Origin of the sequence: Tateyamaria sp., from assembly GCF_039940735.1 — a bacterium.
In the GTDB taxonomy this organism is placed as follows: Bacteria; Pseudomonadota; Alphaproteobacteria; order Rhodobacterales; family Rhodobacteraceae; genus Tateyamaria.
The window spans coordinates 1-57,671 of record NZ_JBDVGB010000052.1; the positions used below are offsets into that span (position 1 = coordinate 1).

54 protein-coding genes, 2 tRNA genes, 1 other RNA gene and 2 pseudogenes (1 of these 59 running past the window's edge) are annotated in these 57,671 nt (G+C 54.2%); 18 read left to right on the top strand and 41 right to left on the bottom strand.

Annotated features, from left to right (window positions below):
- Nucleotides 1–69: 69 nt before the first annotated feature.
- Nucleotides 70–1,136: pseudogene (locus tag ABJF76_RS10800) on the top strand (IS30 family transposase).
- Between the two features lie 50 nt (nt 1,137–1,186).
- Here the strand turns inward: ABJF76_RS10800 and ABJF76_RS10805 are convergent.
- Complete coding sequence (locus ABJF76_RS10805) at nt 1,187–2,506, bottom strand: ATP-binding protein (RefSeq protein ID WP_413819270.1); 1,320 nt, start codon at nt 2,504–2,506, stop codon at nt 1,187–1,189.
- Nucleotides 2,507–2,554: 48 nt separating this feature from the next.
- Here ABJF76_RS10805 and ABJF76_RS10810 point away from each other — a divergent pair, with 48 nt between their 5' ends.
- The 3 genes from ABJF76_RS10810 to ABJF76_RS10820 all read left to right on the top strand — a co-directional run bounded on the left by ABJF76_RS10810 (nt 2,555) and on the right by ABJF76_RS10820 (nt 4,860).
- Nucleotides 2,555–3,463: an MBL fold metallo-hydrolase gene (locus ABJF76_RS10810; RefSeq protein WP_413819271.1), complete on the top strand. Its 909-nt coding sequence runs from the start codon at nt 2,555–2,557 to the stop codon at nt 3,461–3,463.
- A gap of 78 nt (nt 3,464–3,541) precedes the next feature.
- Nucleotides 3,542–3,616, top strand: a tRNA-Asn gene (locus tag ABJF76_RS10815).
- 620 nt (nt 3,617–4,236) lie between these two features.
- Nucleotides 4,237–4,860, top strand: a complete 624-nt coding sequence (locus ABJF76_RS10820) for a trimeric intracellular cation channel family protein (protein WP_413819272.1) — start codon at nt 4,237–4,239, stop codon at nt 4,858–4,860.
- Nucleotides 4,861–4,952: 92 nt separating this feature from the next.
- On the opposite strand, the gene ABJF76_RS10825 is transcribed toward ABJF76_RS10820, so the two are convergent.
- The 14 genes from ABJF76_RS10825 to ABJF76_RS10890 form a co-directional block, all read right to left on the bottom strand.
- A complete protein-coding gene (locus ABJF76_RS10825; protein WP_413819273.1) occupies nt 4,953–6,509 on the bottom strand; it encodes an alanine/glycine:cation symporter family protein in 1,557 nt (518 codons plus the stop codon).
- An 11-nt stretch (nt 6,510–6,520) separates the two neighbouring features.
- A complete protein-coding gene (locus ABJF76_RS10830) occupies nt 6,521–6,952 on the bottom strand; it encodes a universal stress protein (RefSeq protein WP_413819372.1) in 432 nt (143 codons plus the stop codon).
- 616 nt (nt 6,953–7,568) lie between these two features.
- Nucleotides 7,569–7,769, bottom strand: a complete 201-nt coding sequence (locus ABJF76_RS10835; protein ID WP_413822567.1) for a hypothetical protein — start codon at nt 7,767–7,769, stop codon at nt 7,569–7,571.
- A 520-nt stretch (nt 7,770–8,289) separates the two neighbouring features.
- Nucleotides 8,290–9,144, bottom strand: a complete 855-nt coding sequence (locus ABJF76_RS10840) for an ABC transporter permease (RefSeq protein WP_413819275.1) — start codon at nt 9,142–9,144, stop codon at nt 8,290–8,292.
- Between the two features lies 1 nt (nt 9,145).
- Nucleotides 9,146–10,009, bottom strand: a complete 864-nt coding sequence (locus tag ABJF76_RS10845) for an ABC transporter permease (protein WP_413819276.1) — start codon at nt 10,007–10,009, stop codon at nt 9,146–9,148.
- The gene (locus ABJF76_RS10850; protein ID WP_413819277.1) at nt 10,010–11,116 is read right to left on the bottom strand and encodes an ABC transporter ATP-binding protein; all 1,107 of its coding nucleotides are present in this window, start codon (nt 11,114–11,116) and stop codon (nt 10,010–10,012) included.
- A gap of 68 nt (nt 11,117–11,184) precedes the next feature.
- The gene (locus ABJF76_RS10855; protein WP_413819278.1) at nt 11,185–12,246 is read right to left on the bottom strand and encodes an extracellular solute-binding protein; all 1,062 of its coding nucleotides are present in this window, start codon (nt 12,244–12,246) and stop codon (nt 11,185–11,187) included.
- Nucleotides 12,247–12,358: 112 nt separating this feature from the next.
- Entirely contained in the window at nt 12,359–13,510 is a 1,152-nt protein-coding gene (locus tag ABJF76_RS10860; RefSeq protein ID WP_413819279.1) for an iron-containing alcohol dehydrogenase, read from the bottom strand.
- A gap of 5 nt (nt 13,511–13,515) precedes the next feature.
- Entirely contained in the window at nt 13,516–14,886 is a 1,371-nt protein-coding gene (locus ABJF76_RS10865) for an aldehyde dehydrogenase family protein (protein WP_413819280.1), read from the bottom strand.
- 1 nt (nt 14,887) lies between these two features.
- Nucleotides 14,888–16,252: a glutamine synthetase family protein gene (locus ABJF76_RS10870; RefSeq protein WP_413819281.1), complete on the bottom strand. Its 1,365-nt coding sequence runs from the start codon at nt 16,250–16,252 to the stop codon at nt 14,888–14,890.
- 59 nt (nt 16,253–16,311) lie between these two features.
- The gene (locus tag ABJF76_RS10875) at nt 16,312–17,343 is read right to left on the bottom strand and encodes a TRAP transporter substrate-binding protein (protein ID WP_413819282.1); all 1,032 of its coding nucleotides are present in this window, start codon (nt 17,341–17,343) and stop codon (nt 16,312–16,314) included.
- A 52-nt stretch (nt 17,344–17,395) separates the two neighbouring features.
- Nucleotides 17,396–18,718: a TRAP transporter large permease gene (locus ABJF76_RS10880; protein WP_413819283.1), complete on the bottom strand. Its 1,323-nt coding sequence runs from the start codon at nt 18,716–18,718 to the stop codon at nt 17,396–17,398.
- The gene (locus ABJF76_RS10885; protein WP_413819284.1) at nt 18,718–19,287 is read right to left on the bottom strand and encodes a TRAP transporter small permease subunit; all 570 of its coding nucleotides are present in this window, start codon (nt 19,285–19,287) and stop codon (nt 18,718–18,720) included. Before ABJF76_RS10885 ends, ABJF76_RS10880 begins: the two co-directional genes overlap by 1 nt.
- Entirely contained in the window at nt 19,275–20,054 is a 780-nt protein-coding gene (locus ABJF76_RS10890; protein ID WP_413819285.1) for an N-formylglutamate amidohydrolase, read from the bottom strand. The genes ABJF76_RS10885 and ABJF76_RS10890 overlap by 13 nt, the downstream gene beginning before the upstream one ends.
- Before the next feature lie 110 nt (nt 20,055–20,164).
- Between ABJF76_RS10890 and ABJF76_RS10895 the strand changes: the two genes are divergently transcribed.
- The gene (locus ABJF76_RS10895; protein ID WP_413819286.1) at nt 20,165–21,037 is read left to right on the top strand and encodes a MurR/RpiR family transcriptional regulator; all 873 of its coding nucleotides are present in this window, start codon (nt 20,165–20,167) and stop codon (nt 21,035–21,037) included.
- 952 nt (nt 21,038–21,989) lie between these two features.
- Here the strand turns inward: ABJF76_RS10895 and ABJF76_RS10900 are convergent.
- The 17 genes and pseudogenes from ABJF76_RS10900 to ABJF76_RS10980 form a co-directional block, all read right to left on the bottom strand.
- Complete coding sequence (locus tag ABJF76_RS10900; RefSeq protein ID WP_413819287.1) at nt 21,990–22,469, bottom strand: hypothetical protein; 480 nt, start codon at nt 22,467–22,469, stop codon at nt 21,990–21,992.
- 1,656 nt (nt 22,470–24,125) lie between these two features.
- The gene (locus ABJF76_RS10905; RefSeq protein WP_413819288.1) at nt 24,126–25,481 is read right to left on the bottom strand and encodes an MATE family efflux transporter; all 1,356 of its coding nucleotides are present in this window, start codon (nt 25,479–25,481) and stop codon (nt 24,126–24,128) included.
- Nucleotides 25,482–25,841: 360 nt separating this feature from the next.
- A pseudogene (locus ABJF76_RS10910) lies at nt 25,842–26,225 on the bottom strand (OB-fold nucleic acid binding domain-containing protein); the annotation flags it as partial.
- A 597-nt stretch (nt 26,226–26,822) separates the two neighbouring features.
- On the bottom strand, nt 26,823–27,197 hold the full coding sequence (locus tag ABJF76_RS10915) for a PAAR domain-containing protein (protein WP_413819289.1): 375 nt from the start codon (nt 27,195–27,197) through the stop codon (nt 26,823–26,825).
- A 44-nt stretch (nt 27,198–27,241) separates the two neighbouring features.
- The gene (locus ABJF76_RS10920) at nt 27,242–28,114 is read right to left on the bottom strand and encodes a hypothetical protein (protein ID WP_413819290.1); all 873 of its coding nucleotides are present in this window, start codon (nt 28,112–28,114) and stop codon (nt 27,242–27,244) included.
- A gap of 12 nt (nt 28,115–28,126) precedes the next feature.
- A complete protein-coding gene (locus ABJF76_RS10925) occupies nt 28,127–28,852 on the bottom strand; it encodes a hypothetical protein (protein ID WP_413819291.1) in 726 nt (241 codons plus the stop codon).
- On the bottom strand, nt 28,849–30,147 hold the full coding sequence (locus tag ABJF76_RS10930; protein ID WP_413819292.1) for a hypothetical protein: 1,299 nt from the start codon (nt 30,145–30,147) through the stop codon (nt 28,849–28,851). Before ABJF76_RS10930 ends, ABJF76_RS10925 begins: the two co-directional genes overlap by 4 nt.
- 528 nt (nt 30,148–30,675) lie before the next feature.
- Complete coding sequence (locus tag ABJF76_RS10935; protein WP_413819293.1) at nt 30,676–30,954, bottom strand: Arm DNA-binding domain-containing protein; 279 nt, start codon at nt 30,952–30,954, stop codon at nt 30,676–30,678.
- Nucleotides 30,955–31,103: 149 nt separating this feature from the next.
- Nucleotides 31,104–31,193 (bottom strand) — tRNA-Ser (locus ABJF76_RS10940).
- Between the two features lie 72 nt (nt 31,194–31,265).
- Nucleotides 31,266–31,985, bottom strand: a complete 720-nt coding sequence (locus ABJF76_RS10945; RefSeq protein ID WP_413819294.1) for an alanyl-tRNA editing protein — start codon at nt 31,983–31,985, stop codon at nt 31,266–31,268.
- A complete protein-coding gene (locus ABJF76_RS10950; protein ID WP_413819295.1) occupies nt 31,982–34,387 on the bottom strand; it encodes a DUF3772 domain-containing protein in 2,406 nt (801 codons plus the stop codon). The genes ABJF76_RS10945 and ABJF76_RS10950 overlap by 4 nt, the downstream gene beginning before the upstream one ends.
- Nucleotides 34,387–35,421 (bottom strand): cysteine synthase A, encoded by a 1,035-nt coding sequence (locus ABJF76_RS10955; protein WP_413819296.1) that lies wholly within the window; start codon nt 35,419–35,421, stop codon nt 34,387–34,389. Before ABJF76_RS10955 ends, ABJF76_RS10950 begins: the two co-directional genes overlap by 1 nt.
- A gap of 266 nt (nt 35,422–35,687) precedes the next feature.
- Entirely contained in the window at nt 35,688–36,794 is a 1,107-nt protein-coding gene (locus tag ABJF76_RS10960; protein WP_413819297.1) for an NUDIX domain-containing protein, read from the bottom strand.
- Between the two features lie 4 nt (nt 36,795–36,798).
- Nucleotides 36,799–37,239 carry a TrgA family protein gene (locus tag ABJF76_RS10965; RefSeq protein WP_413819298.1) on the bottom strand — a complete coding sequence of 147 codons (441 nt, stop codon included), beginning with the start codon at nt 37,237–37,239 and terminating at the stop codon, nt 36,799–36,801.
- A 20-nt stretch (nt 37,240–37,259) separates the two neighbouring features.
- Entirely contained in the window at nt 37,260–38,468 is a 1,209-nt protein-coding gene (locus ABJF76_RS10970) for a class I SAM-dependent methyltransferase (protein ID WP_413819299.1), read from the bottom strand.
- A gap of 177 nt (nt 38,469–38,645) precedes the next feature.
- Nucleotides 38,646–40,040, bottom strand: coding sequence for a cryptochrome/photolyase family protein (locus ABJF76_RS10975; RefSeq protein WP_413819373.1), 1,395 nt, complete (start codon nt 40,038–40,040; stop codon nt 38,646–38,648).
- 84 nt (nt 40,041–40,124) lie between these two features.
- Nucleotides 40,125–41,351, bottom strand: coding sequence for an aminotransferase class V-fold PLP-dependent enzyme (locus ABJF76_RS10980; protein WP_413819300.1), 1,227 nt, complete (start codon nt 41,349–41,351; stop codon nt 40,125–40,127).
- Between the two features lie 193 nt (nt 41,352–41,544).
- Between ABJF76_RS10980 and ABJF76_RS10985 the strand changes: the two genes are divergently transcribed.
- On the top strand, nt 41,545–41,733 hold the full coding sequence (locus tag ABJF76_RS10985) for a hypothetical protein (protein ID WP_413819301.1): 189 nt from the start codon (nt 41,545–41,547) through the stop codon (nt 41,731–41,733).
- 342 nt (nt 41,734–42,075) lie between these two features.
- Nucleotides 42,076–42,255 (top strand): hypothetical protein, encoded by a 180-nt coding sequence (locus ABJF76_RS10990; protein ID WP_413819302.1) that lies wholly within the window; start codon nt 42,076–42,078, stop codon nt 42,253–42,255.
- A 124-nt stretch (nt 42,256–42,379) separates the two neighbouring features.
- Here the strand turns inward: ABJF76_RS10990 and ABJF76_RS10995 are convergent, their stop codons facing one another.
- The 7 genes from ABJF76_RS10995 to ABJF76_RS11025 all read right to left on the bottom strand — a co-directional run bounded on the left by ABJF76_RS10995 (nt 42,380) and on the right by ABJF76_RS11025 (nt 48,897).
- Nucleotides 42,380–44,074 (bottom strand): BCCT family transporter, encoded by a 1,695-nt coding sequence (locus ABJF76_RS10995; RefSeq protein WP_413819303.1) that lies wholly within the window; start codon nt 44,072–44,074, stop codon nt 42,380–42,382.
- 116 nt (nt 44,075–44,190) lie between these two features.
- On the bottom strand, nt 44,191–44,607 hold the full coding sequence (locus ABJF76_RS11000; protein ID WP_413819304.1) for an HIT family protein: 417 nt from the start codon (nt 44,605–44,607) through the stop codon (nt 44,191–44,193).
- Between the two features lie 109 nt (nt 44,608–44,716).
- Nucleotides 44,717–45,703 (bottom strand): acryloyl-CoA reductase, encoded by a 987-nt coding sequence (gene acuI, locus ABJF76_RS11005; RefSeq protein WP_413819305.1) that lies wholly within the window; start codon nt 45,701–45,703, stop codon nt 44,717–44,719.
- 90 nt (nt 45,704–45,793) lie between these two features.
- On the bottom strand, nt 45,794–46,897 hold the full coding sequence (locus ABJF76_RS11010; protein ID WP_413819306.1) for a dimethylsulfoniopropionate demethylase: 1,104 nt from the start codon (nt 46,895–46,897) through the stop codon (nt 45,794–45,796).
- The gene (locus ABJF76_RS11015) at nt 46,897–47,403 is read right to left on the bottom strand and encodes a DinB family protein (RefSeq protein WP_413819307.1); all 507 of its coding nucleotides are present in this window, start codon (nt 47,401–47,403) and stop codon (nt 46,897–46,899) included. The genes ABJF76_RS11010 and ABJF76_RS11015 overlap by 1 nt, the downstream gene beginning before the upstream one ends.
- Entirely contained in the window at nt 47,400–48,107 is a 708-nt protein-coding gene (locus ABJF76_RS11020) for a DUF1326 domain-containing protein (RefSeq protein ID WP_413819308.1), read from the bottom strand. Before ABJF76_RS11020 ends, ABJF76_RS11015 begins: the two co-directional genes overlap by 4 nt.
- A gap of 1 nt (nt 48,108) precedes the next feature.
- A complete protein-coding gene (locus ABJF76_RS11025; protein WP_413819309.1) occupies nt 48,109–48,897 on the bottom strand; it encodes a DUF2182 domain-containing protein in 789 nt (262 codons plus the stop codon).
- Nucleotides 48,898–48,966: 69 nt separating this feature from the next.
- Here ABJF76_RS11025 and ABJF76_RS11030 point away from each other — a divergent pair, with 69 nt between their 5' ends.
- From ABJF76_RS11030 to ABJF76_RS11060, 7 genes are all read left to right on the top strand, one after another.
- Entirely contained in the window at nt 48,967–49,710 is a 744-nt protein-coding gene (locus ABJF76_RS11030) for a FadR/GntR family transcriptional regulator (protein ID WP_413819310.1), read from the top strand.
- Between the two features lie 45 nt (nt 49,711–49,755).
- Complete coding sequence (locus ABJF76_RS11035; protein ID WP_413819311.1) at nt 49,756–50,106, top strand: DUF4345 family protein; 351 nt, start codon at nt 49,756–49,758, stop codon at nt 50,104–50,106.
- 87 nt (nt 50,107–50,193) lie between these two features.
- Nucleotides 50,194–50,544, top strand: a transfer-messenger RNA (tmRNA) gene (gene ssrA / locus ABJF76_RS11040).
- A 78-nt stretch (nt 50,545–50,622) separates the two neighbouring features.
- Nucleotides 50,623–51,051: a nuclear transport factor 2 family protein gene (locus ABJF76_RS11045; protein WP_413819312.1), complete on the top strand. Its 429-nt coding sequence runs from the start codon at nt 50,623–50,625 to the stop codon at nt 51,049–51,051.
- 222 nt (nt 51,052–51,273) lie between these two features.
- Entirely contained in the window at nt 51,274–52,089 is an 816-nt protein-coding gene (locus tag ABJF76_RS11050) for a chromate resistance protein ChrB domain-containing protein (protein ID WP_413819313.1), read from the top strand.
- Nucleotides 52,086–53,336, top strand: coding sequence for a chromate efflux transporter (gene chrA, locus ABJF76_RS11055; protein WP_413819314.1), 1,251 nt, complete (start codon nt 52,086–52,088; stop codon nt 53,334–53,336). Before ABJF76_RS11050 ends, chrA begins: the two co-directional genes overlap by 4 nt.
- Nucleotides 53,337–53,416: 80 nt before the next feature.
- Nucleotides 53,417–53,926 carry an SspB family protein gene (locus ABJF76_RS11060; protein WP_413819315.1) on the top strand — a complete coding sequence of 170 codons (510 nt, stop codon included), beginning with the start codon at nt 53,417–53,419 and terminating at the stop codon, nt 53,924–53,926.
- Nucleotides 53,927–53,952: 26 nt separating this feature from the next.
- On the opposite strand, the gene ABJF76_RS11065 is transcribed toward ABJF76_RS11060, so the two are convergent.
- Nucleotides 53,953–54,522, bottom strand: coding sequence for a hypothetical protein (locus ABJF76_RS11065; protein WP_413819316.1), 570 nt, complete (start codon nt 54,520–54,522; stop codon nt 53,953–53,955).
- A gap of 172 nt (nt 54,523–54,694) precedes the next feature.
- Between ABJF76_RS11065 and fumC the strand changes: the two genes are divergently transcribed.
- The 4 genes from fumC (at nt 54,695) to ABJF76_RS11085 (ending at nt 56,913) form a co-directional block, all read left to right on the top strand.
- Nucleotides 54,695–56,086, top strand: a complete 1,392-nt coding sequence (gene fumC / locus ABJF76_RS11070; protein WP_413819317.1) for a class II fumarate hydratase — start codon at nt 54,695–54,697, stop codon at nt 56,084–56,086.
- Nucleotides 56,083–56,301 carry a DUF4169 family protein gene (locus ABJF76_RS11075; protein WP_413819318.1) on the top strand — a complete coding sequence of 73 codons (219 nt, stop codon included), beginning with the start codon at nt 56,083–56,085 and terminating at the stop codon, nt 56,299–56,301. Before fumC ends, ABJF76_RS11075 begins: the two co-directional genes overlap by 4 nt.
- A gap of 130 nt (nt 56,302–56,431) precedes the next feature.
- Nucleotides 56,432–56,650: a ribbon-helix-helix domain-containing protein gene (locus ABJF76_RS11080; RefSeq protein WP_413819319.1), complete on the top strand. Its 219-nt coding sequence runs from the start codon at nt 56,432–56,434 to the stop codon at nt 56,648–56,650.
- A gap of 23 nt (nt 56,651–56,673) precedes the next feature.
- Nucleotides 56,674–56,913, top strand: a complete 240-nt coding sequence (locus tag ABJF76_RS11085; RefSeq protein WP_413819320.1) for an N-(5'-phosphoribosyl)anthranilate isomerase — start codon at nt 56,674–56,676, stop codon at nt 56,911–56,913.
- Nucleotides 56,914–57,013: 100 nt separating this feature from the next.
- On the opposite strand, the gene ABJF76_RS11090 is transcribed toward ABJF76_RS11085, so the two are convergent.
- Nucleotides 57,014–57,671: the 3' portion of a cytochrome c biogenesis CcdA family protein gene (locus tag ABJF76_RS11090; RefSeq protein ID WP_413819321.1), read on the bottom strand. Its footprint extends 95 nt past the window's final position; only the last 658 of its 753 coding nucleotides appear in the window; its start codon lies off the right edge, out of view; the stop codon is at nt 57,014–57,016.

Below are 57,671 nucleotides of genomic sequence, written 5' to 3' on the forward strand. Positions count from 1 at the left end.
CGGCGGGCGCTACCTTGAAGTGCGACTCCTATTAGAAACCAATGGGTTATCTAATGAGGAGAACGTGCCATGGGAGCCGTTTATAAGCAACTGAGTATCACAGAGCGACGCAGAATAGAACGCTGGAGACATGCAAAGGTCCCTGTCGATGAGATGGCGCGGGTCCTGAGGCGGTGTCGTTCGACCATTTTCCGTGAGCTGAAGCGCAATCATTTCAGCGATGAGAGCATGCCAAAACACGACGGTTACTATGGTGCCGCCGCCCAGCTGATGACGGCGGATCGGCGCGCGCGGGATCGCAAACTGATCAAATATCCCGAGCTGTGCAAACGTGTGATCGAGAGGATCAAAGACGGATGGACGCCGGAGCAGATCGGCAACCGGATGATCCATGAACGTGCAAAACTACGTGTCTGTCAGGAGACAATTTATCGCTACATTTATTCCAAAGACGGCATGCGCGATGATCTGTGGTGGTACTTGCCGACGCACCGCGTCGCCCGTCGTCCACGGCGGACCAGAAAACGCCGAGAACCCAAATTCCACCGCGACGTCAGCATCCTGTTCCGCCCGGATGATGTGGCGCACCGTCGCCAGTTTGGGCACTGGGAGGGTGATTTGATGTTGTTCAAACAGAAGCTTGGGCAGTCAAACGTGACCTCGCTCGTTGAACGCGTCAGCAGGTTCACAGTGATCCTCAAAAGCTCGACCAAGCGCACGAAACCTGTGATGGGTAAGATCATTAAAACAATCAAAGACCTGCCCCACCAAGCCCGCCGCTCAATCACGTTCGATCGTGGCTCAGAGTTCATGAACTGGCCGCACCTTCAGGCTGAAATCGGCACTCAAACTTGGTTCTGCGACCCCTCTTCACCCCTTTCGGGACATCGCTACGCGATACCCTGTCGGGCAGTGCGTGGCAAAAGGGAACGGTTGAAAACACCAATCGATGGGCCAGACGCTGGCTCCCGCGCAAGCGGGACATCCGCTCGATGACGGATCAAGACATGAAGCAGATCTGCGACCGCCTCAACAACACACCGAGGAAATGCTTGGGATGGAAGACACCAGCCGAGGTCTTCCGCGAAAAGATGCTGGAGGAGATGGACAGCAGCCCCTACCCTCTGAAGCAATAGGAGTCGCGGTTCAGGTATCGCTCACAAAAGAGCGTGGCCTTCACGTGCGGTCAGCGTGCGATAACAATGTCAGCTCGCAAGCCACCTAACGTGTCGCTTTGCCCAAGGCGCAGCACGCCACCATGAGCCCGCGCGATGTCCGTTGCGATGGCAAGGCCCAAGCCGACGCCGGACCCTTTGTTCTGATTGCGCGACCGATCCAACCGAGTAAATGGCCGCCGCGCCTCTGCGTGACGGTCTGATGGAATGCCCGGACCTTCGTCTTCAATGCGAAATCGCAAGGACTTATCACTTAGCCGCACGGACACTTCGGCGCGCGTGCCGTATCGGACGGCATTGCCGATGAGATTGTCCAAAGCGCGGCGCATAGCAGCTGCTCTGAGGGTCACGGTGCCTTCGCCCTCAGCCACAACCAATGTCACAGGCTGCCCGCCGCGCTGTGCGTCCGTCACGATCTCTTGGACGAAAGCGATGGGATCTATAACCGAGGGTTCGCCTTCGGCCTCGCCTTTCGCGAAACTTAGAAAGGCATCGATCATTCCCTGCATGTCATCCACGTCACGTTCTAACGGAATGCGGTCTTCGTCCTCAATCATCGACAGCGCCAGACGCATCCGCGTCAGTGGCGTGCGCAGATCGTGACTGACGCCTGACAACATCAACGTACGGGTTTCGATCTGCCGTTCGATCCGGTTGCGCATGTCAACAAAAGCAGTGCCGGCCGCGCGCACTTCGGTTGCGCCACTTGGGCTGTAGGCAATGGTGTTGCCGCGCCCAAAGGCCTCTGCTGCGTTTGCAAGGCGTTTGATCGGACGCAATTGGTTGCGCATGTAAATAATGGCGATGATCGTGGTCAGAACGCTGAAAAAGACCATATTTACCAGCAGTTGATGCGGAGCAGCCGCAGACACGCGCCGACGGTCAAAGATGATCTCAACCGGCCCTAGATGCGTGGTGACGATCAAACGCACCATGCGTCGTGCCAGCAAATCGACAACGGCCACCCGTGCGACTTGTTCGTGCATGGACGAAATCACAATGCTGCCGGAAAAATCATACCACAGCCGACGATCCAGTTCGTCTATCGCAGCCTTGGGCGCCGGTTTGATCGATATGTTGAGCGGTCCAGCGATGTCTGCCGTCAGATCCGCGATGTCGGCTATCGTTTGGGCCTGATCGACCCGCAACAACACCAAGTGCACTTCTCGCGCCGTTGTTGTGGTCATCTGGCGTGTGACATCCTCAAAATGGTCCTGTACAAAAACCACAGATACCACCAGCTGCACCACAACCACCGGCAGCAGCAGAATCAGCGCCGCACGGGCATAGATGCCTCGGGGCATATAGTTTTTGAGCCATTGGAACGACATGGCCAAACCCTAACGCGCGCATTGCAAGACCGAAAGGCCAAGACTGTCATGCAGACGGACGATTTCAATCCTGTCATCGGCGTAGCCGAACCGCTTGCGTCTGATCTTGTGCGGATTGTCGCGCCCAACCCCTCCCCTATGACGTTTCGCGGCACCAATACATATGTGTTGGGACGCACCAATCTGGCGGTGATCGATCCCGGTCCTAACAGCTCAACGCATCTGGATGCGATCCTATCCGCAGTGCGCCACAATCAACGCATCACCCATATCTTTGTGACGCACAGCCATCTTGATCATTCCCCCCTCGCCCGCCCATTGGCGCAAGCCACACAAGCGCCCGTGCTTGCTTTTGGCCCTTCACACGCGGGACGCAGCGCTGCCATGGACACGTTGGCCCAATCTGGCCTGACGGGTGGCGGCGAAGGAATCGACCACGATTTTCAACCGGATGTGCTTTTGCAGGACGGTCAGTTCATCCGTGATACAGACTGGAAGATCACCGCGCATTGGACGCCTGGACATCTCAGCAATCACATGTGTTTTGCCACCGAAACCGCCCTATTTTGCGGAGACCACGTCATGGGTTGGGCCAGCTCGCTTGTTTCGCCGCCGGATGGCGATCTTGGAGCCTTTATGAATTCTTGCGCCCGGCTGCGCGCCCTGCCCGAGCGTCCGTACTGTCCCGGACACGGCGCACCGATCCAAGCCCCTTATGCCCGCCTCGATTGGCTGATGGCTCACCGACGCACGCGCGAAGCGACGCTTGTGGATGCTCTTTCTGACGCGGGCCAAACCCTGTCTGCCTTAACGCGCATTGTCTACCACGACATCGATCCTGCCATGTTGCCGGCGGCCGAACGCAACCTTCTGGCGCACTTGATTGACCTGCACGCACGCGGCCTTGTGCGCGCCGATCCCACCCTCGGACAACACGCCCGTTTTTCGCAAAACTAACCTTTTGATTTTTTTGCTCCGTTTGAGCGAAAACCCTCTGGACGCCCGAAATCGCCCTTGCTATACGGCGCAGACCGTTCCGGCGTAGCTCAGCGGTAGAGCAGTTGACTGTTAATCAATTTGTCGTAGGTTCGATCCCTACCGCCGGAGCCAATTTACCAATATCGTCAGAGACTTGCTGAGCGTTGGCCGCTCTCCCCATGATGGCGTTTTATCTACGGAAGCAGCGCGCAGCACATTGAACGCCGTCGTTTCCGGGTCACATGCTGGCCCTTCTTCATTTCATGACGCTCAACTCATTTCATTCCTGCAGCGACGGGCGGAAACTGGACGTTCGCTACGTCCGCAATGTAAATTTCGCAACTTGAAGAAAGTGGACACTCAGGATTGCGATCCAACTTTTTCAATGTGCAAACGCCGCAAAAGTTGGCAAGAAACCGATTGTGTTGAAAAACTCAGTTTTTGGGGTGTGATCGATGAAATTTATCGCGATACAGAGCGACCCGCTCTCTGCGCCTCACGGGCAATCTCACCTGACTCTGTGAGAACTTGGCATTTTGCCGAAAAATTACGGCATCTGAATTTCGGAGTTTTTTGACAAAATCAGCCCTCTTTTCAGAGGTCTGCGTTGCAGACAATATTAGGTCAGAAGAAAGCAGATAAATCGCCCAACATTCTCTGCCCAAAAGGAGCTATCGTTGCGCTTCACGAAGTCTGCATTGTGATGCTTTACCGCCGTCGTTAGAAGCGATGAAACTGACTGGATCGCGCGTATGCCCCTTTTTACACTCCTGGATTATTCGTCGGTGTTGGTCTTTGGACTTACTGGTGCATTGGTGGCCAGCCGTGCACAGCTTGATATTGTAGGCTTTTTCTTTTTTGCCTGCTTTACAGCAGTGGGTGGTGGCACAGTGCGTGACGTGTTGCTGGACCGCAATCCCGTGTTTTGGATTGAAGACCCATCTTACCTCGCGCTCGCGTGTGGCGCCGCATTTTTGGTCTTCTTTTCGGCGCATATGTTTGAAAGCCGATACAAATTATTGCTTTGGCTTGATGCCTTTGCACTTGCGATCGCAGTCGCGGCAGGTTCGGGGGTGGCTCAAGCACTGGATCAATCCGCACCGATTGTTCTAGTGATGGGTATTATCACAGGCAGCATGGGCGGACTTTTGCGCGATGTCATTTCAAACGAGGTGCCCTTGGTTCTCAAGCAAGGTGAACTTTATGTAACTTGTGCATTGGCAGGATCAGCAGCAACGGTAGCTATGAGTTATTTGGGCTTTTCGCCGAGTCTGATGGCCTTGGCTTGTGCGGTCGTTACGTTCACGCTGCGTGCGGGTTCCATTGCTATGGGATGGCGCCTGCCGATCTATAAGTCACGCCCCCCAAAACCATAGGGGATTTGCGTTGGTCAAAATTTAGAGGGTAGCTGCACACGTGCAAAAGGCCGCCCCGCGAGGGCGGCCTTTCAATCGTTACGTCGTCGTTTTTAGTGTTTGAACTTCTTGATCTCACCCGCTTTGAGGCGGTTGCTGTAAGACTCCAGCTCTACACGCACGACCTTCATCAGGAAATACAGGCAGAAGATGTTCACAACAGCCATCGCAAAGATCGCAGCATCTGAGAAATCGATGACTGGGCCAAGGCTCGCCGCAGCACCGATAACGATGAAGATACAGAAGATGACCTTAAACACGAGTTCTGTCGTTTTGCCTTCGCCAAACAGGTAGGTCCACGCTTTCAGGCCGTAGTAGGACCATGAAATCATCGTGGAGAACGCAAACAGGATTACAGCAATTGCCAAAACGAATGGGAACCAGCTGATAGCTGAACCAAAGGCCGCGGCTGTTAGTGCCACGCCTGTGTTGCCATCGACAGTCGCGATTGCGCTGCCTGCTTCGTTCATCACGTAGTTGCCCGTGTCCGCATCGATGATCAACTGCTGCGAAATCACGATGACCAAAGCGGTCATAGTACAGATCACAACTGTATCGATCAGTGGCTCAAGCAAGGACACGAAACCCTCAGTGATCGGTTCTTTGGTTTTCACCGCAGAGTGTGCAATCGCCGCAGAGCCAACACCAGCTTCGTTCGAGAACGCCGCACGTTTGAAGCCTTGGATCAATGCGCCAACCACACCGCCAGCAATGCCAAGGCTAGAGAAGGCACCAGCGAAGATTTGGCCAAACGCCCAACCGATCATGTCAAAGTTCACAATCAGCACGATTAGGGCCGCACCAACATACATGATGCCCATGAATGGAACGATTTTCTCAGTCACTTTCGCGATGGATTTAACACCACCAACGATCACTGCGAATACAACTGCTGCGAAAAGAAAGCCTGTGATGTAACCAGGATAATCGCCTGTGATTCCTGTGATCGCTGCGTGTGCTTGATTGGCTTGGAACATGTTACCGCCGCCAAAGGCACCAAGGATACAGAATACTGAGAACAACACGGCCAAGATTTTGCCACCCGGAAGCCCCAGCTCATCGAAGCCTTTTGAGATGTAATACATCGGGCCACCTGAAACGGTGCCATCAGGGTATTCGTTGCGGTACTTCACACCCAATGTACATTCAGTGAATTTTGATGCCATGCCTAAAAGACCCGCAAGGATCATCCAAAACGTGGCACCTGGGCCACCGATACCAACGGCAACAGCAACACCCGCGATGTTACCGAGACCAACAGTGCCCGAAAGCGCCGTAGCAAGTGCCTGAAAATGGCTGACTTCTCCGGCATCATTCGGATCGGAATAGTCGCCTTTGACCAATCCGATAGCGTGACCAAAGAAACGAAATTGAACAGCTGCGAAATAGATGGTGAACACGGATGCACCGATAACCAGCCACATTACGATCCAAGGGAAGTTTGTACCTGGGATGGACATAAAGATGAAGTTCACGAACCAACCGGTTGCAGCAGAGAACCCTGCATTCACGCGATCGTCCAACGTCAGTGCGGCGTCTTGTGCAGACGCTGGGACTGCGACAGCAAGGAACGCGGCCACAGTAAGGAAAAGTCGATAAAACGTTTTCATAATGTTAATCCTTATGAGACGACAGTAACAGGAACACGCGCGTTCATCACGAGGTTCGCTGTTGAACTGCCAAAGATGCGTGTCGAAAAGCCGCCAGCGCTCGATCGTGCAACGATGATCTGGCTTGCACCTTCCTTATGGGCGATGTTGTCGATCGTATCAGCGACATCCCCGTGGTGAACAATGGCACTTGCCTTGAGGCCGGCATCTGTCAACGTCGCAACCGCAGGGTTCAGTACCCGCTCCATCGCAATTGAAATTTCTTCCTCGCGCCTTTTATGACGCTGTGCATTTTCTTCCGCTGTTTGGAAAGAAAACGGCGACCATTCAATCACGTACACGACGATCAATTCGCAACTTTCCATGCTTGAGGCCATTTTCTTTGCAAACTCAAGGGCTTTTTCCCCCGAGCTTTGTCCATCAAGTCCGATTACTAATTTCATGGATTTGTCCCTATTTAGTGGTTTCTTATTAGGCAATTTACGCAAGGCCGATTAACACTACAATCAATCCGAGCTGATCGATCAACGCTAGGTAGTATTGGTGCATGGGTCCATACCTAAATTTCGCAAAGATGATAGGATGATCCGCATTCCTCAAGTTTAAGAAGTTGACCTTGCGTGTATCACGTTCGAGGTCAGCTAAGTCCGCAAAGAAATCATCAACCAACCTATTGCCTTCGTAGCCGCGGCGAATGACTGCTAAGCGGGTTGAAGATGCAGCATGGCAACCACTCGCTGGACGGCCGCTTTGGGCCGGAAACAACCACGGCCGGAAATTTACCCTTTTCACCCTCTTTATGCGGTTTTAAGCACGACGAGTTGTAGAGAAATTCCCGGTGTTTTCCGTGGTCGTTCGTCCTTTCTAGGTGACAAATGTGTACCGATCTTGCGCGTTTTTTAGCATTTTGGCGACGTGCTCAGGTTCGGAGTTTACGGAGTGGGTCAGCTTTGTCGCGACTTGCCCGAAAAAGTCTGGCAGAGCCTCGAAATTTCTCCCTTCAAGTGCTGCCAATGTCACCGAAGTGCCCCGGATGTTCTTGATCAGGGTCGCTATATGTTACTCACGTATGACAGATTTTACGCCAGTCGGGTCCTCGCCTTCGCGCATCTCGGATAGGTCCGAGACGATTTCAGCGACCGCCACCTCCCAAAGCGGGTGATTGGGCCAGCGCGCACGGTTTCGATCATAGGTATTTGGTACCGTGTAGCGGATGACGTCGCCAGTTTGGGCGCACAGGTCCCCGAAACGAGCGAACATGTCCGCCCATGTCCGGATGTTCCACGTGTCTTTCAGCAGGTCTTTGCCCGCTCGAAACTCCACCCGCCAGATTTTCTGGCTGGGGTCGACAGGGGACAGATCAGGTTGGCCAATTGCCGCGCGGGTCTTGTTCCAGATCGCCCATTAATGCGCTTTTTGCTTTTGGATGTATGCGGGTGTTTTGGCCATGTTGGTGGTGTCCATGTTTGAGGTGACGACAGACATAGAAAGGGCGCGAAGTCGCGAGACCTCGCGCCCGTTTGAAAGCCTTTCGGCCCCAAAATCCTCTAAGGTGCTGCTAGGCCCTTTGAGGCAAAACTGGTGGGTTAGATGGTTTGGCTGGTGTTGCTGACCGTGCGGTCTCCAAAGTTTTCGTATCGGCGTCGATCCTGTGGTCCGTGAATTTCTGAGGTATTTACTTCTTCGGCACCAAGTTGCTTGGTTTTCCCGATGTCGATCTGTCGCTGTCTTTGCTTGTCTAGGACCGGCAGGCAAATTGATTTTGAACCTGCCTACCCAATTATTCTTTGGATCTGTTGAACACCAATGACAACAAACCAAGCCCCGCAGACACAAAGATAAGCAAAAGCGATACTGCATTCAAAACCGGTGTAGAGCCCTGTTTCAGCTTGTCAAACATCGTGATCGTTAGGGGGGAATCGGACCCGACAAGCATTAAGGTGGTGTTGAAGTTCTCAAAGCTCATCAATACGGCAACGACGGCTGCGCCCCCGATTGCGGGTCGCAAAAATGGCAGCGTAATCTGGCGAATGGCCCCCAATCGGGTCGCGCCAAGGTTAAGCGCTGCTTCCTCTAAGCTTTGGTCGAATTTCTGCAATCGTGCCGAAATGACCAGCGTTGCGAATGTCGTGATAAACGAAAACTGCCCCAGGATCACAAGGATCAGGCCGGGTCGTAACCCGTCGAACCATAGGTCTGTCGCGTCCTCCAGTGAATTTGCAACCGAGCTTGCGAAAACCAGAATAGAAATACCAAGGATGACGCCCGGAATAATCAGCGGCAACAGCATCAAAATATAAAGAAACCCTTTGCCACGGAAATCATGCCGCACAAACAAGAAGGCATTACAGGTGCCGACAACGACTGCCAGGCCGGAAACCCACATCGCCACAAATGCGGACGTGCCAATGGCCCGCAAGATCGAACGTTCGTGAAAGACCCCAATGAACGGTGCTTCGGTGCCAAAGAACCACGCCATGGTGAAGCCCTCCCACGGTAAGGATGGGAAGACGCTGTCGTTAAAGGCAAAGACGCAAACGACGCTGATAGGCAGTGCCAGATAGATAAAAAACAACGTCACATAGGCGCGATACGTCCATTTCAGAGGTTTGGATTGCGGGACGGTGGTGATCATATTAGCGCCCCATCGTATTGGACAGTGACTGGCGTGACAGTTTCAGCCCGACAAAAACAATTGTCGACGACAATGCCAACAACAAGAACCCGAATGCAGAGCCAAGTTCCCAATTAAATCGTGTGATGAATTGTGTATAGATCAGGCCTGTAAACCAAAGGCTGTCTTTGCCACCAAGCAGGATCGGCGTCAGGTAGTTACCCAAACTCAGCATGAACACCACGATGCAGCCAGACACGATCCCAGGCATGGCGTGGGGGATCACGATTTCACGCATGATCGAATAACCGGACCCGCCAAGGTCGTATCCTGCCTCGATCAGGCTGTCATCAAGGCTGTCCAGCGTTGTGACGAGTGGCACAATCATGAACAGGATCGACGTGTACACAAGGCCCACCATAATGGCGGCGTCATTATATAAAAATTCGACAGGACCATCTATCACGCCGGTGTATTGCAGGAAATTGGACAGCACACCGGTTTCACGAAGCAAGATCATCCAACCGAAAGTCCGGACCAATTCGGACACCCAGAACGGGATCAAGCACATCAGGAACAGGGTTGTTTTCGTGCGGCCGCGGGTGATTTTGGCGATGTAGTAAGCGATCGGAAACCCAAGGATTAACGTCAATGCAGTCGTTGCGATGGACATGAACGCCGTGCGGGCAAATGTCCGCCAATAAAGCGGTTCGTTAAAGAACACCGCATAGTTTCCAAAGCCGGTTTCATATTCCCGCACGCCGACCTTTTCGCTAACGGAGACAAGGAACAACCCGATATGGGGCAGGATTATCAACATCACCAGCCATAACAAAAGCGGGGCTAACAGTAGGTAAAAACCCAGCTTGGATTTATCCGTTCCCATCTATTGGCCCTCTGACGCAAAACAACGCGCTTGTGTCGAACCCCAACTGGCATGGATCGTATCCCCCTTGCCAAGGCCCAAAAAGTCTCCGGTTTGTGGCAGAGTTACTTGGATGGTTTCTCCGGTGTTTGCATCCCGTAGAATGACCATGCTGTTTGCGCCGTTGAACAACACAGACTCCACCAGCCGTTCGCTTGTGTTTGTTTGATCAGTCCCCTGCAGTGGTGACTTGGACAGCTCAATCGCTTCGGGGCGCACAAAGATCTGCGCGGATTGTCCGATGGCAGGCTTGGTCGATGTGGTTTGCCCATGCAGCGTTGAGCCACCAGCCGTCTGGATCGACACGATGTCGCCGTTGACCGCGGTCACTTTCCCATCAAACTTGTTCGCATCGCCAACAAATCCTGCGACAAAGGCATTTTCAGGTTCGTAATACAGATCCTTTGCCGTGCCGATCTGGTCAAACCGCCCTTTGTTCATGACCGCGATGTTGTCACTCATGACTAAGGCTTCGGATTGGTCGTGGGTAATGTAAACAAAGGTCGTGTTGAATTCCGCTTGTAGGGATTTCAATTCAATTTTCATATGCTCGCGCAACTTCAGGTCAAGCGCGCCGAGCGGTTCGTCCAACAAAAGCACGTCGGGTTCCAGCACCATGCACCGCGCAATCGCGACACGTTGCTTTTGGCCGCCCGAAAGCTGGTCAACCTGACGGTCTTCGATTCCGGGCAAGCCGACGCGTTCAAGAACCCGCCCTACCCGCTTTTTAATCTCCGACGAAGACACGCCGCGCTGACGCAGGCCAAATCCGATATTTTTGCCGATGCTCATCATCGGGAACAGGGCGAGGTGTTGGAACACCATCGACACAGGCCGCTTGTTCGGCCCTACCCCGATCATCGAATTACCTTTGATCAGCAAGTCGCCACTGGTTGGAAACTGAAACCCTGCGATCATCCGCAGCAGTGTTGTCTTTCCACAACCTGATGGGCCAAGGATGGAAAAGAATGACCCTTGCGGCACGTCGAAACTGACATGATCCACAGCACGGAAGTCTTTGAAATCCTTCGTGAGGTCTTTGCATACGAGATCGGCAGGTTGCGCCATAGTGTTTTGTCTTTCGAATTTAAAAAGAAGGGCGCGAGATACGCCCTTCTCGTGATCAAGATGAGCGCTCAGTTGGCCGCTTTAATGCGGTCCAGCGTTGCGCCTTCCAGTGCTTCAAGACCTGCTGGCACCGGTGGATACCACTTGATGTTGTCGACTGCGGACTGATCATAGCTTGCTTGATAGCGGTCTTTCAGATCGGCGTTGACGCCTTCTGATCCGTCAACAGCGGCGGTGAAGTTGCCTGCCGAATTGGTGACCATCGCAGCAATGTCAGGGCGCATTACGAAGTTGATCCAATCATAAGCTGCATCATCAGCACGACCACGGGATGGCAGAACAAAGGTATCGATCCAGCCCAACGCACCTGACGTTGGCGCGACAAACGTGATGTCTGCATTGTCCGCGTTCAATTGCCAGCCGCCTGTATCCCAAGCCATAGCCGCAGTAACTTCGCCAGAGCGCAGAAGGTTCTTAATTTCATCCCCGCCGGACCAGTATGTTTTAACGTTTGGTTTGCATTCGATCAGGGTTTTTTCGACCTGATCCAGAATGCCCTGATAGGCCTCTACATCGCCGTACGCAGCAAACGGGTCGAGCCCCATTGAGTACGCAAATCCGATCAAAGTTGGGCGGGCCGTGCGATAGGAGATGTTTCCTGCAACCGATGCGTCACATAGGTCGAGGTAGTCGGTAACCTGACCGGCTTCGGCTCGGTTCACGATCAACCCGCTGGTACCCCAGACGTGTGGCAAACCGTAGACGTCGCCATCAAATGTGGTGTTTTCTGCTGTCGCGTCCAGCATTGACGGGATGAACTGTGCCGCTTCCACGCGGGACATGTCGATCGGCTTATAGATGCCGAATTCTTCCTGTGCACTGGTGATGCGGTCTTGGCTTGGTTGGGCAAGATCAAAACCACCACCATTTGTGGCACGCAATTTGGCAATCATTTCTTCGTTGTTAGATGTCGTGACTTCGACGGTATGGCCTGTTTCGGCCTCAAACACTTCGATCACATCTTCCGGCGCATAGCCGCCCCATGTCAGTAGGCGCAACGTTTCAGCAGAAACTGATGTTGCAGCCAGAACTGCGACAAGTGCGGTGGTGGAAATCAATCCGAATTTCATAGTAATACTCCCATTTTTTAAGTTGATGCTGCCCTTACGGGCAACGATTTGTGGTCAGTCGATAGTCATTGTTTGTGTACCTTTTGCACACGCGCAAATTCGTAAAATTTGGTCATCCTTGGATGACATTCATCAGCAATTCGGTTGTGTTTTCTTTGGTCATTTCAACCGGATTACCACCCGTACTGGGGTCGATCAGCGCTCCGTCTACGATGTGTTCAACGTCGGGGTTTTCAATGCCAAGTCCTGCGAGGTTCTTAGGTACCCCCATCGACGCATTCAGTTCGTCAACATATCCGCAGAAACCATCATAACCGCCTGAAATACCTAGGTAGTTCGCGGCGTCGCCCATCAAACCCGTGATCGCGGACTTATTGAACTTTAGCACAGCGGGCATACAAACGGCATTCGTCGTGCCGTGATGCGTATGATAAATCGCACCGATCGGGTGGGACAACGCGTGGATCGCCCCAAGCCCCTTTTGAAACGCGGTTGCCCCCATGATCGCCGCAGACATCATATGCGCACGCGCTTCGATATCTGTTCCGTCGGCATATGCACGCGGCAGGAATTCCTTGACCAGACGCATTCCCTCAAGGGCCATTCCTTGGCTCATTGGGTGGTAGTGGGGTGAACAAAATGCCTCAACACAATGGGCGAACGCATCCAGGCCAGTCCCTGCCGTGATGAAATTCGGCATGCCGACTGTCAGTTCAGGGTCACAAATCACCACCGACGGCAGGAATTTGGGGTGAAAGATGATCTTCTTTTGCTGGGTTTCAGAATTGCTAATGACCGATGCACGGCCAACTTCGGACCCTGTTCCAGCTGTCGTTGGCACGGCGACAATCGGCGCGATTGCTTCGCTGTCAGCGCGGGTCCACCAGTCGCCAATGTCTTCAAAATCCCAAAGCGGGCGTGTCTGCCCTGCCATGAACGCCACCAGCTTCCCAAGATCGAGGCCAGAGCCGCCACCAAAGGCCACAACCCCGTCATGGCCCCCGTTACGGTAGGCCTTTACACCTGCTGCTGCGTTCTTTTCGTTGGGGTTCGGATCGACGTCGCTGAACATTGCACTCCCAAGGCCCGCGGCCTCAAGCAGGTCGAGCGTTTTCGTCGTTATGTCCATGCTCGCAAGTCCACGATCCGTGATCAACAGCGGCTTCTTGATCCCCGCGACGGCGCAGGCATCCGCAATTTCAGAAATCCGGCCAGCGCCGAAACGGATAGATGTCGGATAAGACCAGTTTGCAGTAATCGTCATATCGTTCAGGCCTTCTTCAGGTGGTAGGATTTTGGGCGCGTCAAATTGTGGTAGCCGATGATAGACAAGCCACCTCCGCGTCCTGTGTTTTTGCAACCTGTCCAACATAATGCGGGGTCAAGGTAGTCGGCACGGTTCATGAACACAGTGCCGGTTTCGATCTGGTCCGCGATAGTTTCAGCGCGAACGGTGTCTTCCGTCCACAACGATGCGGTCAGTCCAAAGTCGCTGTCATTCATCAAACGGATCGCTTCTTCGTCGTCTTTGACGGACATAATTCCGACCACGGGGCCAAAGCTTTCGTCGCGCATGACGCGCATGTTGTGGGTGACGTTTGTCAGAATTTGCGGCGTGAGGTAGGCCCCGCCGTCATCTTGCGCAAAGGTTGCTATATGCGCGGTCGCGCCATCTGCCACGGCTTCTGCAATCTGCGCACGGACTTCGTTGGCGAAACGCACGTGCGCCATCGGTCCAAGAGTGGTTTCGTGATCTAGCGGATTGCCTAATGTGTAGCCATTCACGACCTTGACTGCCTTTTCGACAAACGCGTCAAAAAGAGATTCAGCAACGTATATGCGTTCGATCCCGCAGCAGCACTGACCGGCGTTGAACATCGCCCCATCAATGAGGGTATCCACTGCCGCATCAAGATCGGCATCTTCCATCACATAGCCGGGGTCTTTGCCGCCAAGCTCAAGCCCGACACCGGTGAACGTGCCAGCCGCCGCACGTTCCATCGCCTGCCCGCCGCCAACGGACCCTGTGAAATTCACAAAGCCAAAGGCGCGGTCGGCGATCAGATCGGACGTCGTCTGGTGATCCAGGAATATATTCTGAAAGACGTCTTTTGGGATGCCTGCGGAATGGAAAGCAGCCGCCATACGTTCTCCGACAAGCGGCGTTTGGGACGCATGTTTCAACATCACCGCATTGCCTGCAATCAACGCGGGCGCGACGGTGTTGATCGCTGTCATATAGGGGTAATTCCACGGAGCAACGACAAGAACAACGCCATGCGGCACACGTTTGATCACGCGGCGAAACGCGTCGCTGTCTTCAATCTCGATATCAGCCAGCGCGTCTTGGGCGATGCTGGCCATATAGGTTGCGCGTTCGTTAAACCCACCAAATTCGCCACCGTAGCGCACGGGGCGGCCCATTTGGTGGGCGATTTCGGGCACAATATCGTCGTTCATTGCACCTACGGCGGCAACGCCCGCCTGAACCAATTCGATACGTTCGGCCAGCGAACGCGCGGCCCAATCCGATTGCGCCGTTTTGGCGCGTGCAACAGCCGCGTCCGCGTCGGAGCGGCTCAGTGTTTCACGGGTCGCGTAGACGGACCCGTCAATGGGGGAGACACAGGTTATGGTCATATTATGCTCTTTCAAAGCCGCGTGCGATTTCCCAATCGGTCACGGCGCGGTCAAATTCTTCTTGTTCCCATTCGGCGGCGCGGGTGTAGTGATCCACCACGTCGTCGCCCATGACTTCGCGCAAGAACTGCGAATTGCGCAGGGTTTCCGTTGCAGCGCGCAGTGTCTGCGGAATGTCTGCCGCTTTGGCGTCCTCATAGACATCGCCCGTCGTGGCTGGGGACAGGTCCAACTGATCCTCAATGCCCTTAATCCCGGCCGCGATCATCACAGCCTGCGCAAGGTACGGATTGAGGTCGGAGCCACCGATGCGACATTCCACGCGCACGCCCTTCGTCCCTTCCCCGCACAAACGGAAGCCCGCCGTACGGTTATCAACGGACCAGACTGTTTTGGTGGGGGCGAACGTGCCCTTGGCGAACCGTTTGTAGCTGTTCACATATGGCGCAAGGAAATAGGTGTAATCGGGCGCGTATTTGATCAATCCAGCCATGTAATGCGACATCAGTTCGGATTTACCGTGCTTTGCGTCGCCGTCAAAAAACGCCGCCTCCCCGTCTTTCCAAAGGGATTGATGCACATGGCTTGACGATCCTACGCGGTCCTTGTGCCACTTGGGAAGGAAGGTCGCGGCATGGCCGTTTTGCCATGCGATTTCTTTGATCGCGTGCTTTGCAATTGAATGATAGTCGGCGCAATTAAGCGCGGGCGAATAGCGGATGTTGAGTTCTTCCTGTCCGGACTCCGCCTCACCTTTAGAGTTCTCAATCGGCAACCCTGCCGCATACAAATGATTGCGGATCGGGCGCATTACGCCCTCTTCTTTTGTAGTCTGGAAAATGTGGTAGTCTTCGTTGTAACCGCTGATCGGCTCCAGATCGCGGAAGCCTGATTTGCGGATGTCAGCAAGGCTTTTCTCAAACAGGAAAAATTCCAGTTCAGTCGCCATCTTCGCTTCATAGCCCATTACCTCAAGCCGCTTGATCTGCTTTTTCAGGATTGCGCGGGGCGAATGTGGGACTGCCTCGTGGGTGTGGTGATCCAGAACATCGCACAACACCAACGCTGTCCCTTCCAGCCAAGGCACAAGGCGAATTGTGCTCAGGTCCGGTGCCATGACGTAGTCGCCATACCCGCTTTGCCAACTGGTGGACGCGTATCCATCGGGCGTTGCCATTTCGAGGTCTGTGGCCAGCAGGTAATTGCAACAATGGGTTTCCTTGAACGACGTTTCCACAAAGTTCACGGCATGGAAACGCTTGCCCATTAGGCGTCCCTGCATATCCACGAAACACACCAGAACAGTGTCAATCGCCCCGTCCGAAACGCGTGATTTCAGGTCTTCAAATGAAAGAGTGCCGGGCATGTTGTGTCCACCTATTGCGAGGGTGCGGGGGCCGCACAAAGCAGCCCCCACGTTATGATTTAGCCGTAACGATAGGGCCGTCCGGCCTTCACCATGTCGGCGTTGTATTGCTTGAAGATATCGACGACACGGCGTTTGACGTCGCTTTCGGCTGCGATTTCTTCCCAGAACACTTGGGCTTCGGCTTCCACGGTGTCCCATTCCGCATCCGGGATCGTCGTCAGTTCAAGCTTCGGCCCATTGACGCGCAGGCTGGCCTCGCCGCCCCAATACCACCACTGGCGATAGTAGTGCGATTGATCGCAACACACGCGGAACAGTGTTTGCAAGTCTTCCGGCAACTCGTTCCAACGGTCCATATTGGCAAAGAACGACCCTGCCCAGGCACCGGAAATGTTGTTGGTGAGGAAATAGTTGGTAACATCGGCCCATCCAACTGTGTAGTCTTCGGTGATGCCTGACCATGCGATGCCGTCAAGCTCGCCTGTTTGCATCGCCACTTCGATGTCTTCCCATGGCAGGTTCACTGGAACCACGCCGAAACGGGTCAGGAAACGGCCCGCCGTCGGGAAGGTAAAGATGCGTTTGCCTTTCAGATCGGCAAGGCTGTTGATCGGGTCTTTGGTGGCGAAATGGCACGGATCCCATGCCCCGGCAGAGATGTGTTTCACGCCGACTTTGGAATACTCTTCATCCCAGATTTCGTTCAGGCCGTACTGGTTGAACAGAACCGGCACATCCAGTGAATACCGCGAGCCAAACGGGAAGTAGCCGCCGAAAACGGTAACTTCGGTTGGAGATGCCATTGAATCATCATCCGATTGCACAGCGTCGATGGTGCCGCGCTGCATTGCCTGAAACAACTCACCCGTGGGGACCAGTTGATCAGCAAAAAATAATTCGATTTGCATACGGTCGCCTGCGATCTTGTTGAACATTTCAATCGCTGGAACGATGACCTCGGCGGCCAATGCTGCCCCCGCATAGGTCTGCATCCGCCAACGGATCGTGTTTTGCGCCAATGCGGGCGTGGCAAGACCGGCAACAGGTACAACGGCCGCGCCTTGGATAAACTTGCGTCTTGAAGTCATGTCTTCTCTCCTTAGTTGGGTTGCGACCACTTAATTGGCGGTTCTTGTATGATTAATTGTAGACGTAATTCGGAAGCCAAGTGGCGATGCCCGGAAACATCATGACCAGCGAAAGCGCCAGAACCATAATGAGAACAAAGGGCGTGATAGACGAATAGATGTCGCGCAGGGTAATTTCCGGCGGGGCCATGGCGCGCATCAAAAACAGGTTATAGCCGAAGGGTGGCGTCATATATGCGATCTGCGTGGTGATCGTATAAAGGATACCATACCAGATCAGATCAAAGCCCAACGCGCCCACCAGCGGAACATACAGTGGGGCCACGATGACCAGCATTGCCGTGTCATCCAAAAACGTGCCCATCAGAATAAAGCTTAACTGCATCAGGATCAGGATCATCCACGGGCTAAGGTTAAGGCGTTCGGTAAACACGCTTTCGATCGCTTTCACCGCCCCGAGCCCGTCAAACACCGCGCCAAACGCAAGTGCCGCAAGGATGATCCACATGAACATACACGTGATGCCCAGCGTATTGCGCACCGAGTTTTCGAACACATCGCGGGTCATGCGTCCTTTCAACACAGCGGCAACAAAGGCCGCTATCGCCCCAATCGCTGAGCTTTCCACAAGGGACGTCCAGCCCTTGACGAATGGCACCATCATCACGGCGAAAATTATGACTGGCAACAATCCGGCCCGCAGCAAACGAAGTTTTTCGGCGCGTGGAATGTCGCGTTCTTCGGCGGGCAACACAGGCCCAAGCACTGGATTAATACGACACCGTACGACGATATAGATGGTGAACAAGCTGGCCATCATCAGGCCCGGGATAACCCCTGCCAGCCACAGCTGGCCAACCGGTTGGCGCGCAATCATTGCATAGAGCACAAGCACGACCGACGGCGGCACAAGGATACCTAAACTCGACCCCGCTTGTATCACGCCTGTGACCATGCGTTTGTCGTATCCGCGTTTCAAAAGCTCGGGCAGCGCGATGGTGGAGCCAATCGCCATCCCCGCGACGCTAAGACCGTTCATCGCGGAAATCAGCACCATCAGACCTATGGTCCCGATGGCTAGACCGCCCCGCAGCCCTCCCATCCAGACATGGAACATCTTGTATAAATCATCGGCAATTTTGCTTTCCGACAACACGTAGCCCATAAAAATGAACATCGGCAGTGTCAGCAGCGGATACCATTTCATCAGCTTCATGGCCGCCGAAAAACCGATATCAAACCCGCCCTTGTCGCCCCACAATAGCAGCGAAGCGATCACGGCAATGAATCCGATTGCACCAAACACACGCTGACCTGTCAGCAGCATCAGCATCATCGATGAAAACATCAAAGTGGCGATCAGTTCATACGACATCAGATCGTTTCACCCTTTAGACGCAGAACATCTTTGAACAGCTCGGACAGACATTGCAGCAACATCAGGAACATACCCAAGATCATGACCGCCTTGATCGGCCACATATATGGACGCCACGCGCTGGACGAACGCTCCAAGTGTCCGACTTCCTCGGATCCGGTGACTAGTCCGCCCAAAAACGAAAACGGCTCGGTTCCCCAATATCCCAGTGAATAGGCGGTCGAGCTGACAGCGCCATAAACTAGAACGCAAAGGTAGAAGATCAGGAACAGTACTGTAATCAGGTCAAACCACGCTTTTTTGCGCATCGACCATTCGCCATACAGCAAATCCATACGCACATTCGACCCAAGCTGGATCGAATACGGTCCGCCCAGAATGTAATAACCGACCATAACAAACTGCGCCATTTCCAGTGTCCACAGGGTCGGTAAAAAGAACGTCTTGCTGATCGACGACCAAAGTAAAATCCCCATCAACACAAAGATGCCGTACATCGCAATGCGCCCGATGCGGTAATTCGCGGCGTCAATCATACGGATAAAACCAAGCATCAGCCGTGACATGGTAGCCCCGCTTTTACACCCAGATCCGCTAGTGCGTCAGCCAGCCAGCCGGCAAGGCTGTCGGCCATGGCATCTTGATCCGCATCGTTTGCTATCAGGTCACTGCGGATCTCCAACATGACATTCAAATGGCCTCGCTTTAACGCATGTTCTTTCAGGGTATGGGTCACGCCGTCCTCTGGTCCATAAGGCGCGTTGATTTTGACATTTGCCGACGTATGCACACCCGCTATCTGCATCATCGCAGCGGCAAGACGCGAATCCGCATCATGCAGAACACCGATTTCGACTGAGCGCCGCTGACCTTTGTAGACCGGCGTAAAACTATGCAGTGTTACGATGACCGGATCCGGCCGGGCCGCGATCGCAGCCGCAAGACCGGCGCGAAACGGTTCATAAACGGTCGCCACGCGGTCCCGTCGCTGCTCTTCGGTCAGGTTCATGTTGCCCGAAATATCAAAAGTTTCGCTGCACGTTGGCATGGCGTCTGGTGCCATCGGCGGGCGGTTACAATCATAAACCAGACGCGACACGTTCGATATAACCAGCTTGGCATCCAATCGTTCAGACAATCCACGCGCGACATCCAGCGCACCCGGATCCCACGCGATGTGGCTTTGGCGTGCAGCATCGTCCAGCCCAAGGCCGCCATACGCTTGCGGTATGAAATTGCATGCGTGTTCACACACGAGAACGACGCTGGAACGTCCTTCTGGATTCAAAACCGTTACGGCAGTATTTGGCGTGGCAGCCTGCATGTGATTCATTTCACCCCTCGGCAGCAACCTGAGTGCTAGACCAAGCTTGTGTCAATAAGTTTGTGAAAAAAATTTCACAGATGCACATTTCTTGGTATAAAAAAGAAAAAGAGGTCCGGATGACAGACGCGACACAAAGTATTTCTGATCGCATCCAGCAAAAACTGGACGATTTCACACGCGCGGAACGCCAACTCGCGTTGTCTATTCTTGAAAACTATCCTGCCTCGGGGCTTGGTCCGTTGGCGACACTTGCAACGGATGCAAATGTGTCTGTTCCGACGGTTGCACGCATGGTTCAAAAGCTTGGTTTTAAGGGCTATCCGGACTTTCAAACTGAACTACGCGAAGAGCTCCTTGCGATGGCAAAAAACCCGATTGCCAAGCACGAAACATGGGCCGAAGCCGCACCGTCCGAACACCTTCTCAACAAGTTCACCGTCGCTGTGATTGAAAACATCCGCCTCACAATGAGCCAAATCAACCCAAACGAATTCGACGCGGCGTGCGCACTGGTGGCAGATCAATCCCGGCATCTTTATATTGTCGGTGGGCGCATTACACACACTTTGGCTGAATATCTCTACCTGCACATGCAAGTTATTCGCCCCAATCTGACGCATGTCCAGTCCACGTCAAATACATGGCCACACTATCTGCTGAATGCAAAAGAAGGCGATGTCTTCGTCATCTTCGATGTACGGCGCTACGAAAACAACATTTTAAAACTTGCGGAAATGGCCCATGCGAAAGGCGCCAAGATCATTTTGTTTACCGATCAGTGGCGTTCCCCGGTGCACCGGCTAGCCGACATCAGCTTTGGCTCTCGGATTATTGTACCATCGGCGTGGGATTCTGCGACAACGACTATGTTGTTGATCGAAACCATGATTTCTTCTGTTCAAGACCTGAATTGGGACGAAACCAAAGACCGCATCGAAATGCTGGAGGGCATCTTCAACCAGACCGGACTGTTCCGCAAGTTCACTTAACAAAGGCGTCTGGCTCTTGAAGAACATGAACTCCTATCGCGACGGAGTACTCGGCGTTCCCGACATTGCTGAAATAATAGACGTGCCGTTTCGTGATATTCAAAGTGTAGTTCGCCCCATCATCGATGAAGGCTTGATGGTAATAACCTAGGGCCGTGGTTTCGAACGGAACAAGAAGAAATTCCAATTTTCATTCGACGCCTGCCGTAACTAGCCCAAGTATTTCGACCATAGTTGATGTTGGCTGACTACTCGTGAATGTAGGCTGTGCCCTGCCTTGCTTACCTAAAGATTCTGGATTCTGAATGAACGGCCGCTTCAGGGAAACTGCAACGCAGCGCAGAGACAACTCGTTAATGAACGTTAAGGGTTGTCACTGACGTGTGAGGCAAGGCCGATCTAAGGCCCATTATAGGTGCGACGATGCGCTTTTGCTGCAACGACTATGAACAACGATGGACTCATCGACTTTATAAGATTCTTTGTGAAAAGGATCTAAACTCAAACCAGCCCAACCCCTATCCAAAAGATCAACCGATCATTGAATTCGTATGCGCAACGAATGTTCGCAAGCAGGAGAGTGGTCGCAGCATTGCATAAACCGGACGAATGCCTGGTAAGGGCCGTGAGCCCCGCTGAACGCGGCGGTTGGTAGGATGGATGCTGCGGAGCAGTGAAGGCGGGAACGAGGCCAATTCTACCCATCGCTACAGAGTTCACGAACGTCCACTCCCAAAATTGCGCAATGAACGGGTTGTGACTCTGGTTTTAAATTACAGCCTGAAAAATGCGGGTGCTCTCATGCAAAAGACATGCTCTGCACCCGCATTTTCCCATTTTCACGATCAATGCCATCTATCCCAGTTAAAACACTCGTGGGTGTGTGTTTTTCTCCGGTGTAATCGGTCGTCGATTAAATGGATCGTCGCAAGTTTTATGAAGGAACAACCCTTTAGAACCTGAATTTTGCGGTCACAAACGCACCACCTTCTTTTTTCTTCAAGTCACCCTCAAGTTTCAAATCGATGCTAAAGTCTTTCTTGGAATACGTGAGCGTCAGTTTCCCCTTTTTGTCCAAGATTTTGGACAAATCGGGCTTCACCTTGATTGGCCCGATTTTTAAGTTGTTGAGCTTTTTGAGGTCGGGTTTAGGAACACTCGTCGCTTTCGGGTCCACACCCTTTGGAATGAACAGTTTTTTGTCTAATTTGGAACCAATCTCGTCTTTGAGAGTTTTTGCCCCTTTGTTGTCGACGCCGCCTTTCTTTGCATCAGCTTCAATTTTTTTCAGAATTTCTTTGAGTTGAGTATTCAACATTTCGATATCTACTTCGTCTTTTCCACCCGGCATGAGGGCAATCCTTTCAAAAAAATGCATAGAATAATAGACAAAAGATAGAACAACAAAATGCCATTGGTCAAGGTTGCGCACGGACTATGCGTTGCAGCAAGCCGGGTGCGGTATGGGTCCGGCCCCAAATTCGTTAACCCTTGATGTCCTACCCGACAATTCTATCTTTTCGTGCCGGGATCAAGATGCATTGGTCTACGTTGTTGAAACCGGTGAAAGTTTCTAGTGATCTGCTTGGATTTAAACCTTAGGTTTCGCACGCGGCAACGGACGTCACATTGATCGAAATCGGCACACAAATTCCAAGCTTGCCTTCGATGTTGCGCGAAAATGAACCGTTAAGGCTGGACCAAAGCGACCGTTCATCAGATGAATGCAAAAGCCGGTTTGACTTGCTTTCAATCATTTTTGAAATGCGAGTTGAATTTCGGATACCGTCTCAGTCATTTCGGGGCAAGGATGGCTTTACGAGAAGGTGAATAGGTCGGAATAAAATTTCTGCAAATCTCAACAGAGATTATCTTCATATTTTCCAGAGTAAGGCCGTTAAATAGACCGAATTTGGGCATTTCACGCAAGTGCGATGGCGGGCCGCAAACGTAGGTATGAAAAATCCGCAACATTTCTCACGTGAAGAACAATGAGTTTTGGATTCCAAGCGGCTATCTGGGCGCTCTGAAATTCCGTGGCATCAACCAAGGTCCGTTATGTGGTTTGCGATCGTAGAATTGATCGGGTCAAGTGAAGGTCCAGTTCGGGCCGGTTGTGTCGATCAAATCATGCTCGTTTGGCCGGATCGCGGCGGCGCAGCTAACGGCAAGTGTGAGCCCATAATTCCAGATGCTGCGCCAAACGCGAACGGCGGTTTTCGGCGTAATTAAACTTAACCTCATTTGGTAATTCGCGAGCGAGTTCGCTTCCACCAAAGATAAAAAGCACCGAGGACAAAGCAGATTCCCCCCATAATAGAAATGGTATTACCCATTGATGTATGAAACTTCATCATGCTCACGCTTCGAATTTCGCCAGTCTCCCAATCAACCCGCCCATCCACGATGTCGCCGTCATTGTGAGGTTTGGGGCTGACCCACGCCGAACCAGAATAAGTTATCGATGTCCCATCGTTCTGAAGGGCCTTAAAAAGAGGCCTGTAAACGGTTCCATTGTCGCTTCTTCGGCTTTCCACAGACATGACATGCACTTCCTGCACCACGGACCGCGTTGAGAATGCACTAGCTGAATAAATGAAATACAGCCCAGTAGTGCCAAAAATCACTCCATTTATGATTGCAACATATGGGAGCGTCTTTAGACATTTTATAAAAAAGTCGGCAAAGCTAGTCGGCATAGAAAACATGACATAGTCCTAAAGAAACGTTTGTTTGTCGGTGCCTATCTTAAAAGAACCACAACTTGAATGTCGGGCTACCCTGTTTGCGGTATTTGTTTGGTGAGAGATCAAACGCTTAACTAATGCTGCCATTGGCGCAGCCGCAGAAAACGGCAGCTTAGTCTGCATAGCCGTCATCGACATCAGCGGAATGCTGAGCCGACTATCAAAGTCCGCTTCGGGGAAGCTGCACCGCAGCGACGATGGCAACCACGGACGGCGGCTTTGGGTCGAATTGTTGCTTTCTGCTTCATCGTAAGATCCGACACCCCCATAGTGTCTTGATATTGTGCTAGGAAGACCCGGCTAGGGAATCTCATACGACAGCTACAACACAAGGCCCGCTTTCACTTAAGTCCGCCGATCTCTTGTTTGGCCACATGGTTTGCGATGATCAACGCTATGATCCAGCCGGTACTGACCGCGATACCTATGCCTAGCCAGACACCCCATACCCCCATGTCAAACACAGCAATCAAAAGCCACACGAACAAAGCCACTCCAACACCTTGACGGTAAATTGAGATCCACAGGGTCCAGACCGGGCGTTTGAGCGCTTGTAGGAACGAATTTATCGAAAACAGCATCATATAGACAATGAACAAAAAACTATCGACACGCAGATAACTGACCCCGACATCTATGACGGCTTGATCATCGGTGAACAGTGACATGGCACGACCGCCACCAAACCAAAGGATCGGCGCTGCCCCAATGGTCATGACAAGCCCCAGCTTCCAACAAAACCAAAGCGCTTCGCGAACGCGATCATGATTGCCTGCGCCGAAATTTTGCGCGGCGATGGGTAAAAGCGCACCCGTCATGCCAAGGACTGGCAACAATAAAATTTGTTCGATCCGCAAAGCAACACCGTAAGCCGCGAGCGCATGTTCGCCAAATCCCTTTAGCGCATATTGCACAACGAAACCCGAGATGAACATGACTATAAAAGCAGATGCAGTTGGGATCATCTGGGCAAAGATTTCACGGTAGGAACCGGCATTGGGCGCAAGCTCATGCAACCGGGCACCTTTGATCACGCGCAGTTTGAGTACAGCGCGCAACACAAACAACATGACACCGGTCTGCGATACAACGGTCGCCAATGCGATACCATCAAGGCCAAGCCCCGGAATCAGCCCGGGAATGCCATAGATAAACAAGGGATTGAGGCCGATATTGGCAAAGAACGCTGCCATCATGGCCCTTTGCAACGTGACGCTGTCACCATGTGCCTGCAATACCCCATTGGCGGTATAGGCGATCAGAAACCCCGGCAGAGCCATAAGCAACCAATAGAAATACCCATTGGCGGCATCCCGATATCCGCCGGGTTCAGAAACCAGTGAAATTAGGTTTGGTCCCGCAAATGCGCCGAACACGATGAGGATCAATGTCACCGCAATTGCAAAGGACAAGCCCTGCATGGTGATCCGCCGTACCGCGGCGTCGTCTTTCTTGCCTCGAGCATTGCCGACAAGTGCACTCATCGCCGATCCCGTGCCAAAGCCCACGGCCATCATGATGAAAAAGGCTTGGAAGCCGATGACAAGACCTGCCTGTGCTTCGGTTGACAACTGGCCCGCAAAGTAGACATCGACCACGTTGTAAAGCGTTGAAAAAAGCATCCCCATCGCAGCTGGAACGGCCAGCGTTCGAAAATGGCCGGAAATCGGACCTTCGGTCAGGTCTTGATCCTGCATGAAAATGGCCTTCGTTAAGATATGAACGACCGTTAGCGGGTTGTAGCCGATAGGTCACGTGGGGATCGTTGTCTCGAGACAATGACAAGCTGTTTTGTTGCGGGCAACGGCTGTTCTGAAGAAAACTGCGTTACAATGACTAAACACTCGGCGGATGTCTTTTTGGGGCCGTTCTTGTCGCCACCCATAGCCAACATCTAGTGAATGCTGTGCTGCATTCGATGGCGGTAACCCTTGGCCATGCCGCATCCGCAGCCCGCATAGCGGACATTGACCCATGAGCGCAGCATTTCGGCATGCTGGACGGCAGCAACGCGGACAAAACTGCTATTAGTTTTTCTCAAGCCACCTGCTATTTTGCTAATGAAAATCTCTGCTTGGAAACAACTTCTTCGCCTGATCCCTTGGGTGAGACGCACGGGATTGCTTGGTCCGAGGCACATCGTCGGCTTGGGGCAATATCTCGCCGATGGAATGATCCATCGGGTGACCAAGTTCGGAGAGCTTGTAGGATATATCTACAATTTCCTGTGCGACCAAATGAACGACGATGCCTTCTCGTTGCAGATATCCTGTCACCTGCAACAACCGTCCTCCCATCACCACAGCACGGAACCGTTCATAAACCTTAGCCCAGACCACAACGTTACTGATACCTGTTTCATCCTCAAGCGTTAGGAAGACCACACCAGAGGCCGTACCGGGGCGTTGGCGTGTAATCACCAGACCACACACGGTGATCCGCATTTCTTCGATATACCGCTGTCGCAGGTGCGGAACGTAATGGTCCGTCATCTGAATCTCCTGTCATCAGGTTGAAAACGTTCCAATCTTAAACAGGCGCGCCCACCCACAAAACCGCGGCGCATTGTTCAGCGTGCATCACCAGCCAAAAGCACTATTACCGCGAGAGCGGTTTCATCCTTGTCCACTGAGCAGCCAATGCCGAAGCGAAAATGCTACGCCATGCACCAAAGTCCGTTTCCGGGCACACTTTCAACTAGCTTTGAGGGATGACGAATATCGGCAATAAAGCGTGGTTCAACTCGCAAAATCAAAAAGGACCGCTTGTTTACTGATCAAGAGGCTGGCGATGCGCTGTGCCTCACGGCGCACACGGTGCGGTCATGGCGTCTGGCGGGGTTACGGGTGATGCGCGCAAGCGTTATACGAACCCCTCAAACCTAGTTGAAACCCCCACTTTAGGCGGTCCTGCAGAACAGCTTGAAAATCAGGGCTAAACCCCGGCCATAACGAAGGAATGCGGCCGTGGCAAAGTAGTGCACTCACAATGACATAGGCGACACATCATACGCCCAAGACCGATCTTGCGCTCACAGCTCAACCAACGATGAAAGGCGCGCCCGATTTCGCCGCCGCTCTCATGCAAGCATCTGCAGCCGTTGGTCCGGCTGCCAATTTCGGCGCGCCACCACCATAGATGCCGATCAATACAGTTGAGCACCCAGACACGATTTTGCCGCCATGCGCGCAGCTGTCCGTCATTCGGCTGGCCGGTGATTTCCCGATCAATACGGTTGGAGAGCCTTGAACAAGCGGATCTGGTATCACGCCAAGGCACATCGATATGTCGCCAATCCGCGACGCGGGTAACTTGCCCACAAGCACTGTGGGAAACCCGGTCACGATGGGGCCACCGCCATGGACCGGACAGGCGTGCATGTCGGTGATGCGGGCTCCGGGAAATCTTGACACGTGGTGGCTCCTTCGCTTTGTTTTTTTGTCCGTACAGTCAGCCTTCAGTCGTTGGCCCAATCCTTGGGACGGGCGGCTGCGATATAAAAGGGCGGGATGTCGTCGATCATCAGCGCTTTGTTCAGTGGCCCGATCTGATCAGGTTTCAAGAACCCGTCTTGGTCGCGCGCGTGCGCGGCCTGTTCGTGCCATTTGAGCAGTTGCGCCATTTGATTGCGCGAAACGGTGGGCGAGATTTCGCGCCACCATTCGCGGGTTTTCATCGCAAGATAGCCATCCCGCGCGACGCCTGCTGGATCATAACGGAATTCGTCAAACCATTTGTCCCACAGGTAATTGTCCCATTCCGTGCGGCGGCGAGACATCTTCATCCAAGCTTTGTTTTCGTCTTTGATACGTTGTTTGAAAATCCGCCAGGGCTCCAACACCTCCGCCTCATAGGACGCATAAAGCGTGTCGCGCATATCCGGCCCGTCACGGTTTTCAAACGCCAAAACGTCCGGACGCCAATATCCCAGCGTCTCGATCCAGAAAGTTTGTGTCGCCAAATGGCCTGCCGTGTCGTTCGTTACAGGATGGACACTGCCATCGTTGTGTTCCTGATAATGGGACACAGTGACAAGCATCTCGTTGTCAAGTGCGCGCCCCCATTCATAAAATCGCATGACGTCTTCCCCGCCATCGGCAAGATTTCCGAGAATCTCGCGCGCTAAGTCGCTGACCTGCTTGTCAGATCCGCCGGGATCGATCTTTGAACTGCGATCGATCCAGCGCCGCGTTTCTGCACGCACCAATTCGATATTCCGGATGGGTCGGAGCAAAAAATCATCAAATTCCGCCACACGATCGGACACCATCCAGTACCAAGACGGACCAATGCATAGCAGTTGATTGTGCGATAGCTCAAACTTGGGCAAGACAGTCTCCGATCATGACAGTGCCGGTCCGGACATCGGGGGCTGTTGTGGGCGAATGATATTCAAGTAGTCGCGTATGCGTCCACCTGAAACCGCATTCGGAAGGGTTTGGCAGCGCGGATGATCGCGCCCGAGGTGCGGTATGTTTCGGGGTTGCCATGGACTGTTTTCGGAACCACGCAAAATATTGTTGATCGCGTCACGTTCTTCGCGAGAGAAAAATTCTGATGGATCGCAGTCCGGGTCTATGCCGTCTTCGCCCTCAAACGGCTCGAACGCCTCACCTAGGCGTCTTTTCGCGCCACGCAATTCGTTGATGTGGGTGTTCCAGCCGGGCGTGCCCGGACCTTGTGCGCCGCACATCTGCTCGATCATCCGGTTGAGATAGCCGTGATTGCCCTGATTGGGGTTATTGGGATTGCGCTTGTTGTTATAGAGGGCGTCCTTAACGTCACCTGCCGCACTTTCACAGCGTTGCTGGCAAATGTGGCAGACCTCCTCTTCCTCCTTGGCGGCTTCGTCCTCTTCGGCCTGCTCCTCGGCCTGCTCCATCGAATTGACATAGTCATCCACCATCGTGGCCGCGGCCCGGCCCAAAGCGCGCCCAACCCGCGACCCGATGGCCCGGCCAAGAAAGGTGCCCAGTCCCGGCGGAGGGATAAACGATCCGATGACGCCTCCGATGGCCCCTCCGGCCACCCCCCCTACGGCGCCACCTGCTGTCGCCGCGCCACTCATGCCCGTAGTTCCTTAGCGGCGGCTTTAAGGGTTTTCAGCGTCTCGTTCATGGCCAGTTTGACCTGTTCATCGGGGGTGCCATTGCCATGTTTGACAAAGGCTTTAACGTCCGGACTCTTGGCGATTTTTCCTTCAGTGATGACACACAGATAGGCCCACCTGTTATGCGCAGCCAGCCCTTTCAGCCCTAGGGACTTGCCGCTTTGGCGCGCGGCGCGTGCGCTTTGGCCCAGTTGATGGAGTGACATGTGTTGAAAATTGGCCGGAAGGACCTTGCGCAGATACGTGACTGTTTTGTTCACCAAACGATCAATGCGGCGCGCCTCAATCTTGTCCATTGTGGCAGCGCACAGTTTCAACGGGCCAGGCCGGGGGGCAGGCCAGGTGTATGGGCGCGCGATGTGGATCCACGGCCTGCCCCCGGCCCAGTCGGGATCCGGTGCGAACAACACCCCGTTGCAAGGGCCAAACAGGCGGGACGCTTCATCGACGTTCATTGCGGGCACTATCTGTGCCATCGCGTTAGCATCTGCATGGCGAAGCGCGACAAAGGCTTGCGATGCGTTTTCTTCGGTTTCCAGATCGGCAGTATGCCCACCGAGATATGATTTAGGGATCAGGACCTTGTTGGTCTTGCGCAAGTGAAAGAAAAGAGCATCCAGACCGGCACTGCATTGCCAAAAGACGGCGCGCGACGCATCCCCGATGAGCGCAAAGAGCGCCTTGACCGTTTCGGGATAACTGCGCCCTGTAAAGCCGCGTTCTGCCTGATTGAGAACCACAAGTTGTGGCGCCGTCAAAGACGGCTGACCGCCCGACTCCGGCGCATTCAGATACAGTGAACGGGCGGAAAATCCTCCATCCAGCAGCGCGGCCGGCAAGTCATCAAACTGCGCTCCATCCAGCACCGCAAACACCGGACTGCTTTGATAATCAAGGGCCAGAATGGCGTCTTGCAGTGATTGCGGGGGCTTCTGCGTCGCTGCCGCACCCTGTCTCAACTCGGTCAAATCGCCAAATTCGACCAAGCGATTTGCACTGACGCTGGCCGCAAGCGCTGCGATGTCGGTGTCGATGTCGGTGTCGAGGGCATTGGCCAGATACTCCGTCGCCGGACCACAGGTTTTTAGAGTCACCAGATCATAGGGCGTTACCAAAAGAAACAAAGTGATGTGGTGAATTGCGGCTGTCTTGTCCTTTGCCCAGACAGCAGCCCAGCACGCATAACGGCGCACACTTGCGTCATCAGACGGGATTGCCTCTGCAACATCCAGCTCTGCAACCCAAGCGATCATTCTTTATCACCCCACCAACAGAAACTCACTACTGTCAAACAGATGCGGCGTGTTTCAAGTCCTTTGAAACTATCGCAGAGCAGCTTCAACCCAGGCCACATCATCGCAATTACTTGCTAGGTGCGGCATTCGACAGGCGGGTGTCTAAGTTCACCCAAAGATAGAAATGCCACACAAAACAGATTCTTCAATAGAAAATTTCGCAGGGCTCAGCAACTTTGCGCAACTGTTCTTTAGCGTCTGGTCGGCGACTGGCAGATATCAATCTGGAATTGCGTTAGCCGGAGGCGTATATTGCGTTCTCAAATGCGCCCAGTAGGCCCGGCCACGCGCACTCAAACGCACCCACGTGTCAAATGGTGCAGAACGTGCGCTGGAAGGGGCAGCTGCTTATAAGGGGGAATCCTGAGGTAGTGACGGTTTCTGGCGGCACATTGGCATGATCAGGTTCAATCCAGTAGTTGCACCGCACCGTGCTCGCCCTAATCGCTCGTTTTTGACAGGCGACGTTTTTGTCCGATGAATTGTCTAAAAGCCGCCGTTTACGCTACCGCAGCAAAAGAGCGCTTCACAGCCTTCTTTTGCCACTCTGCGAGCCTCGAGGGCAAACCGTCGCGCCATTTCAAGCGTAACAACCGGATAACCGCCTAAACCGATCTCACGGCGCTTGCCTTGGATTGAAATTCTAGCGAACCACTGCTTTGCACCGCTTTCTTGAGAGACGAGCCATAGGCCACCACCATCACCGATTTTGCCTGTGCCTTTGAAATTGCGGGCCTTCGCATCAGTCAATTTATGCAGCGCCACATCTACCCACCATTTTACCCCACGTTATACATGAGACAGTATGATCGCGTTTGATAGTCAACGAGAGGGCACCACCACAGGAAACCCCATAAAAACAAGGGCCCCGTGGTCGGGCTAGATATTATTTGAATGTATGTGAAAAGCTTAAATGGCGGACAGACAGGGATTCGAACCCTGGAGACGGTCTCCCGCCTACACACTTTCCAGGCGTGCGCCTTCGACCACTCGGCCACCTGTCCGTTCGCGCTGCTTACCCAATTCTGTCACTAAAACGCAAGCGGTTAGATGAAAGAAATTTCGCCCCCTTCATCCTAAGTATCCAGATGGAGGTAGATACGGCGATTCATGCGCCCTTTTTTTTCGATTTTGCCCAGTCGTAAAGCCCCGATTTCGCCCGTACGCGCCACATGCGTGCCGCCACAAGGCTGCAAGTCGACGGTATCCATCCCATCACCGATCCGAACCAAACGGATGCGCCCTGCCCCGCGTGGTGGTTGTACCGACAGTGTCTTGACCATCCCCGGATTGGCATCAAGTTCAGCGCTGGTGATCCATTCTTCGCTGATCCGCATGTCGGCGGACACAAAGTCATTCAGCGCGGCCTCGATCGCGTCACGGTCTTGTGGCGCTTCTTCCATGTCAAAATCAAGCCGCCCGCGGGTGGCACCGATAGAACCGCCCGTCACGCCAAAAGGAACGGCGATGGACAGCAAGTGCAACGCTGTGTGCACCCGCATATGTCCAAAGCGACGGTCCCAATCCAAAGACTGTTCCACGACAGTGCCCACTGGCGGCAATGCGCGCGGTTCAGCTGGGATCAGCACGATTGCGTCTTTTTCGCCCTTGATGGATGTGGCGATGGTAAGCGTTTGATCGTTCCATGACAGGGTGCCGTTGTCGCCGGGTTGCCCGCCGCCTGTGGGATAGAACAGGCACTGGTCCAGCACGATACCGCCCTCTTGGGTATGGGCGGTGACGCGTGCTTGGGCGTCACGTTGGTACGCATCCTTGCGGAATAGCATTTCGGTCATCGTCCGTCCCCTTCGGCGTCTGGTGCAACGCTTGGATCGATATCTTGCACGCCCGTTTGAGGGGTTTGCTGAGGCATCGGTGATGGCTTGGCACTTGGACGTTGCTGTAAAGCTTCGGGATTGCGCAGCCAAACGTCGCGCTGTGCAAAAGGTATTTCGATGCCCTCTGCGATAAAGCGTTCGGCGATTTGGTGGTTCAGATCGTTTTTGACGGCGTTCATCCAGTTCACATCACGCAAAATCACGCGAATTTCGAAGTCAAGACTGTCCGCGCCAAAGCCGGCAAATAGGATCGTTGGCGGTGGGTTCATCAAGGTCATCGGGTGTGCCTCGGCCAGTTCGCGCAGAATGCGATCAACGCGGCGCGTGTCGGTGCCATAGGCCACGCCCACAGGAAGAATAAGGCGCCCCACAGTGTTACCGCGGGTGTAGTTGGTCACAGTGCCTGAAATGAGATCAGCGTTGGGCACGATGACGTCAGTGCGATCGAACGTTTCGATCCGGGTCGACCGCACCGAGATCGAGCGCACATAGCCCATCTGCCCGCCCACTTCGATCCAATCGCCTTCGGCAATGGGGCGTTCAATCAAAAGGATGATCCCAGACACAAAGTTCGACACGATGGTTTGCAGACCAAAACCGATACCGACCGACAACGCGCCCGCCACAATCGCAAGGCTGGACAGATCAATGCCGGCGGTCGTAATCGCAAACAAAGCCGACAAAAAGATCCCGATGTAGCCAAGGCCAGACACCATCGCGACTTGGCCACCGGGTTCGATCCGTGTCTTGGGCAAAACCGAGACTTTCAGCGCATTCTGGATCGCGCGCGTTAGCAAATATCCCAGCATAAAGACGATGATCAGCGTAAAGAAACTGCCGGGCGAAATTGTCGTATCCCCGATCGTCAGGCCTGATTGCACCATGCCCAACACTTCGGTCAAATCTGTGACCCGCGCGCCCCAGATCAACGCCAAAAGCGGCAGCGACAGGATGGCGATCCCAAAGCTCAGAAGCGTTGGAATTAGACTGTCGCGCGCGTCCTCTCCGGGGCGGATCGCGGCATAGATGTCGCGTAAAAGGTTTTGCAGCAGCGAAATCAACGCAAACAGCGCAAAGGTGGCCATCGCAGGGTAAATCAACGTGCGTGCTGCGGTATTATAACCCAAGGCGGCCAGCAACGGGGCGACCAGACCAATCGCGATGGCACCCTGCCCCGTAACCTGCACAAAACGGCGGGCAAAGGCGCGTTCGACGGCTTTGTCTTCCTCTGCACCGCGCACGGCCCGGCGCACCAACCATCCAAGACGAATGATCAGCAACGAGGCGACACAGATCAGTATGAAATGCAGAACTGCGCTTGCTGCCGGTGCATAGCTTTCATATTCCGAAAAGCGCTCAAGCAGCAGGGCCAATCCCCACACCATTCCAAGGAAACAGGTGTAAATGCGTCCCTCAGTCCGACGTTCGCTGGGCAGCGGCAGTGGGCTGCGAACGATGTTGCCTTTCGGGAAAAAGCGACCGGCAAGCCATAGCGAGAACAGCAAAACCAGCCCCACGGGTTCCAAGGCGTCCAAAAGCAATTGACCGCGAGGGCCGAACATTTCGGTTGCGCCGATCGCGCGGATCAAGGCCCAAAGGCCCAGCATGGGAAGCAAGATTTGCCCCAAAGACACAAGGAATCCCGCAATGCCGCCCGTCGCGTCGCTGGCGCCCAACTGGACCCGATCCGCAAGCAATTCCGACCATTTGCGAGAACGCACCAAAAGGACGATCCCAACTACGAACAGCAAAATTATGACGGGCAGATTGTTTTGCGCCGCCGCCAGACGTATCGGGTTTTCGATGGCGCTTTGTGCGCCGCCAATCGTTTCGCTGACGGTGTCGCCAATATGGTGATAAGCCGTTGGCCAATTGGCCGGGTTAATCGGCAGTGGCCCTCGATTAAGCAATTCTTGCGCCTGACGATCACGCAGTATCCCGTCGATCTCGGCGATGACACCATTGGCGCGGCTGAACGCTTCTTCGGCAGTGCGGCGTGGGGTGATCATGCGCTCAAGTTGGCTGTCTAACTCAGCGCGACGCGCGGCCAATTCAGGGGCTTCTGTCGTACCTTCCTCCGGCAAGGGACCTAGCGAAGCAATCTGTTCGCGCAAAGTATCAAGCCGGCTGTCATTGGCGGACAGTTGCGTTTGAAATTGCTGACGCCAATCCGCGACTTCTGCCCGCAACGCGTCAAACGCATTGTCAGAGGCCTGCGAGACCTCGACAGCTGCCTCGGCGCGTTGCGCTACTTTTTCCCATGCCAAATAGTCCGGCGTCGTTGTCTGTGCAGCGGCCATAACGGACCAGAACGCAACAAGACATACCGTCAGAACCCACCCAAACGCTGTGCGCGTCATTAGACGTCCTCAAACACACCGGGAATGCTGGCGGGCCCGCGATCCAACCAATCGGGCACCGGCAATCCCTTTTCCTTGAGAAAATCGGGGTTAAACAGTTTGGATTGATAGCGCGTGCCAAAATCACACAGGATCGTCACGATAGTGTGGCCCGGCCCCAAATCCTTGGCCAGACGGATCGCACCGGCCACGTTGACGCCAGTGGATGCGCCCATGCACAATCCTTCGTTCTGTAAAAGGTCAAAGACAATGGGCAGCGCCTCTGCGTCCGACACATTATAGCTGAAATCGGGTTTGAACCCTTCGAGGTTTTTCGTGATGCGCACCTGACCGATGCCTTCGGCAATTGACCCACCTTCCATCGCGATTTCACCAGTGGTGTAATAGCTGAACAGACCAGCGCCGTCCGGATCAGCCAAACCAATTTTGACACCCTTGGGCTGCAAGACGTCCGCCACACCCGCAAGTGTACCACCCGATCCGCACGCACAGACAAAGCCGTCAACTTTACCGCCGGTCTGTTCCCAGATTTCGGGGCCTGTTGTGTCGATATGGGCCTGCCGGTTGGCGACATTGTCAAATTGGTTGGCCCAGATTACGCCATTGGGTTCCGTTTTCGCCAGTTCCTTAGCCAAACGTTCAGAATAGTGAATGAAGTTGTTTTTATTGCGGTAGGGCGCTGCCGGAACTTGGATCAAATCCGCCCCGGCAAGGCGCAACATGTCTTTCTTTTCTTGGCTTTGGGTTTCTGGGATCACGATCACCGTTTTGAACCCCATAGACGCGCCAACCAGCGCCAAACCGATGCCGGTGTTCCCAGCCGTGCCTTCGACAATCGTGCCTCCGGGGCGCAATTCACCCGAGGCCACTGCATGATTGATCATCGACAGTGCGGCGCGATCCTTGACCGACTGGCCGGGATTCATGAACTCAGCTTTGCCAAGAATGGTGCACCCTGTCTCTTCGCTGGCTTGGCGCAGCTTGATGAGGGGCGTATTTCCAACAGCAGCGGCCAGATCAGGGGAAAAGCGCATAGGGGTCGTCCTTATGGATAGTGTTGCGTCAAGCTGTAGCGATGCCGCTGCGCGACCTCAACCTTTCATGCACGGTTGGGCGATCAACCTTTGGCACCACATTGCCGGTTACGCGGTGATTTGTGGGACGTGTAGACCCACGCGGTAACTTTTTGAGACGCGCAGCCGTCCAGATTGTTTTAAAGGCGCGTAAACGTGCAGACGCTTTTACATGACGCGCAGGCGCGCAAGTTTTCCTGCGGTACACGCAAGCGTGCGAATTTTTCCTATGAGACGCGCAAGCGTGCGCGATGATGCGCCAGCCAATAGGTCAGCAAAGTCAGCGGCGCATTGGCGGTGCGGCGGTCCTCGGCCAACGTTAGCAATTCATCGAACGACAGGATATGACTGCGGATGTTTTCACCTTCGTCAGCTTCGCCGCCGATACGATGGGCGGTGTCTGGCAAATCGCACAGACCCACAAAAAGGTGAAAGAAATCAGTGGCCGCTCCGGGCGAGGCATAGCATTCCCCGACGGCTTCGAGCGACGAAAAGGTCAATGCGGCCTCTTCTTGCGCCTCTCTGTGGGCTGCGGCCTCTGGCGTTTCGCCGGGATCGATCAAGCCGGCCACAGGTTCCATCTGCCACACCACCGGATCACCGCGACCAATAGGGCCAAGGCGGATTTGTTCGACCAACAACACTCGGTCGCGAACAGGATCATAAGGCAAGACGATGGTCGCATCTGATGAAATAAACACAGCGCGCTGGACGGGGTCGGACATCGCGCCATCAAAAGTTTCGTGGCGCAGCGTAATTTCATCGAGCCCGAAAAAGTTGGTGTGGGCACGTTTTCGATCGATGATCTCAACCTTGCCGCGCAGCACCCCTGCCCCGTGGCGGCTGTTTTGCGCCAGCACGTTCGACCAAGCTCGTGTGCGTATGCGCGCAAAGCGGTCGGAAATCTCTTGGGGTGTCAGCGTGCCAAAGCCGTCCATGACTTCGTGGGCGGCGGCCACGCTCATCCCGGCCCAATCGCGCGCCCATGCGTCTAAGTCCCATGGGCCGTCCGTTGCCCAAGCGTCAGGGGCCGGGACATAGACCTCAGCGACCTCACCACTTTCTAAGGTCAGACGTTGCAAATCATAATCAAACCCGGCTTCGTAAAAGTCGAAGCGCGCGATATCTTGATCCGTCAGACCGCGTACGACAATGCCTTCCGCCCGCGAGGCAGGATCGCGGATTAGCACAGGAAATGGTCCGTCTCGGGCCGCCAAGACCGCATGGCCGGGCAGCACCGCATGCGCAACATCCAATCCATCGCCCGCACGGCCAATCACCGTTTCTAACAGGGCCCTATGGCGCAACGTGCCATAAAAAAACAAATTTTTCATATTTTTACCGCCAGGTGCGCCAAGCAAACTCGGTGGCGAATCCGACAATTGCGCCACCTATAAGCAGCGTCGCCCAAATCGGTACGGTGGCCATCAACAACGCCCATTCGGCGCCTATTTCGAAAATCGCTGTCAACGCTTCGAATGGACCGTCATAGCGGTTCCTCATCGCCAATCGCGTCATTTCGTTACACGATTGGATGAACAGCCCCCAAAACACCAACACCACTGAACTGGTCAGGCCCACATTCACGGCCGAAACGATGCCCCGTCCCGCGCGACTGCCCATCACGATCCATCCAACCAGAAATCCAACGACGACATTCACATGGGTGAAATAGCCAAAGTTCATGTCTTCTTCGAACAATGGCATGATCATGCCCGACACGATAAACGCAAGGATAGCGATGCCTAAACCGCCCACAAGTTTGGCTGCGTCAGGCATAGCGATATTCCTTCATGACTTTATCCGGGGCGTTTGATCGTAATCTGCGTTACGTCACAATTGGCACTTTCAAAGGTCGCAGCGCAAGACGTCAGATAAAAATTCCACATTCGGCGGAAACGGTCGTCAAAGCCCATTTCGGCAATTTGGTCCCATTTTTCGTTGAAGGTTTCATGCCAGCGACGCAGCGTGATGTTGTAGCTTTGACCAAATTCAACCGACCGCTCGATGCCAAGCCCAGCCTTCACAATTTGATCGCGTAGCGCTGAGCGGCTTGGCAACATGCCGCCGGGAAAGATGTATTTTTGGATAAAATCCACGCCCCGTTGATAAACGTCCCAACGCTTGTCCTGCACGGTAATGATTTGCAGCGTCGCAGTTTTACCCGGTTTCAGGCGCTCACGCACCGTGTCGAAATAGGTCGGCCAGTATTTTTGACCGACGGCCTCGAACATCTCAATCGATGCGATGCCGTCATAGGTGCCAGCTTCATCGCGATAGTCCTGCAACTTAAAATCTACAAGCCTTGAAAGCCCTGCTTTTTCAATACGTTCTTGAGCGTAGTTAAACTGCTCTTGACTGATCGTCAGCCCGGTCACCTTTAAACCGCGTTCTTTTGCAGCGTACTCCGCAAATCCGCCCCACCCGCAGCCAATTTCCAGAACATGATCGCCGGGTTGAACGCCCATTTGATCCACCATGCTGGCATATTTTGCGATCTGCGCAGCCTCATGGCTTTCTTGGCCCGTTTCAAACAAAGCCGAGGAATAGGTCATCGTGTCATCCAACCACAGACCGTAAAATTCGTTACCTAAATCATAGTGATAGCTGATGTTCTTACGTGCTTGTTCGCGGTGGTTACGTTGCAACCAAAAGCGAAACTTTTCGAAATTACGCACAAAACCCATGCCGGGAAAGCCGTCATAAATGTCGTCATTGTCCGCGTGCACCCAATCCATAAAGGCCTGCAAGTCGGGTGTGCTCCACCATTCATCAAGATAGGCATCGCAAAACCCAAGGTCCCCTTCGCGGATCAAACGTGCAAATAGATCGTCGTTGTGGATGTGCAGTTCGGCAATGGGGCCGGGATTCGGCCCTTCGGCACGGAAATGGCGCCCGTCGGGCAATACGAAATCCACCCTTCCAGTGTTTATGCCCTGCACCATCGCGAAAGCGCGAACAAAGTAGCGCGGCAAACCCTGTTCGCCGGTCGTAGACGTCTTGATCATGCTTTCTCCAAGTTCCACGTTTCGCAGGCTATCCAGCCCAAGTTTACCGCACAAGCGGATGCGTGTGGGTTTCCCATAAAATAGCTTATTTGCAGGTACTTACAGGTCATTTGTATGCATCACAGCGTTTTTCCGGCGCAGTTGTGCACAAGGCCGGGCATTTGCAATTTCGCGACATCAAAAACCCCTGTTTTCGTAAGCACCCAGCGCGCGTTTGCGTCCTTCGTCGGCTGGAACGATGGGGCTTGGATAACTGTTTGTTGCACGCAGTGCCCAACTGCGCGGAATGGCGTCAAAAAAGCTCAGCGCGTCTTGGTGCGGAGCGCTGTACCCTTCGGCGATCCAGCGGGTTGCGTAATCCCGGTTCTTGTCGAATTTATCGAGTTGCGTGGCTGGATTGAACACGCGGAAATATGGCGTAGCGTCTGGCCCAGATCCAGCAGACCATTGCCAACCCATTGCATTGGCCGCCGGGTCCCAATCGATCAAGCAGTCTTCGAACCACTTTTTTCCGATGTGCCAATGGGTTAGCAGGTGTTTTGTCAGGTAACTTGCCACAATCATCCGCCCGCGGTTGTGCATGCGCCCGGTCACGTACATTTCGCGCATGGAGGCATCAACAAAGGCCAAACCCGTGCGCCCTTGTTTCCAAGCGATGACTTCGTTTGTTTCGGTCGCATTCCAAGGGAATGCATCCCAATCCGGCTTCCAATTCTGATCCAGAATATGTGGTGTATAGTGCATTAGATGATAGGCAAACTCGCGCCAGACCAGTTCTTTTAGAAAGGTTTCTGCACCCGGTTTGCCCTCGTTGCGCGCGCGTTGGCCTGCATGCCAGCACTGGTGCGGGCTGATTTCCCCAAGTGCGAGGTTTTCGGACAAATTTGAGGTACCATCCGCACCCGGTAAGTTGCGCCCTTCGTCGTAAGTCGCGACTTTTTCTGCGATAAACAGGCCAAGCCGATCTTGGGCCGCGCCTTCGCCAAGGCGCACATGCGGTCGCACAACGGCAGCGCCACGTCGCATGTCAGCGCCAAGGTTCCAATCAGCAAGCGCTTCACTGTTGGGCCATGTGTCCGGCTTTGCGATAGTGCTTGGCGTGGGCAAAGGTGTGTCAACATCGCGCGTCTTCACTGCATTCCAGAACGGGGTGTAAACTTTGTAATAACCGCCCATCTTGGTCTCGACCGTCCAAGGTTCAAACATCAGGTGACCGCCAAAGCTACGGGCCTCGATACCATCTTGTTTTAGCGCGGATTTGATTGCTTTGTCGCGTGCCACGGCTGCAGGGTCATACAGACGCGACCAATAGACTGCCCCTGCCCCGGTTTCTTGGATTAGAGCGCGCAACACGTGCAAGGCATCTCCGCTTCGGTAAATCAAACGGCTGCCTTTGGCGTTCAACGACTGGTTCAGGTGCTCCACACCCAAGCCCCAACGCCATTTCGGTGCTGCCCCAAGGTCGGTGACGTTGGCGTCACGGATCACAACCGGGATAACCGCACGCCCGCTGGCACACGCAGCATTCAAGGCCGCATGGTCGCTCAGCCGTAAATCGCGGCGAAACCACATAATAATCGCAGAGCTGCTCACACCCGTTATCCTTTTGTTAACAATGATACGCAGCGCACAGTTATTTGGATCAACGGATGTCGTTTAAAGTACAGCGTCGAGCGCATTTAGCAGCTGATCAACCTCGGCGTCGTTGGTGTAATGGGTGAACGACAAGCGCAGCACGCCGCGTTCTGCATCCACGCCCATGGCCTGCAACGCGCGCGTGGCATAGAAATCACCGCCCCCCGCCATAATGCCGTGATCCGCCAATTGCGCCGCCACAGCCACTGGGTCACGCGCAAGGTCTAGGGCAATTGTAGGCGCGCGCGTTTCGGCATCTGTCGGGCCGATGATACGCAGATCGTTGCGCCCCTTCAGGGCATCCATAACGCGCGCAAGCGCGGTGACTTCGCGCGCGCGCATCAGGTCATGCACCATATGCCCGCGTTCAGCCGCAGTGGCCTTTGCATCGCCGCCGTGGTGGGCAAAAAGCGCGTCAACATAATCCGCCATGCCTGCACAGGCCGCAATTTGCGCGTGATCCGGACCTGCGGGGGTGAACCGTTTGTACAAAGATCCGGCGTTAAAATAGTGCCCCTGATTGGGCAGCAATTCACCAAGCGCGCGGCGGATTACCATCAAACCTTGATGCGGCCCATAGGTTTTATAGGCCGAAAACAAATAGATATCAGGCCCCAACGCCCCAACATCCGCAAACCCGTGCGGCGCATATGATACGCCATCCACGCACACAAAGGCACCCGCTGCGTGGGCCAATGCCGTGATCTCGGTCACGGGATTGATCTCGCCCACCACGTTTGAGCAATGTGGAAAACAGACAAGACGCACGGTGTCGTCCAACAGCTCTTCGAGCGCGGCAGGATCCAAATGGCCTGTGCCGGGATCGACCTTCCATTCACGCACGTCGATGCCGCGATCGGCAAGGCGGCGCCATGGGCCGGTGTTGGCCTCATGATCTTGATTGGTCACGATGATCGCCTCACCCGGCTGCATCATCTGCGCAAATGCTTGTGCCAGAACATAGGTGTTCTGCGTGGTGGATGGCCCAAAGGACAATTCGTCATCCTCTACACCAAGGATCGCCGCCATACGTATGCGTGCCTCGTCCATTTCTGCACCGCCAAGGCGCGAGGCCTCATAATCCGCATAGGGCTGCACTTTGCGCTGCGTGTAAAACCGCGTCAGGCGGTCGATCACTGCGCCGCAGGTATAGCTACCGCCGGCGTTTTCGAAAAATGCTTGGCCCTGTAGCGAGGGTTCGGCGAAAGCAGGAAACTGCGCGCGGACAAAGTCGAGGTCGAGTGTCATGGGGTCAGGCCTTATAAGTGGTCGTTGCTAGGTTACGACAATGGATTAGGCATGCAATAGCGGATCGTGCGCCGGTCCACGCCACAGGGTCCCGGGCCCAAGACTTGAACGACACCTTCCAAATATGCATAGTCAGTAATTGAAGGTTTGTTACTTCATCAATTTTATACGATTTTTTGAAAGGCTAGAGATAATGGCGAAAGATGCAAAACAAGCGATCAGCGCGGCACTCAAGAGTATGGAAAAGGCGCGCAAAGACATGATGGAAGTGGTGGTTTTTTCCCCAACCAAAGCTGTCGAGAAAGACGTTAGCAAAATCATGAATGAAGTGCAGAGCAGCGAAATGAAATTCAAGAAACTTGCGAAAAGTATTTCGTTGTAGTGACCTAACGGCGGCTTGAGTTCTAAATACATCCCCTGACATTGTAGGGGCGTTTCGAAAGAACGCTGAGCACTGCGTGCGTAAAATCGAGGTCGAGGGCCATGCGGTCAGGCCTTGATTTGGACCGAAGCAAATCTACTGTAAAGAGCGCGGCGTGCAAGCATGCCGTGCGCGAGGATGTGACCCGGCTTTCACTGCACTTGGGTTACGTCCTTGGATGCCTTAGGCGTCGCGGGGTATTTTGTGTCAAATACTTGATCGGCGCCTGGGATGTATGCATTCATTATCGCGAAGTAGATTACTTCGATATTTTTTGATGGATGCATAGAAGGATTACGACTTATGGCCGATATTGAAACGACAATGAAGAACGCACGCAAGTCCGTGCGACAAGCGGGTAAAGATGTTCAAAAGGCATTACTTTGTGCCCCCAACCCGCCTCTCAAAAAGAAATTAAGCAATATGTTGATAGAGATAGAAACATTTGAGAAGAACTTTTTGAAAGCGATAAAAGACCACTGACTGCAACCGCGCAAGACGGCGATGAATTGAGTGCCGTGGCTTTGGTTCCACCGCTGTGCACGGATCAATAAAGCCCCAAACTTTTCCAAGTTTGGGGCCATATTTTTTTACGCCGGTTGCAGCCTTATTCTGCAGGCAGCATGCCGTTACCCGTCGCGCCATCGATCTCGGAATGTACGCTTGGAACGCCAGCCGCTTCGCGACGTGTGTCGTTGTAAATTGCTTTGATCAGCGAAATACACATCAACACCATCACCAACGAAAACGGCAGCGCGCCGATCACCATCGCGGTTTGAATGGCCGTTGTGCCACCTGAAAGCAGCAAGCCACCCACCACAAGCGCCAAGGCTGCCCCCCAGAACAGGATGTGTGGGCGCGATTTCGGACCTTCGTCGCCGGCCGCATTGATCGTGTTCACGATCAGCACAGCGCTGTCCGCAGACGTCACAAGGAAGGTCATCAACAAGATCACGATCAGCATCGCCATGGCCCATGACAGGGCTTGCGCAATAGGTGCCAGCATGAATTCGGTCATGGCAAAAATCTTGTCGCCATTGCTTGCATCAAAGATCACGCCATTTGCGCCGCCATTGAGTTCTAGATCGATGGCAGTGCCACCGGCCCACGCGAACCACACGAAACACATCAGCGCAGGCACAATCATCGCACCCAGCACAAATTCACGGATGCTGCGCCCGCGCGAGATGCGTGCAAGGAACAGACCTACGAACGGCGCAAACGCGATCCACCATGCCCAGTAGAACACGGGCCACCAGCCCTGCCACTGCGTCAGCAAGAAGCTTTCTGATCCTTCAACACCGTCCGAAGACCAGACGTTAAAGCTCATGGCTGGCAATGCGACCAGATAGTCCCAGATGCCGACGACAATCGCTGATGCGCCAAACCAAGTGGCCCCAAAGATGATAAAGAACCCAAGCAAGACGATGCTAAGAACCATGTTGATGTTAGACAGCCACTTGATCCCTTTGCCCACACCAGACAGTGCCGACAAGGTCGAAAGCCCCATGATAACAAGCAAGGCGACAACGATCCCAACAAAGTTCGCTGCCCCCTCGCCGTCCACAAGACCGCCGATCCCGATCCGGGTCAGCCCGGCAACGAACTGATCAACCCCAAAGCCCAGCGTTTGCGCAACACCCAAGATGGTCGCAACCACAGCAACGATATCAATGATGTGACCCAAGACACCCGACAGTTTTGCCCCAAACAAAGGCGTCATCGCTGACCGGATCGTCAGCGGCAAACCACGACGATAGCTAAAAAACGCCAACGACAGACCCGCGACAGCGTAACACGCCCACGCACCAAGGCCCCAATGTAGGAACGACCATTTATAGGCCATACGCACATTGTCCGCAGCTCCACCCGTGGTCAGACCCTTAATGGTCTCGGGGTTGGATGCAAAATGCGATACAGGTTCAGCTACAGCCCACGTCAGCATGCCGACACCAATCCCGGCCCCGAACATCATCGAAAACCACGAAAAATTTGAAAACTCCGGCGTTTCACCCGGTTGGCCAAGGTTCATTCGCCCCGCCGCGGGCCAAAGCGCAAGCCCCAGACAGACGATGATGAAAAAGGCCACGACCCAAATATACCACGCCGCGAAATTCGCCAGTATGACGCTGTTAAGCCCGCTTAAGACATTGCCCGATTGCGTTGGCCAAAAAATACACCAAACGACCAGCACACTGATGATGACTTTACTCACCAAGGTGACGTCCATGCTAAAGCCGCGATAAAAACCATTATCTGCCGTCTTAATCGGCAGTTTTGTGAGAGGTGGTTCTAATGCCATATTCACTGTTCCCTGATTATTACTTTTTTATTGTGTTATTCACACAGCGTAACACAGGGCACTAAAATTACACTTTTAATTTACTTAATCAGATCGCCAAGTTACCTAATCTTCGATCAAAGAGCATCGCGGATTTTGGCGGCATTGGCGTTGATTGCATCCATGTCACCCATCTTACCCGGGGCGCGCAAAGCCACGCCTGCATGGCGCGGATGGATGTGAAAATGCAGGTGATAGACTTCTTGGCCGCCCGCATCTTCGTTGAACTGCTGCAGCGTGATGCCATCAGCCTCAAACCCTGCCATCGCGGCGTTTGAAACACGGCGTACGGTCGACATCACGGCAGCCAATTGCGCGTCATTGGCGTCCAGCACATTGCGGCAAGGTGTTTTGGGGATCACCAAACAATGTCCGTCGCTGCGCGGCATGATATCCATAAAACACAACGTGTCATCGTCCTCAAACACCTTGATCGAAGGGATTTCCCCGCGCAGGATTTTGGCAAAGATGTTCTGGTCGTCGTAAGCAGTCATGTCGGTTCTCCTGCGGCGTGGTTACGCCAACAAAGTGCGTGCGAAGGCATCCAGCAACAACCCCAAAAAGCGCGCGACCGTCCAAGACCACAGGCGCGCGCAGTTTTAATCAGGCGTTGACGTCGACAACAACGCGGCCCTTGACCTGACCCTGTAGAATGTCGACGCCAAGCTGCGGCAAGTCAGACAAAGTGGCGGGTTGGATCATCGCCTCAAGCTTATCCATCGGCAAATCCGAGGCGATGCGTTTCCAAGCGCGCATGCGGTTGTCAAAGGGCTGCATCACGGAATCGATGCCCAACAGGTTTACGCCACGCAGCAAAAACGGGATGACGGTGCCCGGCAACCCAGCCCCGCCCGCCAATCCAACGGCGGCAACGCTGGCGCCGTATTGCATTTGGCCCAGCACACGCGCCAACATCGCGCCGCCCACTGCATCGACACAGCCGCCCCACGTCTCCGCTTCAAGCGGGCGTTTGACGGTTTCGTTGATCTCTTCGCGCGATACAATTTGGGATGCACCAAGCGAGGTAAGGTAATCAGCCGTTTCGGGCCGTCCCGTTACACCGGCAACCTTATGGCCAAGGTTGGCCAGAATGGCTGTGGCAACCGAACCGACACCACCCGCAGCACCCGTCACCAACACAGGACCGTCCTTGATGCCATGATCTTCCAGCGCCATCACAGCCAACATAGCCGTGAAACCCGCCGTACCCACAGCCATCGCCGCACGAGTGTCCAAACCATCGGGCAAAGGCACCAACCAATCAGCCTTCACGCGTGCCTTTTGGGCATAGCCGCCCCAATGCGCCTCGCCCACACGCCATCCTGTCAACACAACCTTATCGCCGGGCTTATAACGATCATCATCCGACGCCTCGACCGTGCCAGCAAAATCGATGCCCGGAACATGGGGATAATTGCGCACCAAACCGCCACCGGGGCCGACACACAAACCGTCTTTGTAATTTACCGTGGAATATTCAACCGCAACTGTCACATCACCTGCCGGCAAATCCTCCAGCCCCAATTGCGTCACCGCCGCCGACGTCTTGCCGCTGTCTTCATCCTTGCTCACCACCAGTGCATCAAACATATCGCTCTCCAGTCCGGGCGGTTCGCCCTCTTTCTTTGGGTTATAAATACCTCGGGGAGCGCGAGGGGCTGGCCCCTCGTTCCCGCCCTGTCACAGCCAGAATGCGTCCCTAACTGTCGCGCGCCGCATCCCGTCAGGGGTTTCAACCTCCAATGCTGTGCCCACATCCCAATGGGTCATACGCACCATGCCAATGGACACGTTGGTTGAAAAATCAGGTGACCAAGCCGTACTGGTGATCTGACCGACTTTCTTGCCGCCACCATAAATCGGCCAAGGCCTGTCGCATCGCGCTACAGCACCGCCATCGATCGCAATCGGACGAACCTGCTGCACGGGCCCCTCCTTGGAGACACGCAACAAAGCATCGCGCCCGATACACCCAATCGCCGTTTGCGTATCGCAAAACCGACCCAGCCCACATTCATGAGGCGTGTTGTCATCCGTCATGTCGTTGCCATAACTCATCAAGCCCCCCTCGATCCGTTCGATCCCGTTTGGGCAGCCCGCGCGCACATCCAAATCAGCGCCAGTTGCGAACAACTCGTTCCACAACGGCATACCAATTTCAGATCCTTCGACATAGATTTCAAAGCCGCCCTGCTTGGAATAGCCCGATCGTGCCACAGCCATGTCATAGCCTTCGTATTGGAACATATCGAACTTGAAGAACCGGATATCACGGACACGCTCGCCAAAGACACGCGCCACCAAGTCTTCGGCCTTTGGGCCCTGCACAGCCAAAGGTGACACGTCGGGCTCGTCCACCAAAACATCCAACCGATACCCGTTGGCAATGCCTTTGACCCACAACAAAAGATCGGAATCTGCAATGGAAATCCACCAGCGGTCTTCGCTTAGCTTTACTGCGACAGGGTCATTCAACATGCCACCCGTTTCGTCCACGATAGGCACATAATAACACTGCCCCGGCAACATCCGGCGCAAATCGCGTGGGGTCAGCATTTGCATCAACCGCCCAGCATCCGGGCCGCGCAATTCCACTTGCCGCTCGCAGGATACATCCCACACTTGCACGGCGCGTTTTAGGTGATGGTAATCCGCCTCGACGCTTTCAAAAACCGTGGGCAGCAACATCCGATTATAGACGGTATAGGCCGAAACGCCTGCCGCCTCGACGCCTTCAGAAAACGGCGTGCGTCGCAGACGCCGCGAGGTAGAAATCACCGACATCAGGCATCCTCGGGTAAAAAGACAAGATCCGTCACTGGGGCCTTTAGCCCCGCCGCCGTCATCATCGCATGGACCTGACCACGATGATGGGTCTGGTGGTTGAGTAAATGTACCACGCACATTTCTTTTGACGCCTGCATGTCGCTTTCGGCGGTGACGGAATACCACACAATTTGTTCTTTCAGATCAATACTGCGCAGCGTGTCCGCCCACATGCGAAACGCGCCATCCAAGCGAAAGCGTTCCGCGCCCCAGACTGCAAACGTCGGTGTGACGCTCAGGTGGTCACTGCCTTCGTCGGGGGCGGGAATGCGCGGATCAAAGCGGTTCATCCACAACATGTCGGCCCACAGAATGTGGTTCAAAGTTCCCATGATCGAGCCAAAGAACGCCCCGCGTTCCACGCGCAATGCTGCATCGTCCATTCCGCCGAGCATCTCTTTCAGTTGTCGATTTTGCCACGCATTATAGCGCGTCATCAAACGGACATACCCCGCGTCGATCATGGTTTGGGGCCTTTCCAATCGATCGGGCAGATTTCCGCAGATTTGCCACCAAAGTCCCAGATACGACCATAATCACGCACCTTGGATTTCACGCCGCGCGCCGCAATGATGTCAGGGCCCATCCAGTATTTCGAGTTGGTGATCATGACAGGGTGATCTTCTGATTTTCCGGTGATCATTTCGATCTCACCCTGAATTTTGCGCCCAATGTATAGACCGCGCTTTTTACCATCGCGCACGATTTCGACCTTTTCGCGCTCGGCGCCCACGATGTCGCTGACCAACATGGTGAACAGCCCTGTTGTGCCGCCCGCCGCGCCCGAGAAAATCTGTAAAATGCCGTTATAAGCTTTGCCGCTTGCTCGTTCGTCCACATAGGCCGCGACGCGCCAGCCGCCCTCGCCCATGCGTCCCGGAATTTCGACCATAAGGCCCACGTTCAGACCTGACAGGTCTTCGCCTTCAAAGTGGCCTTCGTCGATGGCGATGGCCATCCAAGCGTGACAGTGCCCTTCGGTGGGCGGGTGTGCGCCCAGCGAAACCACGCAAGGGCAGAACAGCTCGCACGAACAATTCAGGAACAGCTCGCCCTTGATCGCCCATTCGGTTGGCGTCATTTTGCGCCGCCCCGGATTGGGCATGCGGCTGTCGATGCGTTGGCTGATCGGCAAGCGGTCTGCGTCGGGACGTCGTGTTACGGCCATTTCAAGCTCCTGCGATAAAGGGCCAGACCAGAACGGCCAGACCAGCGGCGATCAGGATCGCCCCCATAGGTTTTGTGATAACATGCCCCACTTGGGGCAACTTTTCGAGAACCATAAACAACGTGGCAAGACCCATCCAAGCCAGGCTCATCACCCCGCCGACAAATCCCAGCGCCATAAAGCCCCAGCAACATCCAACACAGAACGCCCCAAGGCCAAGGCCCATCCGAAAGCCCCCCGCCATGCCTGTGCGCCAATGCCCAAGGAAATACATCATGGGCGAGTGACACACCCCGTGGCAAATTTCTTTGGCGCGGGTGAATTGGAAGGCCCCAACAGCAACCAACAACAGCCCTGCAAACACGTTGGTTTTGGCGATACCCAGCATATCGACAATGCCACCAAACAGCAGCCCCAACTGCACCGCAGTGATCAAGGCGGCAAACCCGACCCACACCACAAAATAACCAAGGATCACACCGCCCCAGCCAGCGCGCGTGCCGTCCGCACTGACCATTAAGTCTTCGTAGCTGCGCAAGGTCGGCACCAGCGTCGGCAACATCATCGCCGCCATCATGATCGCCCACATGGCAAACAACGGCCCAAACCGCGCCATCGGCATATCCGTCGGCATACGTGGGTCCATAGCGGCCATACGCGCGCCCATTTCACCGGGCCGTCCTAACAGATCAAGGTCCATAGAAACGGACATGGCATACATCATCCACCACGCCGCTAAAATCGCGCCGAAAAAGCTCAACCACAGTGTGGAACGGATAAGATGCGACATATGTCCTCCCTGACATTGGCCGACTCAATGCTTGATAGTTTAAATGTCAGACATTAATATGTATGACAAATGAAAATTGATCCCAACAGTTCCAAAGATTTGTCGGCCCAGATCGCCCAAGCGATCCGTGATGCCATTGTTGCGGGTGATCTGATCGTCGATCAGCGCCTGCCCAGCGAGGCAGAGCTGGCCGATCAATTCGAAGTGTCCCGCCCGACTGTGCGCGAAGCTTTGAAGCGGCTGGCCGCGCAATCCCTGATCCGCACCCAGCGTGGTGCCACGGGTGGTGCCTTTGTGAACCGGCTGCGTTTTGAAGAGGCCTATGACCAGCAGGTCACGACCTCAACGCTGCTTTTGTCGATGAACGCCGTCAGTTTTGATGTCGCCTGCGAGGCGCGCTATGCGTTGGAACGCGCCTGCGCACCTTTGTCAGCAGAACGGCGCACCCCGGATCAACTGGCCACCATGCGCGCCGAAATTCACCGCCAATCCCAGCCCGGCCTGACGGACGAGGCATTTTGTGCCTCAGATGTGACGTTTCACCGTGCGCTCGTGGATGGTGCTGGCAACAAAGTCCTTAGCTATCAATTGGCGGGCGCTGTTGAGGCGATGCAGCCCTTGATGAACATGATCACATTCACCGCCCGTTCCCGCGAAGCGATCGTCGCGCTGCACACTGACATTGCAGACGCGCTGCAAGCACAGGATGCGGCCAAAACTGATGCAAGCCTTGTCGAACTTGCCGCCTACACGCGCAAATTGGCCCACACTGTGGTCAGTGCCCGCGCGCAAAAGGAACACGCGTCTACTTGACCCCAAACCTTGCTTTGGTGGTGCGCGCGCCCTAACTGACGTGACATGATAGATTTTCTAAACATCGTCGCGGCGTTGCTAACCATCGGTTTTGGCCTCTTTGGTTTTATCGCGCCGCGTTTTACCGCGGAGGCGCTTGACCTCGCCCCGACCAAAAGCACCATGGGCCTTAGCGAAATGCGCGCCAGCGTTGGCGGCTTGTTTGTGGTGGCAGGGTTGGCTGCGATCAGACTTGGTGCGCCGCTTGCCTATGCGATGATTGGATTTGCTTTTGCGGGTGCGGCCCTTGGGCGCGTCTTGTCGCTAATTTTTGATAAACCGCCGGTGCGAAAGGTCTTAATCTTTGGCGGAATCGAAACGGCTTTGTCCGCGTGGCTGTTGCTTGCTAATCTGTAAATTCATTTAAATACAGGTGGATACTGATTGAAGTTAATTCAAATTTTTCATCAGTAACTGCAAAAACTTATGCCATTCAGGGTCTCGCAGATTGCATCCCCCCCGTGGTTGACCTATATAAACCATGTCCTTCGGGGCTATGGACATAAACGCGCTCGTAATAAGCGGATCGGACCCGGGGGCGGTACCCGGCGACTCCACCAACACATCCTTTCATTTGGGATCATGGGGTCGAAATAGGATCGACGGACGTCTAAAGGGGTTTTGCTTTGTCTCGGCTGTCTGCCACCGTTACCGGCGAAACTTGTACAATTGCAAATGACAATCGTGCTCCGATGGCAGTAGCAGCGTAAGCTGTTCCTAATATCGAAACTTAAGTCCTTATGCCTAGCCGCGTAAGGCGGGGTTCGCAGGCACCTGGCAACAGAAGCCTGCACTTTCTTCCAAAAATTCAACAAGTTTTAAGAGTAGATGCGTATTCGGTGTGTGACACACAGATGATTTGGATTTGCATGCATGCCTCACAAAATCAAAACCCTAAAAGCGTGGTTCGAAGAAGTGTGGGTGAACGGCAATTTGGACGCGATTCCTGAACTGCTGGCGCCTGACGCACGCACACGCGGAATTATGGGCGATATACCCTTTGCGGCTGATGAAATGGCTGAACTCGTCACCATGGTGCGCGCGATGCTGGGACCTATCGAAGTGTCTTATCCCGTGACCGTTCAACAAGACGATTGGTTATCCGCCCTTGTCGAAGTCAAAAGCCACGCAATCGATACCGGCGACCCAGTTCATGTCTCCAATCAATTCATCGCCCGCTTTGATGCACACCGGATGGTCGAAATTTACAGCGGCGTTGATTCCTTGACGTTATTTGAACAGCTTGGCCTGTTACCGGCAAACGCTATGGCAGTGATGCTTGGCGGCACGGCGCTGCATTAACTCAAGGTACGATGCAACACAGCGCATAAACATCCCCTCGCCCGTAACCGTATTTCTATAGGTTTTCACTGCTTACATATACGACCGAGCGCCTCAACGGCAGCGATCGGACTTGACGCCAAGCGCATTCGCTCGGTATCAACTTGTTTAGGGGTATCCGCGAACACCCCGTGAGGCGCCAGCCCAACGTTCGCATGTTTCCAGATCAAAGGATGCATGCTCATGGCTGCCCCAAACGAAATCACCACTGCTCAACTTTTGCGCCTGATCGGCACGCCAGGCGCGCCGGTCATTGTCGATATTTCAATCGACCCAGATTTCGAAGATGACCCGTTTTTGATTCCGGGATCTTTTCGCCATCCACACACAGACTTACCGGGCCTTAAGGCACGCCTTGGCGGGCGGCCTTGTGTGATACTCTGCCAGAAAGGCATCAAATTGTCCCAAGGCCTTGTCGCGCGGTTGCGGGCCGATGGGCACGCGGCTGAATATCTGTCTGGCGGCATGTTTGCTTGGCGTGACATGGCAGGCGCGCTGCGCATTCCAGCGACCGCTCTGCCCGCACCCATCGATGGCGCAACCCTTTGGGTCACACGTCATCGCCCAAAAATTGACCGCATCGCTTGTCCGTGGTTGATCCGTCGCTTTGTTGATCCCAATGCGCGGTTTTTGTTTGTGTCACCGCAAGAAGTCGTCGGCGTGGCAGACCGTTACGGCGCAACGCCGTTTGATATCGAAGGCGCATTCTGGAGCCATCGCGGCGACATGTGCACGTTTGACACGATGCTTGCGGAATTTAAGCTGAACAGCCCGGCCCTTGATCGTCTTGCACAAGTCGTGCGCGCAGCAGACACCAACCGCCACGATCTTGCGCCCGAAGCGGCTGGTCTATTGGCCCTTTCGGTAGGTTTGTCGCGCCAATACCGTGACGATCAGGAACAGTTAAAGGCGGGTTTACCGCTTTATGACGCGCTCTATCGTTGGGCGCGCGATGGCAAGGATGAAGGCCATGATTGGCCCGCGGGACACGTATCATGAAGCCCTCGTTTGCAGACATGACCCGCGTATTTGGGCGTATCGGCCTGTTGTCTTTTGGCGGGCCGGCCGCACAAATCGCATTAATGCACGACGCCCTTGTGACACGGCAAAAATGGTTGAACGAAGACCAGTATCTGCGCGCCTTATCGCTGTGCATGCTGTTGCCCGGCCCCGAAGCCATGCAATTGGCAACCTATGCGGGGTGGCGATTACGCGGCGTCGCAGGTGGATTGCTGGCCGGGCTTTTATTCGTGGTGCCCGGCGCGTTGATCATTCTGTGCCTTGCGCTAGCCTATGTGAAATTTGGCACGGTTCCCTTGGTACAAGCCGCATTTTTGGGCATCAAGGCAGCGGTCATTGTTGTCGTCCTTCAGGCGTTGCTGCGTTTGGGGCAAAAGGCCCTTAAGGGGCGCGCGGCGTGGGTATTAGCGGGGACTGCTTGTGGTGCGTTGTTTGTCTTTGGCCTGCCCTTTCCATTGATCGTGATCTGTGCCGGGCTTTATGGCTATGTCACCGCCGATCTAAAGACTGCCGTCTCGCCTCCGCCCGCCACCCAGACCAATACCCCCGTAACGATTGCACTTTGGGCTGGTCTTTGGATTGCTCCATTGTTTGTCCTTTGGATCACCGCGCAGGCGTTTTTGCTGCAAGTGGGTCTGTTTTTTTCTAAGCTGGCTGTGGTCACATTTGGTGGCGCCTATGCCGTGTTGGCCTATATGACGCAAACCGTTGTGCAGGATTTTGGCTGGATCAGCACGCCGCAGATGATCGACGCACTGGGGCTGGCCGAGACTACACCCGGGCCACTGATTCTTGTGACCGAGTTCGTCGCTTTGCTGGCTGGTTTCGCCCAAGGCGGGGTTTGGATGGCACTGGCGGCGGGTGCTGTTGCACTATGGGTCACGTTAACGCCTTGTTTTCTTTGGATTTTTTCCGCTGGACCTTACCTTGATCATATCGCGGCCCGCCCGCGCTTGTCCGCCGCACTTAACCGCATCACTTCGGCCGTTGTTGGCGTGATCTTGAACCTTTCGATCTGGTTCGCATTGCATGTCTTTTTTGGTAGCGTCGGCAGTATGTCTGGCTTGGCTTTACCTGTGCCCGACTTTGCAACGCTCAATCTTTGGGCAGTTGTGTTAACTTTAATTGCTGGGCTTTTAATGCTAAGGGCAAAGATGAAATTACTGCCTGTATTGGCAATTATGGCAGCCCTCGGCAGCGCAATCTCGTTTTTTGGGTACAGCTAATGATCACTTATCGCGTTACCCCCTCTTTTCACCGCGGTTATTTGGGATAAGGTAGGCACCAGACTACTGCGAGGAACGCCATGAGCCGGAGCATTGATTACGGCAACCTAATGCATGAGGCCATGCGCGGCCTCATTCGCAAAGTGTTGACCGATGTGGCTGAGAAGGGTCTTCCTGGATCACACCATTTCTTTATCACCTTTGACACCGGCCATCCGGATGCGGAATTGGCTGACTGGCTAAGTGATCGCTATCCCGGCGAAATGACTGTTGTGATGCAGCATTGGTATGACAAATTGGAAGTCGGCGCAGATGGGTTTGCGGTCACGCTAAACTTTGGTGATGCGCCCGAACCGTTGTTTGTGCCATACGATGCGATCAAAACCTTTGTTGATCCGTCCGTCGAATTTGGCCTGCGCTTTGAAACGCAGGACGACGAAGACGAAGTCGACGAAATCAAAGCAACGCCGCCTGAAATTTTACCGCGCGCCATTGCGACCAGCCCAAAACCCGAAAGTGACGCGGAAGAAGACGATGATAAAGCCGGCAAAGACGCCGATGTCGTCTCGCTGGACAGTTTCAGGAAGTAACCAACCGCCTTTTGGGCGGTTAAGGTTCAATTGGCGGTTAAAAACGTCTCGACGGCGCGCTGTACTTCACCGGCACTGATCACCTGAAAACGCAGGTTCAGACCGCCTTCGGCAAGAGTCCGGTCGTATTGCTGCATGATGTACCCACCGTCTTCGTCTACAAACAACGAAAACACCGTCAGCGTTTCACCGGAAATGCGTGACCACACATAGGGTTCGCCCTTCATTGGGTCGAGCTGCACAGTATGCCCAAAAACGTTTTTGCGCTGCGCCGCGGCAAAGACATTTTCGCGGTCACTGGCAACAAAATCGATCTCGTAAGACTTTTCGCTGATCTTTCCGCTGGCGCGATATGTCACCGATGTCCATTGCACCCGAAATCCGTCGTCAGTGCCGGAAATCTCTACACTCATGTCGCGTGGAATCTTGGTCCCATCCAATGCCGTGACTTCGGCCGATCCAGCATAGCTTCCGAAAAAACTGTCAACATCGGCGCGGGCTTGCGATGCAAACAACACGACCGCGGCACTTAACGCCATCAAGGCGGATAGAAATCTAGGCGCTTTTGATCGCATGGCTGTGCGGGCGGCAATCATCGATGTCTCTCCTTTTGGACCTGTCCACATAATATAGGTCATTGTCGCGCAACATACAGCATTCTTTGCAGGTCGCGTCCAATCACGAAGCCGCTTGTGATCCCTGTGCGCTTGTCTGATCCGCCCCCGGGCGATACATGAATGGCAAGTTTTACCAACAAGGAGCCACCCCATGGCCAATACTCGTACCGAATCCGACAGCTTTGGCCCACTGGAGGTTCCCGCAGACAAATATTGGGGCGCACAGACCCAGCGATCGATCATCAATTTTCCCATTGGCTGGGAAAAGCAGCCGATCGCCGTTGTCCGCGCACTTGGTGTGATCAAACAAGCCTGCGCGATGCAAAACAAAGCCCAAGGCGGTCTAGACGCGCGCCTGGCCGATGCCATCATCGAAGCCGCCAGCGAAGTGGTTGCCGGCAAGTTTGATGACAACTTTCCCTTGGTTGTTTGGCAGACTGGGTCCGGCACACAATCCAACATGAACGCCAACGAGGTCATCGCCAACCGCGCCATTGAAATCTTGGGCGGTCAGATCGGATCAAAAGACCCCGTGCACCCCAACGACCACTGCAACATGGGTCAGTCGTCGAACGACACCTTCCCCACCGCGATGCACATTTCGACGGCGATGACGGCACGTGATGTGTTGCTGCCGGGTTTGGAAAAACTGCACGGCGCTTTGCAAGCCAAGGTCGACGCCTTTGATGGCATCATCAAAATCGGACGTACTCATACGCAAGATGCGACGCCGTTGACGCTGTCGCAGGAATTTTCGGGCTACACGCATCAGGTTGCGATGGGCGTCCAACGGGTCAAGGACGCATTGGGCCGTATTTACGAATTGGCGCAAGGTGGCACTGCGGTTGGTACCGGGCTGAACACTCAAGTCGGCTGGGCCGAGGCCGTCGCCGCGCATATGGCCGATATCACCGGCCTGCCCTTTGTCACAGCCCCCAACAAGTTCGAAGCGCTGGCCGCCCATGACGCAATGGTTGAAATGTCCGGCGCGCTAAAAACAGTGTCCGCGTCGCTTTTCAAAATTGCCAATGACATTCGCCTTCTCGGGTCAGGCCCGCGTTGCGGTCTTGGCGAGTTGGTATTGCCTGAAAACGAACCCGGCTCGTCCATCATGCCCGGCAAGGTGAACCCAACACAGTGCGAAGCGTTAACCCAAGTTTGTGCCCATGTGATGGGCAATGATGCGGCTGTGGGTTTTGCCGGCTCTCAAGGGCATTTTGAACTGAACGTTTACAAACCAATGATGGCTTATAACGTACTGCAATCTATGCAGCTTTTGGGCGACGCCGCGTCGGCCTTTACTGACAATCTGGTGGTTGGTTTGGATGCAGACCGGGTGCGCATCGACAAGCTGATGCGTGAATCGCTGATGCTGGTGACGGCCCTTGCACCTGAAATTGGCTATGACAACGCCACAAAGGTCGCCAAAACGGCGCATAAAAACGGCACCACCTTGCTGGAAGAAGCGATCGCTTTGGGCTTTGTAGATGAAGAGACGTTCAACCGCGTGGTACGCCCTGAAAACATGATCGGGCCCAAGTGAATTCGTCACCGATCAACTTAAATAAGGCCCGCAAGGCCCGCGCGCGCGCTGATCAAAAGGCGCGCGCGACAGAGAATTCGATAGCCTTTGGGCGTAGTAAGGCTGCCAAAGCAGCAGACACCCTTCAAGCCGCTCGCAACGCCCGCATATTGGATGGCGCGGCCTTGGAAACACCTAATGGCACAGAACACGACAAGCAAAAGCCTCAGGGATGAATTGGCAATTTGCCAGTCTGCTACCCATTGGTGCCGTCCGCCGCGATGAGTGTCACTGTGATGAATCCAAAAGCGCATTAACGCGAGACTTGGCCGTCAATCTAGGCGCTATCAAACATTGGATGATCTCTTGAACGGGCGACCACAAAAACACTCGTTGACGTTAAAAGGACATCGCACAAGCGTGTCTTTAGAGACCGAGTTTTGGACGGCCTTCCGCGAAATTGCCGAAGAAGAAGGTAAACCGATCAACGTGTTAGCCAGCGAAATCGACGCGGCCCGAGAAACGGATGTGGGGCTGGCTTCGGCGATCCGAGTTTTTATTCTGCGACGTTTTATGGATCGTTAACTAAGAGATGCAAGGCTGGAGATATGAACCAGCTCGCTACACACACCCCGTCCCTCGCGCCCCATTTGATCCTGTTGGATATGTTCAGCTCGAAAGCCGCCCGTGAGGGTGCGGTGATCCGGCGAAAATCACGCGACATCGATCGGTTGATTGGACGCGATGCATTTGTACGTGAATTGCACCGACGCGGGTATCGTGCGGTCGAAAACGCCGGTCAGATCGTGATCTTTTGCAACAACGAACCTGTGCGCCCGTTGACTTGAAGACGGAGACCGACACGGTCTCCGGTTATTTTTCGGAACGAAAAACGGGCAGAAAGGAAACTGTGTCAGTTTCCGTCCGATCTCTTTGTGAGAGATCGATTTAGCCCAGCGTTGCAAGTGCGGGGAACGTCTCGAGCAGCCAAAATGAAAAGCGCGTAAACAAACCAAACAGCATGGCGATGCCGACCATCAACAACAGTGCCCCACTGATTTTTTCGATCAATGGCATATGCTTTTTAATTCGGTTCATAACGCCCATTGCACGGCTGATGAACATCGCAGCAATCAAGAACGGAACGCCTAGGCCTGCCGCGTAGACGCCCAGCAAAACGGTGCCACGCGCGACCGATGCTTCGGTTGCCGCCAAGGACAGGATCGCCCCCAATTGTGGGCCGATGCAAGGTGTCCAGCCAAAGGCAAACGCCAGCCCCAAGATATAAGAGCCGAAAGAAGACCCACCCTGATCACCTGTTTCCACCCGCGCTTCACGGTCCAGAAATGGAATGCGGAACACCGATAGGAAGTGCAGCCCAAAGATGATGATGACAGCGCCCGAGAGTTGCGAAAACAAAATCTGGTTGCTTAGAAAGAACGCCCCAAAGGCGGACGCGGCAAATCCAAGGATCAAAAATACCGTACTCAAGCCAAGCACAAAGAAAAGCGCGGCAATCGTCGCCCGATTTCGGCCCGTTTTGCCTTCGGTCATTTCGTTCATGCTCATCCCTGACATGTACGCCAAGTAGGGCGGCACAATTGGC

Coding starts and splice junctions, on each gene's coding strand:
- ABJF76_RS10805 (WP_413819270.1), bottom strand. CDS start 2,506: ATGTCGTTCCAATGGCTCAAAAACTATATGCCCCGAGGCATCTATGCC.
- ABJF76_RS10810 (WP_413819271.1), top strand. CDS start 2,555: ATGCAGACGGACGATTTCAATCCTGTCATCGGCGTAGCCGAACCGCTT.
- ABJF76_RS10820 (WP_413819272.1), top strand. CDS start 4,237: ATGCCCCTTTTTACACTCCTGGATTATTCGTCGGTGTTGGTCTTTGGA.
- ABJF76_RS10825 (WP_413819273.1), bottom strand. CDS start 6,509: ATGAAAACGTTTTATCGACTTTTCCTTACTGTGGCCGCGTTCCTTGCT.
- ABJF76_RS10830 (WP_413819372.1), bottom strand. CDS start 6,952: ATGAAATTAGTAATCGGACTTGATGGACAAAGCTCGGGGGAAAAAGCC.
- ABJF76_RS10835 (WP_413822567.1), bottom strand. CDS start 7,769: ATGTTCGCTCGTTTCGGGGACCTGTGCGCCCAAACTGGCGACGTCATC.
- ABJF76_RS10840 (WP_413819275.1), bottom strand. CDS start 9,144: ATGATCACCACCGTCCCGCAATCCAAACCTCTGAAATGGACGTATCGC.
- ABJF76_RS10845 (WP_413819276.1), bottom strand. CDS start 10,009: ATGGGAACGGATAAATCCAAGCTGGGTTTTTACCTACTGTTAGCCCCG.
- ABJF76_RS10850 (WP_413819277.1), bottom strand. CDS start 11,116: ATGGCGCAACCTGCCGATCTCGTATGCAAAGACCTCACGAAGGATTTC.
- ABJF76_RS10855 (WP_413819278.1), bottom strand. CDS start 12,246: ATGAAATTCGGATTGATTTCCACCACCGCACTTGTCGCAGTTCTGGCT.
- ABJF76_RS10860 (WP_413819279.1), bottom strand. CDS start 13,510: ATGACGATTACTGCAAACTGGTCTTATCCGACATCTATCCGTTTCGGC.
- ABJF76_RS10865 (WP_413819280.1), bottom strand. CDS start 14,886: ATGACCATAACCTGTGTCTCCCCCATTGACGGGTCCGTCTACGCGACC.
- ABJF76_RS10870 (WP_413819281.1), bottom strand. CDS start 16,252: ATGCCCGGCACTCTTTCATTTGAAGACCTGAAATCACGCGTTTCGGAC.
- ABJF76_RS10875 (WP_413819282.1), bottom strand. CDS start 17,343: ATGACTTCAAGACGCAAGTTTATCCAAGGCGCGGCCGTTGTACCTGTT.
- ABJF76_RS10880 (WP_413819283.1), bottom strand. CDS start 18,718: ATGTCGTATGAACTGATCGCCACTTTGATGTTTTCATCGATGATGCTG.
- ABJF76_RS10885 (WP_413819284.1), bottom strand. CDS start 19,287: ATGTCACGGCTGATGCTTGGTTTTATCCGTATGATTGACGCCGCGAAT.
- ABJF76_RS10890 (WP_413819285.1), bottom strand. CDS start 20,054: ATGAATCACATGCAGGCTGCCACGCCAAATACTGCCGTAACGGTTTTG.
- ABJF76_RS10895 (WP_413819286.1), top strand. CDS start 20,165: ATGACAGACGCGACACAAAGTATTTCTGATCGCATCCAGCAAAAACTG.
- ABJF76_RS10905 (WP_413819288.1), bottom strand. CDS start 25,481: ATGCAGGATCAAGACCTGACCGAAGGTCCGATTTCCGGCCATTTTCGA.
- ABJF76_RS10925 (WP_413819291.1), bottom strand. CDS start 28,852: ATGAGTGGCGCGGCGACAGCAGGTGGCGCCGTAGGGGGGGTGGCCGGA.
- ABJF76_RS10930 (WP_413819292.1), bottom strand. CDS start 30,147: ATGATCGCTTGGGTTGCAGAGCTGGATGTTGCAGAGGCAATCCCGTCT.
- ABJF76_RS10945 (WP_413819294.1), bottom strand. CDS start 31,985: ATGACCGAAATGCTATTCCGCAAGGATGCGTACCAACGTGACGCCCAA.
- ABJF76_RS10950 (WP_413819295.1), bottom strand. CDS start 34,387: ATGACGCGCACAGCGTTTGGGTGGGTTCTGACGGTATGTCTTGTTGCG.
- ABJF76_RS10955 (WP_413819296.1), bottom strand. CDS start 35,421: ATGCGCTTTTCCCCTGATCTGGCCGCTGCTGTTGGAAATACGCCCCTC.
- ABJF76_RS10960 (WP_413819297.1), bottom strand. CDS start 36,794: ATGAAAAATTTGTTTTTTTATGGCACGTTGCGCCATAGGGCCCTGTTA.
- ABJF76_RS10965 (WP_413819298.1), bottom strand. CDS start 37,239: ATGCCTGACGCAGCCAAACTTGTGGGCGGTTTAGGCATCGCTATCCTT.
- ABJF76_RS10970 (WP_413819299.1), bottom strand. CDS start 38,468: ATGATCAAGACGTCTACGACCGGCGAACAGGGTTTGCCGCGCTACTTT.
- ABJF76_RS10975 (WP_413819373.1), bottom strand. CDS start 40,040: ATGTGGTTTCGCCGCGATTTACGGCTGAGCGACCATGCGGCCTTGAAT.
- ABJF76_RS10980 (WP_413819300.1), bottom strand. CDS start 41,351: ATGACACTCGACCTCGACTTTGTCCGCGCGCAGTTTCCTGCTTTCGCC.
- ABJF76_RS10985 (WP_413819301.1), top strand. CDS start 41,545: ATGGCGAAAGATGCAAAACAAGCGATCAGCGCGGCACTCAAGAGTATG.
- ABJF76_RS10990 (WP_413819302.1), top strand. CDS start 42,076: ATGGCCGATATTGAAACGACAATGAAGAACGCACGCAAGTCCGTGCGA.
- ABJF76_RS10995 (WP_413819303.1), bottom strand. CDS start 44,074: ATGGCATTAGAACCACCTCTCACAAAACTGCCGATTAAGACGGCAGAT.
- ABJF76_RS11000 (WP_413819304.1), bottom strand. CDS start 44,607: ATGACTGCTTACGACGACCAGAACATCTTTGCCAAAATCCTGCGCGGG.
- acuI (WP_413819305.1), bottom strand. CDS start 45,703: ATGTTTGATGCACTGGTGGTGAGCAAGGATGAAGACAGCGGCAAGACG.
- ABJF76_RS11010 (WP_413819306.1), bottom strand. CDS start 46,897: ATGTCGGTGATTTCTACCTCGCGGCGTCTGCGACGCACGCCGTTTTCT.
- ABJF76_RS11015 (WP_413819307.1), bottom strand. CDS start 47,403: ATGATCGACGCGGGGTATGTCCGTTTGATGACGCGCTATAATGCGTGG.
- ABJF76_RS11020 (WP_413819308.1), bottom strand. CDS start 48,107: ATGGCCGTAACACGACGTCCCGACGCAGACCGCTTGCCGATCAGCCAA.
- ABJF76_RS11025 (WP_413819309.1), bottom strand. CDS start 48,897: ATGTCGCATCTTATCCGTTCCACACTGTGGTTGAGCTTTTTCGGCGCG.
- ABJF76_RS11030 (WP_413819310.1), top strand. CDS start 48,967: ATGAAAATTGATCCCAACAGTTCCAAAGATTTGTCGGCCCAGATCGCC.
- ABJF76_RS11035 (WP_413819311.1), top strand. CDS start 49,756: ATGATAGATTTTCTAAACATCGTCGCGGCGTTGCTAACCATCGGTTTT.
- ABJF76_RS11045 (WP_413819312.1), top strand. CDS start 50,623: ATGCCTCACAAAATCAAAACCCTAAAAGCGTGGTTCGAAGAAGTGTGG.
- ABJF76_RS11050 (WP_413819313.1), top strand. CDS start 51,274: ATGGCTGCCCCAAACGAAATCACCACTGCTCAACTTTTGCGCCTGATC.
- chrA (WP_413819314.1), top strand. CDS start 52,086: ATGAAGCCCTCGTTTGCAGACATGACCCGCGTATTTGGGCGTATCGGC.
- ABJF76_RS11060 (WP_413819315.1), top strand. CDS start 53,417: ATGAGCCGGAGCATTGATTACGGCAACCTAATGCATGAGGCCATGCGC.
- ABJF76_RS11065 (WP_413819316.1), bottom strand. CDS start 54,522: ATGATTGCCGCCCGCACAGCCATGCGATCAAAAGCGCCTAGATTTCTA.
- fumC (WP_413819317.1), top strand. CDS start 54,695: ATGGCCAATACTCGTACCGAATCCGACAGCTTTGGCCCACTGGAGGTT.
- ABJF76_RS11085 (WP_413819320.1), top strand. CDS start 56,674: ATGAACCAGCTCGCTACACACACCCCGTCCCTCGCGCCCCATTTGATC.